Origin of the sequence: Phenylobacterium parvum, from assembly GCF_003150835.1 — a bacterium.
GTDB classification, from domain to species: Bacteria; Pseudomonadota; Alphaproteobacteria; order Caulobacterales; family Caulobacteraceae; genus Phenylobacterium; species Phenylobacterium parvum.
On record NZ_CP029479.1, the window covers coordinates 886,054 to 940,840 of the forward strand.

The window sequence follows — 54,787 nt, forward strand, 5'->3', positions numbered from 1 at the left end:
GCGAGAAGCTGAAGGGCCTGGGCTATGAGCTGGGCCAGAACGCCCTGAACGAGGCCTTCCAGCGCTTCAAGGACCTCGCCGACAAGAAGAAGGATGTCTACGACGACGACATCGTCGCCCTGGTCGACGACGCCCTGGCCTCGGGCGCCGACCGGATCCAGGTCAAGAGCCTGCGGGTGGTGGCCGGCACCGAAGGGCCGCAGACGGCGGACCTGGTCCTCACCGTCGACGGCGAGGAGCGGGTGGCCGCCGCCACCGGCGACGGCCCGGTGGACGCGGTCTTCCACGCCATCCGCCAGGCCGTGCCGCACGAGAGCGACCTGCGCCTGTTCCAGGTGCACGCCGTCACCGAAGGCACGGACGCCCAGGCCCAGGTCTCGGTCCGGCTGGAGGAAGACGGCCGCATCGCTACGGGCCAGGCGGCGGACACCGACACCCTGACCGCCTCGGCCAAGGCCTACGTCAACGCCCTCAACAACCTCATCGCCCGCCGGGAGAAGACGGCGCCAGGCTCGCGCCTGGCCAGCGGGTTCTGATCCATGCTGTGGGCCGTGCTCGCCGCGGCCGCCGCCCCGCTCCAGGTCGCCCGCAACGCCTTCCAGCGGGGCATGATCGGAGAGGCCGGGCCCTGGGGCGCGACCCTGGTCCGGTTCCTGTTCGGCCTGCCCTTCTCCCTGGCCCTTCTGGGGATCGCGGTCCTGGCGACCCCGGACGCCCGGCCAGAGCCCGGCCTGCGGTTCTTCCTGAGCGTGGGGGCGGGGGGGCTGGCCCAGGTCGCCGCCACCGCCTGCCTTCTGGTGGCCATGGAACGCGCGGGATTCGCCGTCGCCACCTTTCTGCAGCAGGCCGCCCTGCCGTTCGGCGCCGTGCTGGGCTGGATCGCCTTTGGCGACGGCATGCATCCGCTCCAGTGGCTGGGAGTGGGCGTCACGACTGTCGGCCTGTCCGTCCTGTCCTGGCCCCGTGAGGGGCTGCGGACGATGGACCCTGGCGCCCTGCTGGGCCTGGCTGCGGCGGCCTTCTTCGCCCTGTCGATGAACGGCTACCGGCAGGCGGGGCTGGCCCTTGAGCCGCGGCACCCGATCTTCGCGGGCATTGGCGCCGTTGTCGCCGCCCAGGCGATCCAGTCGGTTGTCCTGGGCGGCGCCCTGGCCCTCCTGAGGCCTGCCGCCCTTCGTGCGGTCTTCGTATCCTGGCGGGCGTCGCTTGGCGCGGGCGCCTGCGGGGCGGGCGCTTCGGTCCTCTGGTTCTCGGCCCTGGCCATGTCGCCCCCCGGACCTGTGCGCGCCATCGGCGTGATCGAGGCGCCGATCGCCGCCCTGGCGGGCCGGACCCTGTTCCGCGAGCGCCTCACCCCCCGCCAGCTGGCGGCTGGCGCCGCCACCGCCCTCGGCGTGGTGGTGACGGCGCTGGCCTGACGGGGCAGGATGGCGCTGACCGGCCGGGGAGGGCGGACATGGCGCAGGACGCGGACTTCGACCTTGAGGCGCACGCCGGACGGCTGGCGCGGGACGGCTTCACCGTCCTCCGGGACTTCCTGTCGCCCGGGGACCTCGCCGAGGCGCGGGCGCGCATCGACGCCCTGTCGGGCGCCCACCGGGGCCGCAACGCCTTCGAGGGCTACGCCACCGAGCGGATCTACACCCTGGTGGCGCGGGGCGCGGTCTTCGAGCGCATGGTGGAGGACCCCCGGGTCCTGGCCCTGCTCGACCGCTTCCTCCTGCCCGGCTACCTGCTGACCGCCAGCCAGTCGATCCGGATCCACCCGGGGGAGGCGGCCCAGGCCCTCCACACCGACGACAGCTTCTACCGCCTGCCCCGGCCGCGGCCGGCGGCCAGCCTCACGCTCATCGCGGCCATCGATCCCTTCACGGAAGAGAACGGCGCCACCGACATCCTGCCGGGCTCCCACCTCTGGGACGAGGCCCGGGCGGCGGAGGCGATCGCCGCGGGGGGCGGGCCCGGTCTAGTCCCCGCCGTCATGCCGGCGGGCGCGGCCATCATCCTGCAGGGAAACCTCATCCACCGCGGCGGCGCCAACCGCAGCGACGCCCCACGGCTGGCCCTCACCCACCAGTATTGCCAGCCCTGGGCGCGGACCCAGGAGAACTTCTTCCTCGGCATCCCCCAGGCCCGGGCGGCCGCCCTTTCGCCCCGTCTCCAGGCCCTCCTCGGCTATGAGGTCTGGCCGCCCTTCATGGGCCATGTGACCGGCTCGCATCCGCTCAAGGCGCTCGAGCCCGGCTGGTCGCCGCCGGTCGAGAGGCCCGGGACCGGGGAAACGGACTGAATCCACAGGAAGGCGGGCCTCCAAGCGGTGGATTCGCCTTGAATTCACCCCATTGGCAGGGCAGAGGACCATCTGATCCGCCCTGTCGGGACAGGGTCCGTTGGCGCGCGCCCCTGGTGGCGACCAAAACCTCGGACCCAGACCTTCGCAAGGCCCCTCCGACCCCGCCCTCCGCCTCCGGGAACCTGCATGTTTTCCTCCCTCTTCGGCTCTGTCACCAAGGACATCGCCATCGACCTCGGCACCGCCAACACCCTGATCTACATGAAGGGTCGCGGGATCGTGCTGAACGAGCCCTCGGTGGTGGCCCTGCGCACCGTCGGCGGCCGCAAGGAGACCTATGCGGTCGGCCTCGACGCCAAGCAGATGCTGGGCCGGACCCCTGGCCACATGGAGGCCATCCGCCCCCTCCGCGACGGCGTCATCGCCGACTTCGAAGTCGCCGAGGAGATGATCAAGTACTTCATCCGCAAGGTTCACAACCACAAGGGCTTCGTGAACCCCAAGGTCATCGTCTGCGTGCCTTCGGGCGCCACGGCGGTGGAGCGCCGGGCCATCAAGGACAGCTGCCTGAACGCCGGCGCGCGCCGGGTGGCCCTGATGGACGAGCCCATGGCCGCGGCCATCGGCGCCGGCCTGCCCATCCATGAGGCGACAGGCTCCATGGTCGTCGACATCGGCGGCGGCACCACCGAGGTGGCGGTCCTGTCCCTTTCGGGCGTGGTCTATTCGCGCTCGGTGCGGGTGGGTGGCGACACCATGGACGACGCGATCATCTCCTACATGCGCCGGAACTATAACCTGCTGATCGGCGAGACGACGGCCGAGCGCATCAAGAAGGAAATCGGCACCGCCCGCGCCCCCGAGGAGGGCGAGGGCCTGGCCATCGACGTCAAGGGCCGCGACCTGATGCAGGGCGTGCCCCGGGAGGTGCGGGTGGCCGAGAAGCAGGCCGCCGAGGCCCTGGCCGAGCCCGTCGCCCAGATCGTTGACGCCGTGAAGATGGCCCTGGAGTCGACGCCTCCGGAGCTGGCCTCCGACATCGCCGACAAGGGCATCATGCTGACCGGCGGCGGCGCCCTGCTGCGGGGCCTGGACGTCGAGATCCGCGACCACACCGGCCTGCCCGTGACGGTGGCCGATGATCCCCTGTCCTGCGTGGCCCTGGGCTGCGGCAAGGTGCTCGAGCATCCGGCCTGGATGAAGAGCGTCATGGACAACGGCGGCGCCTGACCGGGGACTGGCGGGAATCGCGCCACTGGGACTGACTGGCCGGAGCTGATCGGCAGCGCACAAGGAAGGGGCCTCCCGCCGGCCGGAGGTCCGGGAGAGCGTCGGGTCCGTGTCTTTCAGGGACAATCCCTTTGGCGAGGTCAGGCTGCCCCTCCTGCTGGGCGCGGCGGCCGCCGCCGTGGTCGCCCTGGTCGTGGCCTTCGCCCTCCTCATGGCCGACCGTCGCCAGACCTACCAGGAAGGCGCCTACCACGCCCTGCGCAAGGCGTCTGACGGGGTCGTCGCCCCGGTGACCGGCGCCGTGGCGGCCCCGGTCCGCTGGCTGGGCGGCGTCGCCTCCGGGGTTGGCGACTACTTCTTCGCCGTGTCCGAGAACCGCCGCCTCAAGGCCGAGCTGGCCGCCGCCCGCGGCTTGCGCGACAAGGCCGCGACCCTCGAGGACGAGAACGCCCGCTACCGGGCCCTCCTGGGCATGGCCGTCGATCCGCCGGTCCCCATGGTCACCGCCCGCGCGGTCAGCGAGAGCCGGGGCCCCTACGCCAACACCCGCCTGATCAACGCCGGGGCGGACCGGGGCGTGAAGGTTGGCCATCCCGTTCTGAGCGAGAACGGCCTGGTGGGCCGGGTGATCGGGACCTCGCCCCGGGTCAGCCGGGTGCTCATGCTGACCGACGCCGCCTCCCGGACCCCGGTGATGATCCAGCGCACCCGCGCCCGGGCCATCCTGACCGGCGACGGCGGCTGGGCGCCGGAACTGGCCTACCTGCGCGGACGAGACGCCGCCCGCGACGGCGATCTTGTCCTGACGTCCGGGGACGGCGGGGTCCTGCCCCGGGGCCTCACGGTAGGGCGTGTCGTGAAGGGGCAGGATGGAGCCTGGCGCGTGCGCCTGGCCTCGGACGCGGCGCCCATCGACTTTGTCCGGGTCCTCCTCTTCGAGGACTTCGTGAAGCTTGAGGACCTGCGCGCCCTCAACCGCCCGGCTCCGCCGCCCCCGCCCACACCTGCGCCCCGGACCGCGCCGCCCGCCCTGGCCACGCCGAAGACGGAGCCGGCGGCGAAGCCTCCGACGCCCAGGGCGGCCCCCACAACCGCCCCCAAGCCCGTGTCCAAACCCGCCGGGGCCGCCCCGTGAGCGCCGTCGCCCGTCCGCTCCGGGTCTCGCGCTGGGTGGGCCTTCCCCTCCTCGCAGCCCTCCTGGCCAGCCTGCTCCTGGCCGCACCGATCCGAATCCTGGGCTTCCCGCTGCCTGAGCCGGTGACCCTGATGGTCCCCGCCTTCGCCTGGGCGATGATCCGGCCGGCGGCCTCACCCGCCTTCGCCCTTCTGCTCGGGGGGCTGGTCCTGGACGCGCTCTGGGGCGGACCGGCGGGACTCTGGCCTCTCGCCCTGCTGGCGGCCTATCTGCCGATCCTGGCCCTGCGGAACATCCTGGCTGGCCAGTCGCCCGTGGTGCTCTGGGCCTGGTTCGGCCTTGCCTGCCTGCTGGCCCAGGCCGTGGGATGGGCGATCACCGCCCTGGCCTCCGGGACGCCGCCCTCCCTCGCCGCCGCCGGCCTGCAATGGCTGGCCACCGTCCTTCTCTTTCCCGTCGCGGGCCAGCTTATCGAGCGCTTCCGCGACGCGGACGTGCGGTTCCGGTAGACGCCATGACCCAGCCGTCGATCATCCTTTCCGACGTCAACGCCCGGCAGAGCGTCTTCCACCGCCGCACCTTCCTCCTGGGCGGCGCCATCGCCCTCGGGGTTTCGACCCTGGCCGGCCGGCTCGCCTATCTCCAGCTGGCCGAGAACGCCCGCTACGCCAAGCTGTCGACCTCCAACCAGTTCAACTTCCGCCTGGTCCCTCCGCCCCGCGGGCTGATCACCGACCGCAACGGCGCGATCCTGGCGACAAACCGGCCGAACTTCCGCCTGCTCTACGCCCGGCAGAAGGACCAGGACCCCGAGGCCATGGTCGCCACCCTGGCCAACTACGTCCCGATGGACGACCAGCGTCGCCAGCGCGTCCTCAGGGACCTTGGCAACGCCCCCCGGAACACGCCGGTCGCCATCATGGAGGACATCACCTGGGAGCAGTTCTCCGCGGTGAACATCCGCACCACAGAGTTGCCCGGCGTGACGGCCGACATGGGGGAGGTGCGGGTCTATCCGCACGGCGGCGCCTTCGCCCACGTCATCGGCTACGTGGCCAAGGTGAACAAGGAGGACATCACCGAGACCGGCCCGAACGCCGAGCCCATCATGCTGCACCCCGGCTTCCGGATCGGCCGACAGGGCCTGGAGAAGGCGCTCGACCTTGAGCTCCGTGGCCGCCCCGGCGCCCAGAAGGTGGAGGTGGACGCCCGCGGCCGGCAGGTGCGGCTGGCTCCCGGCGGCGACATTCCCGCCACCCCGGGCAAGGAGGTCCAGCTGAGCCTCGACATGGACCTGCAACTGCGGGGCCTGGAGATGTTTGGTGAGGAGAGCGGGGCGGCGGTGCTGATGGACTGCGAGTCGGGGGACCTCCTGGCGATGGTCTCTGCGCCCAGCTTTGACGCCAACCGCTTTGTCCGGGGCCTCGGTGGAGCTGAGTACCGGGCCCTGGCGGAGTATGACCACAAGCCGCTGTTCAACAAGGCGCTGACCGCCACCTATCCGCCGGGCTCGACCTTCAAGACCCTGGTGGCGGTGGCGGCGCTGGAGCACGGCATCGATCCCGACATGACGGTGAACTGCCCCGGCTACTGGACATTCGGCAACCGTCGGTGGCGATGCGACGGGGTCCACGGGCGGACGAGCATGCACAACGCCATCGCCACTTCGTGCGACACCTACTTCTACATTGTCTCCCTGCAACTCGGCCCCGACAAGATCGCGGCCGTGGCCCGGCGCTTCGGCCTTGGCCAGGCCTACGACCTCGGCATTCCCGGCCAGAAGAAGGGGCTGATTCCCGACACCGAGTACAAGCGCCGGAACTTCCGGCGCGATCCGGTCTGGCATCCCGGCGAGACCCCCAGCATGGGGATCGGCCAGGGCTACACCTTGGTCACCGCCCTGCAGCAGTGCGTGGCGGCGGCGCGCATGGCCAATGGCCGCAAGGCCCTTGTCCCGCGCCTGATCCGCTCCGTGGGCGGAGTCCCAAAGCCCGACGCCGCCGAGGCTCCGGACCTGGGCTTCGACCCAGCTCACCTGGCCTTCGTCCGCGAGGCCATGGGCGCCGTGACCACCCGGGGCACGGCTGCCCGCACGGGCCAGATTGGACTGGGCGACATCCGGATGGCCGGAAAGACCGGGACGGCCCAGGGCTACAACTACAATGGCGGCCGTGGGGTCCATGGCACCAACGGTCCCTGGCATCTGCGCGACCACGCCTGGTTCGTCGGCTTCGCGCCCCACGATACGCCCCGCTATGCGGTGGCGGTGCTGGTCGAGCATGGGGGCTTCGGGGCGCAGGCGGCGGCCCCCAGAGCCCGGGACCTGATGCGCCTTGCCCTCCTGAAGGACCCGGAGCTTCGGGGCCGGATCGAGCGCCCCCCGGCGGCGGTCTCGGTGGCCGACAGCCGAGACCCGGCGCAGGGGGGTCCCGCATGAGCTTCGCCGGCCTCACCTCCCGCACCGAACGCGGCCGGCTGATCGACAAGGTCGTCCAGATCGACGGCGTCTTCTGCCTGGCCCTGATCCTGATCGCCGTGGCCGGCGCCCTGATGATGTTCTCCATCGCCGGCTCAAGCTGGGAGCCCTGGGCGGCCAACCACATCACCCGCTTTGGCGTCGCCTTCGTTCTCATGGCGGTGCTGGCGGTGATCGACCTCAGGGTCTGGGCGGCCATCGCCTACCCCCTCTATGCCATCAGCCTGATCCTCCTGGTGGCGGTGGAGCTGGTCGGCGACGTCCGGCTCGGCGCACAGCGGTGGCTGGACCTCGGGCCCCTGGGCAGCTTCCAGCCGTCAGAGATCATGAAACTGGGGCTCGTGCTCGCCCTGGGCCGCTTCTATCACGGCCTTTCGGCAGAGCGCGCCCGGCTGTCCTGGTGGCTGCTGGTTCCGGCCGCCATGATCGGCGTCCCGACCCTGCTCGTGGCGCACCAGCCCGACCTTGGCACCGCCATGCTGCTGGCCCTTACCGGCCTGACCGTGGTCATCCTGGCGGGCCTCTCGTGGAAGGTCATCTTCGCCGGCGCGGGCCTGGCCCTGGCCTCGCTGCCGCCCTTCATCCTCTTCGTCCTGCACGACTACCAGAGGCAGAGGATCCTGACCTTCATGAACCCCGAGAGCGATCCTTCGGGGACCGGTTACCACATCCTTCAGTCCAAGATCGCCCTGGGTTCCGGCGGCCTGCTGGGCAAGGGCTATGGCCTGGGCTCGCAGAGCCAGCTGAACTTCCTGCCCGAGAAGCAGACCGACTTCATCTTCGCCACCCTGGCCGAGGAGTTCGGCTTCCTCGGCTGCATGGCCGTGCTCTTCCTCTACGCCGCGGTGATCTTCATGGCCCTGCGCACCGCCTCCCTGGCGCATTCCCACTTCGGCCGCCTGACCGCCGCCGGCGTGACCTCTACCTTCGCCCTCTACGTGCTGATCAACGGGGCCATGGTGATGGGCATGGCGCCGGTGGTGGGCGTGCCCATGCCGCTGCTGTCCTACGGCGGCTCGGTCATGCTGACGGTGATGATCGGCTTTGGCCTGGTCCAGTCCGTGCGGGTGCACCGCTACACCGAGGTCACCGCCTCCAAGAGCTCGCTGATCTAGCGCCGCAGACCCCCTCCGTCGCGCTGCGCGCGCCACCTCCCCCTTGGGGGAGGAATTAGGAGTCAATTGCTCCCCTAAGGGGGAGCTCCCGGCGAAGCCGGGTGAGGGGGGCAACGGCGGTTCAGCTCCCGCCCTCCGCCAGGCTCCAGAGCTGGGAGCGGAGCGCCACCGCCGCCACGATCACCAGCATGCCCAGGCCCGGGAGAAGGATCGCTGCATGCGGGCCAATGGCGTGGGCCAGCACGCCGTACAGCACCGCGCCGGCAGGGGCCGCGCCCATATTGCCCAGGGTGAAGATCGAAAGAATCCGCGCCACCTTGTCCGGCGGCGAGAACCTCTGCACCAGCCCCCGGCCCAGGGTCATGGCCACGCCGCCGCCGAGTCCCCAGACGAAGTTGAGAACGCACAGCAGCCAGAAGGGCATGGGCAGGCTGCAGAGGATCAGGACGCACGCCCCGGAGAAGAGGGCCGCCAGGTAGACCCGGCCCTTGCGCCGGATCTCGCCCAGCCGGACCAGGACGGTCGCCGAAAGGATCGAGCCGATCCAGAAGGTCACGCTGAACACCCCGAGGGCGGCGGCGATCCGGGTCTGGGCCGAACCCGTCAGGTCAGAGGGGAAATAGTCCTGGACGATCAGCGGCAGAAGGACGGCGAAGGCGCCCATGAAGCAGACGCCCATGCCAATGGCGCAGACGATCACCGGGGCGATCACCGGCGAGGCGAAGGCGGCTCGAAAGCCCACGCTGATCTCGCTGGCCATGAATCCCAGGACACCGCCCTCCCGGACCTTCGGGGGCGCCGCCGGGCGGGGACGGATCCGCGTCGCCGCGCCCGCCGCCACCGCCATCATGGCGGCCTGCCCGAACAGGAGGGCCGGAAGGCCGACCAGGGGCGCCGCCGCCGCCGTCGCCATGCCGAGGACCTGTCCGCCGAACTGGGCCAGGGAGGCCATGCCGACGGCCTGCTGCATCCCGCCCGGCGCCACCCGGCTGAGGAGGGCGTCCCGGGCCGGCGTCACGAAGGCGCCGATGGTCCCGATCCCCAGGGCGTAGAGGATCAGGGTGGCGTAGGTCAGGTGACCCCCGGCCACGAAGACGCCGAGGCCCAGGAAGCTCAGGGCGCACAGGCCGCATCCGGCCAGGACGGTCAGCCGGGTGTCCGTCCGGTCCGCCGCATAGCCGCCCAGCAGGATCAACAGGACGGTCGGCAGTTGCATGGACATCTGCGCCAGGCCGAAGCGGATCTCGTTCTCCTGCAGGACCACCCGGACCAGGTAGGGGAAGAGCACCATCTGCAGGCCGAAGGCGAGGAACCAGGCACCCTGGGTGAAGAGGTAGCTGGGAAAGCCGGTCTGCGCGCCGGCCCCGGACGTCTCCGCTCCGGGTCCTGTCGCTTCGTTGGCGGACATGGGGGCGGGATCCTCGGAGTGCGACCGGGGCGCGCCGGGAGCGGCGCGCCTGTTGTGCTGATCCTAGGCGATCCCGCCGAGGCCGCCAGCCCGGAATCCGCGCGGTCGCGGGGCTTGCCTTGCGGCGGGCGGAAGGGTCTCTTGTATATTCCCAGGGAGGATCCGATGACCGAATTCACGACGATCGACGCCGGCGAGGTGAAGCTTCGCGCGGTGGTTCAGGGGCAGGGGCCTCTGGTCATCATGGTCCATGGCTTCCCGGAGAGCTGGTACTCCTGGCGCCACCAGATCGGCCCGGTGGCCGAGGCCGGCTTCACCGCCTGCGCCATCGACGTGCGCGGCTACGGCGGCTCGGACAAGCCGCATCCGGTGGCCGACTACGCCATGCCGCACAAGGTGGGCGACCTGGTGGGGGTGGCCGACGCCCTGTCGCCCGGCCAGCCGGCCATCCTCCTGGGCCATGACTGGGGCGCGCCCATTGTCTGGAACTCGGCCCTGTCGCGCCCTGACCGCTTCTCGGCGGTCGGCGCCCTCTCCGTACCCTGGACCGGGGTGGGGCAGAGGTCCTTCTCGGACGTCTTCAACGAGGTCTTCACGGCCCGGAACAAGTTCTTCTACCAGGCCTACTTCCAGAAGGAGGGCGTAGCCGAGGCGGAAGCGGAGGCCAACGTCCGCGACTTCCTGCGCAAGTTCTACTACGCCATCTCGGGCGATGCGCCGGACGGGACCTGGCCGAACAACAAGACCGCCGACGCCGCCCTGCTGGAGGGCCTGGTCGACCCCGATCCCTTCCCGGCCTGGATGACCGAGGCGGACCTCGACTACTACACTGCCGAGTTCGAGGCCTCGGGCCTGCGGGGGCCGATCAACCGCTATCGGAACCACGACCGGGACTTCGCCTGGCAGCAGGCCTTCAAGGACCGGAAGATCGAGCAGCCCGCCTTCTTCGTGGCCGGCAACCGGGACCTGGCCTTCAACATGCTGGGCCGGAGCGATCCCATCGAGCTGATGCGCGCCCAGGTGCCCAACCTGCAGGTGGCCGAGGTGCTGGACGGCTGCGGGCACTGGACCCAGCAGGAGCGCCCTGCCGAGGTCAACGCCCTGCTCATACCGTGGCTGAAGGGGCTGCGGGGCTAGAGCCGAAGGGCCGCCTCGGACGCACGCACAAGCCCGTCGATGATGCCGGGCTCGGTGGAGGCGTGGCCGGCGTCCCAGACGATCTCGAAGTTCGCCTTCGGCCAGGCTTTCTTCAGGGCCCAGGCGGTCTCCATGGGCGTGACCACATCATAGCGGCCCTGGACGATCCAGCCGGGGATGTCCGCCAGGACGTGGGCGTTCTTCAGGATCCAGCCGTCCTCGGGGAAGAAGCCGCGGTTGACGAAGTAGTGGCACTCGATCCGGGCGAAGGCGATGGCGAAGTCCACCTCGCCGAACTTGGCGGGCCGGCCTTCGGGGCCCCGGATGGAGATGGTGTCCCCCTCCCACTGGCTCCAGGCGGTGGCGGCGGCGGCCTTGGCGGCCTCGTCGCTTCCGATCAGCCGGCGATGGTAGGCGTGTAGAAGGTCGCCGCGCTCCTCGGGCGGGATGGGGGCCAGGTAGCGTTCCCAGGCGTCAGGAAAGAGGGCTGAGGCGCCATCCTGGTAGAACCAGCGCACTTCGCGCTCGGTCAGGGTGAAGATGCCCCGCAGGACCAGGGCCTCGACCCGCTCGGGGTGGGTGATGGCGTAGGCCAGGGCCAGGGTCGAGCCCCAGGAGCCTCCGAACACGGTCCATTTCTCGATCCCGAGCTGGACCCGCAGGCGCTCCATGTCCTCGATGAGCCGCCAGGTGGTGTTCTCCTCCAGGCTGGCGTTGGGGGTGGAGAGGCCGCATCCACGCTGGTCGAACAGCACCATCCGCCAGCGGTCGGGGTCGAAGAAGCGCCGCATGGTGGGATTGATCGCCCCGCCCGGCCCGCCGTGCAGGATGACGCAGGGCCGCCCGTCGGGCCGGCCGCATTCCTCGAAGTAGATCTCGTGGACGCCTTCGGTGGCCATGCGGCCCCGGGCAAAGGGCTCGACCTCCCGGAACAGGCCGCGACGGCCGGCGGAACTGGAAAAGGCGGGAGACCACGGATCGCTGCTCATGCCATCTCCTACCCCGCCGCCGACGCCCCCGGAACCCCTTCGCCGTTCACAGCGGGAAAGCCGTTGACCCCCTCAGTCGGCTTCGCCGACAGCTCCCCCTAGGGGGAGCAATGGCTCTCTAATTCCTCCCCATCAGGGGGAGGTGGGCCGCGAAGCGGGCAGGAGGGGGTCAGCGGCGGTTCAGCCCCCGAACTTCCGGCCCATCCAGTCGAGGATGTAGCGGTTCACCTCCTCCGGCTTTTCCTGCTGGGTCCAGTGGCCGGAGCCCATGACCAGGGCCTTTTCCAGGTCGGCGATGCGGTCCTCCATGCCGTCGGCCAGGGAGGGCGGCAGGACCGCGTCCTTCTCGGCGCAGATCATCAGGCAGGGGACGTGGTCGATGCGCTTGGGCAGGTGGGCCGAGCGCTCCCAGTTGCGGGTGAAGTTGCGGTACCAGTTGATGCCGCCGGTGAAGCCGGTGGCCGAGAATGTCTCGACGAAGGCGGCCAGTTCGTCGGGGGTCAGGAGCTGGTTGGCGGTGTCGGACTTGTCCCACTCGGCCAGCATGTCGCGGAAGGCGAAGGTGGAGGTGGTGGCGGGACCGGCGTCCTTGTCGATGCTGAGGCCGACGCTGGGCGGGGCGGGCATGTCCTCGGGCGGGCGGCGCATGAAGAAGCGCATGGTCTTGTCGACGTCCTTGCCGAGGGCGGCGTCGGCCTCGCCCGGCTTCTGGAACCAGACGATGTACATGTCCTCGCCGAAGGCGAAGCGCATGGAGGCGATGGGGTCGTAGTCGCCGCGCGGCGTGAAGGGGGTGTTGAGGCCGATCACCCCGGCCACCCGGTCGGGATGCATCAGGGCCATCTGCCAGACCACGAAGCCGCCCCAGTCATGGCCGCAGAACACCGCCTTCTCGATGCCGAGATGGTCCAGGAGGCCCACCAGGTCGGCGGCCAGGTGCTCCATGTCGTAGTCCTCGACCTTGTCCGGCCGGGAGGTCAGGCCATAGCCGCGCTGGTCCGGGGCGATGGCCCACTGGCCCGCGGCCTCGCAGGCCTTCAGCTGGTGGCGCCAGGAGAAGGCCAGCTCGGGAAAGCCGTGGCAGAAGACGATCGGCACGCCCTTGCCGCGGGCGACCTCGTAATGGGCCATGTCGATCCCGTTGACCTGGGCCTTGGCGACGGGGGGCATCTGGCGGGCGAGTGCGGACATTCAGGGGCTCCTGGAGAAACTTCCCCTATCTTGGCCAGACCCGGCGGGGGTATGGCAAGGGCCAGCGCGGGGGAAGGCGGCATGGCGACGGCGAGCGAAGGTGGGGCGGGAGCCAAGGGAACCGGCTGGGGCCTGGTGGTCCTGCTGGGCGCCCTGACGGCCTTTGCTCCCATGGGCATCGACATGTACCTGCCAAGCCTGCCGGCCATCGGCGCGGACCTGGGGGTGGATGCGGCCTATACCCAGATCACGGTCTCGGCCTTCCTGGCGGGCATGGCCATCGGCCAATTCTTCTATGGCCCGGCCTCGGACCGGCTGGGACGCAAGGGCCCGATCCTGGCGGGCGTCGCCCTGTTCGTCCTGGCCTCCTGCGCCTGCGCCCTGGCCCCCTCGGCGGAGTTCCTGGTCGCCGCCCGGTTTGTCCAGGCCCTGGGCGGCTGCGCCGGCGGGGTGGTGGCCCGGGCCGTCGTCCGGGACCGCTTCGACCACACCGAGACGGCGCGGATGCTGTCCCTCCTGACCCTCGTCATGGGCCTGGCGCCCATCCTGGCGCCCCTGCTGGGCGGCGTGCTGCTCCAGCTGGGCGGCTGGCGCGCCAACTTCTGGGCCCTCGCCGCCTTCGGCGTGGCGGTGGGCGCAGCGACCCTGTTCCGGCTGGAGGAGTCCCGGTCCGAGGCGACCGCCGTCCAGGCCCGCTCGGAGTCGCCCCTGGCCGCCCTCGGCGCCCTTCTGAAGGACCCGCGGATGGTGGGCTATGCCCTGGCGGGCGGACTGAACGGGGCGACCCTCTTCACCTGGATCTCGGCCTCGCCGGGCCTGCTCATCGGCGTCTGGGGCATCCCGGCCTCGCTCTTCGGCTGGGTCTTCGGTCTCAACGCCGCCGGGGTGATCGGCGCCGGCCAGCTCAACCGCCAGCTCCTGCTTCGCTACACACCGGAGCAGGTGCTGAGGGCCGCCAGCGCCTTTGGCGTGGTCGCCGCCGCCCTGCTGCTGGCCGCCGCCTTCACGGGCTGGGGCGGGATGTGGAGCGTCCTGCCCCTGATCTTCCTGGTCCTGTCCAGCTACGGCTTCATGGCCGGGAACACCATGGCGAGCGCCCTGAACGTCGACCCGCGCCGGGCGGGGTCCATCTCGGCCCTGATGGGCTCGGCCTCCTTCGCCACCGGCGCCCTGGCCTCGGCCCTGACCGGCGCCCTGGGCGACGGCTCGGCCCGGCCCGTCGCCGTGACGATGTTCCTCGCCATGACGGGTTCCGCACTGGCGCTGAGGACCCTGGCCCTGAAGGGGACGGCGCGGGTGTAGGGAGGGCGGGGGCGCCGTTGACCCCCTCCGTCGCGCTGCGCGCGCCACCTCCCCCTTGGGGGAGGAAAGAAGAGGTAATTGCTCCCCCAAGGGGGAGCTCCCGGCGAAGCCGGGTGAGGGGGTCAACGGCTGTCGGTTCGGTCCAGGTCCCGGGCCGAGACCGCCAGCCAGGCCCAACCGATCAGGAACAGGACCCCGCCGATCGGGGTGATGGCGCCCAGCCAGCGGGGGGCGCCGAAGGCCATGGCGTAGAGGGTCCCGGCGAAGATCACCGAGCCGGTCAGGAAGAATGCCGGCGCGAAGCGGGCGCGGGGGGCGCCCATGCCCATCAGAGCCGCCGAGGCGAAGGTCGCCATGGTGTGGCAGAAGGCGTACTGCGACCCGGTGCGGATCCACTCCGCGGCCTTGGGGTCCTTCACAGCGTGGGCTGCGAAGGCGCCCATGGCGATGGCGGAAAGGCCGTTCAGGGCGGCCAGGGCCAGCCAGTCGCGCCTGGCGAGCCCCTTCACGCCCAGAGGCCCGGCCGCCGTCCGGCCCAGGGCGCCTCGCGCTCGAGCTGGCCGGCCAGGCGGAAGAGGGTGGCCTCGTCGGCGTAGCGGGCGGTGAACATCATGCCGACCGGCAGGCCGTCGGCGGTGGTCTCCAGGGGCAGGGACAGGGAGGGCTGGCCGGAGAAGTTGAAGGGCGGGGTGAAGGGGAAGACCTGGCCCTGGCGCCGGTTGACCTCCTTCGGCTCGAGGTTGACCGGGTCGATGAAGCCGATCTCCGGCACCGGGGTTCCCAGGACCGGCGTCAGGTGGACGTCGCGGTCCCGGAAGGCGGCCAGGGTCGCCCGGTTCAGCATCCGCAGCTCCTGCAGGGACCGCAGGGCCATCTCGCCGGTCACCTTGCGCCCGCCCTTGAGGGAGACCCAGGTCAGGGGCTCCAGCTCGTCGGGCTCGGGCTCGCGGCCGATCTCGTCGATGAGCCGGGCCATGCCGGCGGCGAAGTTGGCGCCCGAGACGGGCCCCCGGGCGGCGTAGAGGGCGCGGTAGTCGATGCCCAGGCCCTGCTCGACCACGTCGTGTCCGAGGCGGCGCAGGAGGTCGGCGGTGCGCTCCAGGGCCGCCTGGACCTGGGGGTCGATGGGCCGGCCGGAGACGGTTTCGGAGGACCAGGTGATCCGCAGGCGGCCCGGCGCCCGGCCCACCTCGGCGAGGTAGGGGCCGGCCTTGGGCGGGGCGGGATAGGGGCTGTCGGGCTCGGGCCCGTCTGTCGCGTCCAGCATGGCGGCGCTGTCGCGCACGGTGCGGGTGACCACGTGGTCAACCACGAAGCCGGCGGCGTAGTCGAAGCCGTCCGGCAGGTTCGGCACCCGGTCGCGGGTGACCTTCAGCCCCACCAGTCCGCAGCAGGCTGCGGGGATGCGGATCGAGCCCAGGCCATCGCTGGCGTGGGCCATGGGGACCATGCCGGAGGCGACGGCCGCCGCCGACCCGCCTGAGGATCCCCCGGCGATGTGGCCGGGGTTCCAGGGGTTGCGGCAGGGGCCGAGGAGGGCGCTCTCCGTCGTGCCGGTGATGCCGTATTCCGGGGTGTTGGTCTTGCCCAGGGGAATGACGCCGGCCCGGCGGTAGCGGGCGGTCAGGCCGCCGTCCTCGCGGTCGACGATATGCCGGGCGAAGCGGCTGCCCGAGGTGCGCGGCCAGCCGGCCACGGGCATGGCCAGGTCCTTGATCAGGAAGGGCACGCCCCGGAAGGGGCCGTCCGGCAGGTCGCCCAGCGCCTGTCGCCGGGCTTCCTCGAAGGCGGTGTGGACCACGGCGTTCAGGACGGGATTGCGCCGCTCGATGATGGCGATGGCCGCGTCCACGGCCTCCAGGGGCGTCGTCTCGCCCTTGCGGATGGCCTCCGCCAGGCCAAGGCCGTCGAGGTCGGCGTACGCTTCGGGGGTCATGGGTTCACCGGGTCTGGGAAAGGAAGGCCATCTTGGCCACGGGGGCGAGGCCGGGGGCGGCGGCGCGGAGTTCGGCGAAGGACGCCTCGGCGGCGTCGAGGGCCTGGTCGATGTCCGCCTCGGTCATGGCGTCGCAGAGGAACATGTTGTGCCAGGGGTGGACATAGACCCCCTTGGCCAGCATGGCGCTGGACCAGAAGAAGCCCTTCCTCAGGTCGGGGTCCTCGTCGAACAGGAACAGGGGCATCTGGCCGGGTCCGGTGATGCGGAAGCCAAAGCCCGCCGCGTCCGCCCGCTCCGACAGGCCAGAGGCGAGGCGCTCGCCCAGGGTCTCCAGCCGCTCCAGGTAGTCGGTCTCGCGGATGCGGCGCAGGACCTCAAGGGACGCGGCCATGGGGGCGGCCTGGTACCAGAAGGAGCCGGTGGCGTAGATGGCCTCGGCCCCCTTGCGGGCGCTGTCCGAGCCCAGGAGGGCCGAGAGGGCGTGGCCGTTGGCCAGGCCCTTGCCCCAGGTGGACAGGTCCGGCTCGACCCCCAGGTGCGACCAAGAGCAGTCCCGGCTGAGGCGGAAGCCGGCGCGCACCTCGTCCAGCACCAGGAGAGCGCCCGTGCGGTCGCACAGCTCGCGGGCGCGGGCGGCGTAGGCGGCCTCGGGCTCGGCCTGGTCGATGAAGGCGTCGTGCCGGAAGGGCGCGGCGAAGATGGCGGCGAGGTCGTCCCCCGCCTCGGCCACCGCCGCCTCCAGGCTGGCCACGTCGTTGTAGTCGCACAGGATCTGGTGCGCCCGGTCGCTCTCCAGCACCCCGGCGGTGCGCGGCGTGCACCAGGGGGTGGAGCCGTGATAGGCGCCCCGGGCGCGGATCACCGTCTTGCGGCGGGTCTGGGCCCGGGCGACGGTCAGGGCCATGGTCGTGGCGTCGCCGCCGTTCTTGCAGAACAGGGCCCAGTCGGCGTGGCCGACCATGTCGACCAGGGTCTCGGCCAGCTCGACCATCACCGGGGCGGGGCCGGTCAGGGTGTCGCCCTGCCGCAGCTGGGCGATGAAGGCCGCATCGATGGCCTCGTCGCCATAGCCGAACAGGTTGGGGCCGTAGGCGCACATCAGGTCCAGGACCTTGCCGCCGTCGGCGTCCCACAGGTGGGCGCCCTTGGCCTTCACGAAGTACTGGGGATAGTCGTCCGGCAGGAGGGCGGTGGACTGGTGGCCGAACATCCCGCCCGGGATCACCACCTCGGCCCTCGCCCTCAGGGCCCTGTCATTGCGTCGGTCCATGGCGGCCTCCCTTGCTGGGCCCATCCTGTCCGCGACAGGCCCCTGTGCGCAAGCGGCAAGGCCGTTGACCCCCTCCGTCCCGGGGCTTGCGCCCCGGTCCACCTCCCCCTGGGGGGAGGAATGAGAGCGCCAATTGCTCCCCCAAGGGGGAGCTCCCGCCGGAGGCGGGTGAGGGGGTCAGCTGGGCCGCCGCCCTAGGTTCAGGTGCGGCGGGTTTCCAGGAGCTCGGAGAGGTTGCGCACGGCCCGGGCGAGGTCGGCCAGTTCCTGTTCCTTCAGGGCGTCCAGCTTCTGATGGAGGAGCTCGATCTCCAGCTCGGCCTTCACGTTGACCTGGTAGTCGGTCTCGGCCTTGCGGCGGTCGATGTCCTGCTGCCGGTTCTGGCTCATCAGGATGAAGGGTCCCGCATAGGCGGCCTGGAAGGACAGGGCCAGGTTCAGCAGGATGAAGGGGTAGGGGTCCCAGTGGTGGATCCAGGCGAAGACGTTGAGGCTTACCCACAGGGCCATCAGCACCGACTGGACGATGATGAAGGGCCAGGAGCCGATGGTGGCGGCTACGGTGTCGGCCACCCGCTGGCCGAGGGCCGCGCCGTCCGGGTTTTCTCCGCTCTCGCGCAGGTTCCGCCGCTGGCGGCGCAGTTCGGCAAGCAGCCGGGTCTCGGCGTCCTGGATGCGGGTATTGAGGTCCGGCATGGGGGCTCCTGTCTAAGGACCGCCCATTCCTTTCAGGTCCGGGGCCCGGGGCCAAGCCCGGGCGGACCCGGGGGTCAGGAGCCGCCGAAGCCGAAGCGCCAGGTCAGGCCGGTGGAGACGGTGACGGCGTCACGGGAGCCCTTCCGGACCAGGGGGCTGTCTGCGATCTCGCCCAGTCGCCGGTCCCAGCTGGCCTCGACCTGGAGCATGGCCCGGTCATTGAGCGCCCGGCCCCAGCTGGCGGCGAGCCCTGCGCTGGCCAGTCCCCCGTCCGGTGCGTAGGCGGCCAGTTTCCCGCCGGAGGCGGCGGCCTCGGCGGGGGTCACGCCAAACCAGGTCCGCGCATAGTCCCCGCCGACCAGGTCTATCCGCGGGCCCGCCGCCAGGACGGTCTTCGGCGACGGAGCCCAAAGAATGTCCGCCCCGGCGCGGGCGGTCAGGCCGCTGTAGCCCTTCACGCCCGTCCTGACTTCGGCGAAGGCGCGCCAGGACTTGCGGTTCACACCGGCGCCGAGCCCGAGGCCCAGGGTCCAGTCGAGATCGCGCATGCCGGTGAGGTCCGCCTGGTCCGAGGCCTTCCGCTCGCCCTCGAACCGGACGGAGGGATAGACAATCACGCCTTCCGCCGGCCCGTTGCCGACGACGCCCACTCCCGGGAGCTTGAGCCGCTCGAGGCCGAAAAGGGGCCGGGCGCGCAGGGCCGTCTCGTCCGCCCCCGGGTAACGGGGGAGGAGGCGTGCGGCGATCCCGAGATCGACGACAAGGTCGCCGGCGGGCAGGGGCATGGCCGCCGGCGGGGGCAGGGAGGGATCGGCCAGGGCGGGCGGGGCGGCGAAGGCCAGTGACAGGGCGCCGATGAGGCCGGCTCTTGCCGGGAGGGCCGTCTGCAACCGGGACATGGGCGCGTCTCCTCTCCGAGCTCCGGCAGGAGGGCCGGGCCCGGTATCTGGCGACATTCCCCTCCCGCCGCAAGCACCCGCTCCGCACATTCGGGACCGGCCGCACGGCCGTGTTGAAGCCACAAGGGCCGCAGTGAGGGGGTCAACGGCGGCTCGGCAGACCCCCTCCGGCCCGCTGCGCGGTCCACCTCCCCCTGGGGGGAGGAATTACAGCGCCCATTGCTCCCCCAAGGGGGAGCTCCCGGCGAAGCCGGGTGAGGGGGTCAACGACGCCTCAGCTGACCCCTCTGTCTCCCGGGGTTCGGCGGGGCGACTATCGCTCGATCAGGGGCGGGAGGGTCCAGTCTCCCCGCAGGGCGGTCTCACGCGGGCCATAGAAGCGGCCCACGAAGAAGAAGGGCCCCTTGGGCGTGGGGAGCCAGTTCGACTCCTTGTCCTTCCCGGGGCTCTCGGCCTGCAGGTAGATCTCGAGGGACCCGTCGGCGCCGGTCTTCAGGCCCGGGGTCCGGTCGCCGATCGAGTAGCGGTTGATCGGGTTCGGCACCAGGTAGCGTTCCGGCAGGCCGTACATGGTGATGGACCAGAAGTCGTTGACCGGCGGGAGCTGGCCGGGCTCGAACCTCAGGAGCCAGTTGCGCGAGCCGTCGAGGACCTTGCCGGCCTTGTCGGTCTGCTGGCTGCCGTAGAGCGCTTCTTCCTTGCTGTTGCCGTAGATGCCCAGCAGGGCGCCGGCGTTGCGCCGGTAGACGTAGTCCTTGCCCAGGAACTCCCGGGTCCCGAAGAGATCCATTGAGGTCTTCTCGGCCTGGGCCCGGGCCTTCAGCTCGGCGGCGGCCTCGGCCACGCCCTCTTCCATGGCCTTGCGGATGGCGGGATCGAGGCCCGCGGCGTTAAAGGGGCGACCCGGGCCGACGCCGATCCGGGCGAACCTGGCGCGCATGTCGACCTCGGACGGGACGGTCGGCATCAGCGGCAGGAGGGCGTTGATGTAGGGGATGAAGCCCAGTCCCTCGGCCCTGGCGCGGTCATAGGGCGGCCAGTCCACGGGCGGCTTGGCGGGCGGCGCCTTCCTGCCGGTGAACTTCGAGAGCGGGGTCAGCCTGTACTGGGACTGGACGGCCTGCATGGCCGGGATGTCGTCGGGACCGCCCTCGATGGCCGTCCGGGTGAGGGTGCCGACGATCTCGGTCTCGGACCGGAAGACCGCCTTGATCCCCTTGGGAACGGTTCCCTTCCAGCGTGGCCCGGCGAACAGGTAGTCGCCGGCCTCCCGGCCAGTCGACCGCACCCCGGTGTAGGCGAAGTTGTGGGTGTAGAGGTCGAACCACTGGTTCACGTAGTAGCGCTTGGGCACCGCCGGCAGGGACAGGACGATGGGCTCGGCCCGGAGGTCCAGCCAGGCCCAGCTGTAGGGCGTGTCATTGTTCGGCGTGACGATGTCCTTGTCGTTGGGCGTCGCCAGGCGGGAGAAGTGCCGGAAGCGGTTGAAGCCGCCGACATAGCCGGGGGCGTCCTTGTTCACCGCCTGGGCGTAGAGGGTCTGGTAGCCCTCGATCGGGGCGAAGGACCACGCCCAGGCCTCCTTGGCGATGGCCTTGGCCTCGGCGGGCGTCAGGGCCGTAGCGGCCGACGCGGCGCCGGGCGCCAGGGACAGGGCGATGGCGGAGGCGGCGAGGCCAAGGACCTCGCGCCGGCGGGTGGAGGGGATAAGGCTCTTGGTCACTTTGTCACCTGCTCGAAATCGTTCAGTTGCCAGCTCTTGGCGAAGTAGGCCTCGGTGGGTCCATAAAACCGGAAGTAGGCGAACCAGCCCTTGCCAGGCGTGGTCTGGATCCAGTTGGCGGCGCCCTCGGGCCTGACGGGGCCGAAGGTCACGTCGACGGAGCCGTCGGCGTTCTTGACCAGGTCCGGCTTGCGCGAGCTGATGTCGGCGGCGCCCTGGGGCGTGACCAGCGGGCCGCGGGTCACGTTGTCATACAGGGTGATCGACCAGAACTGCTTGACCGGCGGGGCGGGGTCGACGCGGATCTTGTAGGTCTTGCCGCCATCCAGCCAGGCGCCGGCCTTGTCCTTGGAGGATTCCAGGTAGACCTGGCCGAAGCCCAGCACGCGGCCCTGCATGCCCACGGACATGCCGATGGCCTCGTAGAACCAGGAGCCGCGCTGGTCGAACTGGACCCGGTCCTTGTTCGGGGTCTCCTGGTCGAGTTCGAACATCACCGCATATTCCCAGTGCTTGTCCGGATAGACAGTGGCGCCGGCGAAGCGCTTGTCGAAGGCCACGGTGCGGGACATCAGCTCGCCGACCTTCGCCGCCTCGGTCAGGATCTTCGTCTGGCGGGCGTCGGGGCTGAAGGGCTTGCCGGGCTGGATCCCCAGGGGCTCGAGCATGCCGAACATGGTCCGGTCGCGGGGGGCGACCGGCTCGTTGGCGTAGAGTTCCGCCAGCAGGCGCCAGTACTCGAGGGTGTCCGGCTGGGCGGAGGTCCAGGGACGGCCGGCGACGGTGGCGTACCGGGTCTCGCCCGGCGCCGCGCGGTTCGCCCAGGCGTAGATCTTGTGCTTGCGGACCGTCGCCTCGGCGACGGCCTTGTCCGGGTCGAGGCCCCGGGTCCCGAACCAGACCTGGTTGGTGGGTGACCGGACGACCCGGTAGCCGGCCGGATTGAGGGCCTCACCGCCCGGCGGCAGGATGAGGTACTTGCCGCCCGCGCCCTTGTCGGGGCCAGTCTGGCCCATGTCGGTGATGGGCTGCTGCCAGATGTCCAGGACGCCGCCTGCCGTGGCTCCGGCCGGGACTTCGACCACGAGGGGGCCGTCCCTGGCCAGGTCCCAGAAGCTGAAGGCGTAGAGGGTGGTGATGTTCGGGGTCAGCATCCCCGCCTTGTCCTTGAGGTCCTGGTACAGGAGGATCTCGCCGTTCTTGACCCCGAGGGTCTTGGCCTGGGCGTCGTAGAGCGCCTTGAAGCCCACCGCTGGCAGGGCCCAGATGTAGGCCTGGGTGGCCCGCTGGAAGTCCATCTCGTCGTACAGCTTGTCGGCGGTCTCCTTGGTCGGGTAGCCGTTTTCCAGCTTCAGGGCGCCGAGGCGGGTCGCCACCTCGTTCGCGGAACCCGCGGAATCCGGCGCCTGCGAGCAGGCTACAAGGGCGAGGACGCCCGTGGCCAGGCCCGCCGCCAGGACGGACTTCATTGAAGGACCGAAAGCCATGGTGAACCTCCCTTGGTGACTATGGTTGCCGGAGGCTAACCGCGTTGTTGGCGGGGGGATGTCGCGATATAGACAATTTCGATCCGGCGAGGGAGGCGGCTCTGGACAAGTCTGAAGCCATTGCGAGGGTCTCGGAAACCGGTTGGCTGGCCCGCCAGACGCCCGAGTTCCGCAAGGTCTTTCTGGAACGGGTGTCCTTGAGGAGGTACGCCGCCGGCGCGGCCATCTTCCGGGCCGGGTCGCCGCCGGCGGGCATGTTCGGCCTGGTCGAAGGCCAGTGGAGCCTCCAGACGCCGCCTTCTGACGTGATGATCTCCGTCCAGGGCGTAGGGCGCTGGGCGGGCGAGGCCGCCGCAATGCGGCGCCAGTCGACCATGATCTCGATCCACGCCCTGACGGCCTGCCGGGTCCTGCATCTCAGCCAGTCCGACTTCGAGATCGTGATCCGTGACCCTGAGTGCTGCCGGACCATCGCGGCCCTGACCGCCGAGGGCCTGGGCGAGGCGGTGATCGTGGTCTCCAACCTGGTCCAGCCCAATGGCGAGCTGCGGGTCGCCCAGCGGCTCCTGACCTTCGTCGGTCTCTACGGGGATGACCGGCGGGTCTTCACCGACATCTCCCAGGCCGACCTCGCCACCATGTGCGGCCTGTCCCGGCAGACCCTGAACAAGGTGCTGATGGCCTTCCAGGAAGCGGGCGTCATCACCACGGCCTATCGGCGGCTGGAGATCCTGGACCTCGAAGCCTTGCAGCGCATCGCCTACCGTCCGCTCCCCTAGCGGGCACGGGCTCCGACTCGCGCTAGCCGGGGACATGCCCACCGCCCTTCGCCTCGGCCTGGTCTACGCCGCCCTCTACGTGGGCAATGGCGCGAGCACGCCCTTCATGCCGGTCTGGCTGAGCGAGCGGGGGCTGACGGGCGCCCAGGTGGGACTGGTCCTCTCCCTGCCCATGCTTCTGCAGATCGTGACCTCGCCGGCCCTGGCGGTCTGGGCCGACCGGTTCCGCCTGCGCCGGACGCCCATCGCCTGGCTGGCCGCCGGGACCTGCGCGGCCTACCTGGCCCTGTCGGGGCTGCATAACCTCGCGGGCCTGGCGGCGGCCTGGCTGCTGGCGGCCAGCCTCTACCTGGCCCTGCCGCCCCTGATCGACGTCATCACCCTGGACCGTGCGGCCCGGGAGGGCTTCACCTACGGCCTGCCGAGGGGACTGGGTTCCCTGGCCTACATCGCCGCTGCGGCCCTCGTGGGCGGGCTGGTGACCGCGGTTTCCGTGGATATCGCCCTGGGATGGATGATCCTCGCCGCCGTCCTGACGGCCCTGGGCGCCCGCTTCCTCCTGCCCCCGGACCCGGCCCCCGGACCCGGGGCGGCGGCGGACGGCCAGGGTGGGCTGGCGGGCCTGAAGACCCTGGTCCGGGACCCGGTCTTCCTGCTGGCGGTGGGGTCGGCGGGCCTGATCCAGTCGGCCCACGCCTTCTACTACGCCTTCTCCGCCCTGGCCTGGAAGGCGCAGGGCCTGCCCGAGAACCTGACCGGCCTGCTCTGGGGCGTCGGCGTGGCCGTGGAGGTGGTCTTCCTCTGGTTCGGCGCCGGCCTGCAGAGGCGGCTGGGGGCGAAGAACCTGCTGGTGATCGGCGGGGCGGCGGGGGTTTTGCGCTGGACCCTGCTGGCCTTTGCGCCGCCCCTCTGGGCCCTGGTCCCGCTGCAGGCCCTCCACGCCCTGACCTACACGGCGGTTTTCCTGGCCTCGATCCAGCTGGCGGCCCGGCTCTCGGGACCGCAGACCGCCTCGGCCGCCCAGTTGATCAACGCCGCCCTGCAGGGGGGCGTGCTCTGCGGCCTGGCCACCCTGGCCTCGGGGCCGCTGTTCGATGCGGTGGGCGCCAAGGGCTACCTCGCCATGGCCGTGATGGCGGCCGCGGGCCTGGCCGGCGCCTTCGCCCTCTACCGGCTTCCTCGCCTGAAGGGCTGAACCTTGCCTGCGCGTTGGCCGGTTCTCCAGACCGGTCGCCGTTGACCCCCTCCGGCCCGCATTCGCGGTCCACCTCCCCCTTGGGGGAGGAATTAGGAGGTAATTGCTCCCCCAAGGGGGAGCTCCCGGCGAAGCCGGGTGAGGGGGTCAATCCCCGTCGCCGCTGACCTCCCCCTTGCGTCCGGCCGGGCTTCGAGGACTATGGCCGCCCAGAGATCCAGAAGCGGGAGGAGTTCCCATGCGCGCAATTCAGGTTTCCGAGCCCTGGGGCGTCGACCGCGTCGAGGTGGTCGAGCGTCCCGAGCCCAAGCCGGGCCATGGCCAGGTCCTGGTGCGGATGAAGGCGGTCTCGCTGAATTACCGAGACCTGTTGATGGTGGGCGGGGTCTACAGCCGCGGCCCGGCCATGGCGGGGACCATCACCCCCTTCTCCGACGGCTGCGGCGTGGTCGAGGCGGTGGGCGAGGGCGTCACGCGGGTGAAGCCCGGCGACCGGGTCTCGACCCTTTTCTTCCAGAACTGGACCTCGGGCCGGGCGACCGTGGAGAAGCTGACCAGCGCCCTGGGCAGCCCCATCCCGGGCGCAGGGGCCGAGCTGCAGGTGTTCAGCCAGGAGGGGGTCTCGAAGGTCCCCGACTTCCTGACCGACGAGGAGGTCTCGACCCTGGCCTGCGCCGGCCTCACCGCCTGGCGGGGCCTGTTCGAGGACGCCCGCCTGGAGCCCGGCGACACGGTGGTGCTGCAGGGGACGGGCGGGGTGTCGATCTTCGGCCTGCAGTTCGCCCACGCGGCGGGCCTGAGGACCATCGTCACCTCGTCGTCCGACGCCAAGCTGGAGCGCGCCCGCCTGCTGGGCGCCGACCACCTGATCAACTACCGGGCGACCCCGGAATGGTCGCGTCCGGTGCGGGAGGCCACCGGCGGGGTCGGGGCGGACTTCATCATGGAGGTCGGCGGCGCCGGCACCATCCACCAGAGCCTGAGGGCGGTGCGGATCGGCGGCCACATCGCCATCATCGGCGTGGTGGCCGGGGCGGGCGAGGGGGTCAATCCCGGGGTCCTGATCGGCAACAACGCCAAGCTCCAGGGCCTGTCGGTGGGCTCGCGCGAGATGTTCGAGGCCATGTGCCGGGCCATCGCCCTGCACGGCATCCGCCCGGTCGTGGACAAGGTCTTCCCCTTCACCGAGGTGCGCGAGGCCTTCCGCGCCATGCAGGCCGGCGAGCACTTCGGAAAGATCGTCCTGACCTTCGGCGCCTGACCGTGGCCGGGCCTGAACTGATCCGCGCCGTCCTGCCCTCGCCCCTGGGGGACCTGGTCGTGATCGCCGATGCGGGCGGCGGGCTCCACGGCCTCGACTTCGCCGGCGACGACGGGCGGCTGGACCGGCTGGTCGCCCGCTACTGGCCCGGCGCCCGGGTGAAGGCGGGCGAGGCCCCGGCGGCGGTGGCCAGCGCCCTGTCGGCCTATTTCGCGGGGGACCTCCAGGCCCTCGACAGCCTTGAGGTCGCAGAGGGCGGCACCGCCTTCCAGCGCCAGGTCTGGGCGGCCCTGAGGCGCATCCCCGCCGGCGCCGCCTGGAGCTATGCCGACCTCGCCCGGGAGGTGGGCCGGCCCGCCGCCGTGCGCGCCGTGGGCCAGGCCAACGGCGCCAACCCGGTCGGCCTGGTGCAGCCCTGCCACCGGGTGGTGGCCTCGGGCGGGGGCCTGGGCGGCTACGCCGGCGGGCTGGAGCGCAAGTCCTGGCTCCTGGCGCACGAAGGTGCAGGCCTCCAGGTTCATCCGGCTTGAAAACCTTGTAAAACAGAGAGTTGGGACACCTTCCTAAGAAACCCCCCGGTGGTGCGGCCCAAAGCCTGTGAAAGCGCCGAAGAGTCGGCTTTCTCAAGGCGTAGCTTCGTGGTTAAGTCCTTTCCGTAGCGGATGAATTCGGCGCCGGCTGAAGCTTCCGCGCTGCCTTCCGGAAGCCCGCCGACATGTCCAATCCCGCTGAAGACCGCCCCACGACTGAAGTCGAGGCCGACGCCGCTGTCGAGGCGACTGCCGAGGCCGCTGTCGAGGCGGCGGCGCCCCGGCCCGCGCCGGAGGCCGCGCCCGAGCCCGAGCCCGAGCCCGAGCGCCAGTCCGAGCCCGCCCCGCCGGTCTTCGCGGCGGCCCCGTCGCCCGTGCGCCGCCGGCCGGCGAAGGCGCCTTCCGACGCCCCGGCCTGGCTGGCGGCGGCCTTTGTCTCCATCCTCTGGGCCCTTGCGCCCATCGCCTTCGCCCTCGGCTACCGGCAGGGCAAGTCACCCTTCGACCACGACCCCTTCGTCCTGTTGATCCTGGCCGCCATGGCCCTGGGCCCGGCGGGCCTGGTCTGGGTGGCCGCCAGCCTCTTCGTCGAGGGCCGGCGCCTGCGCCGCGAGAGCGGGCGGGCCGCGCGCCTAGCCGACGAGATGGTCGCCCCGGCGGTCGCCGCGGGCATCAGCGCCGGCGAGATCGCCACCGGTCTGCAGGCCGAAGTCGCCCGGGCCGGGGAGGCCGCCGAGCGCATGGCGCGCCAGCTCGAGGGCCTGCGCGCCGCCATGGAGGCCGAGGCGGGCCGTCTGGACGCCGCCGCCCGCACGGCGGGGTCCGCCGCCGGCGAGATGGCCGCGGGCCTGGGCCGCGAGCGCGAGCGGCTGGAGGGGCTGGCCTCGGGCCTCGATGCCCGGACCACCGCCGTCACCGACGCCATCGCCCGGCAGGCGCGTCTGGTGGGCGAGGTCTCGGACCTGGCCGAGACCCAGCTGCGCGAGGCCGAAGCCGCCTTCACCGCCGGTTCGACCGGATTCACCGACGCCGCCGGCCGGCTGGCCGACTCCGCCCGCGCCGCCGGGGAGACCCTGGGCCAGCAGGCCGTCCGCCTGGAGGGGGCGGGCGCCAGCCTGGCCGAGCACATGTCCGGGGTGGAGCGCACCCTGGAGGCCCGGCGCACGGGCATACTCGCCGCCGCCCAGGCCCTGCGCGCCGAGCAGGAAGGCCTGGCCGCCGAGGGTGAGGCGCATCTGGCCCGTCTTTCCGAGGTGGGCGGTCAGGCGCGCCTGTCCGCCGCCGACATGCGCGACTCCGCCCTCAAGGGGGCGAGGCCCTGTCGTCCCTGATCCAGGAGGCCGCCGCCCATTTCCGCGAGTTCGCCGACGCCGCGCGGGCCGAGCGCGACGAGTTCGGCCAGTCCACCCGCCACGCCCTGGAGGCTGTCGCCCGAGCCGCCGCCGAGGAGCGCCAGAGGCTGGAGGCCCAGACCCGCGCGGCCATCGAGGCCCTCAGCGCCGCCGCCGAGGAAACCCGCAAGGCCGCCGACCGCAACGCCGACGCCGCCCGCGCCCATGTGGACCAGCTGGCCGAGGCCGCCTTCTCGGCTGGCCAGAAGGCCAACCAGGTCTTCGAGACCCGGCTGGAGGAGGCGCGCGGCCTGATCAGCCGCTCGGCCCAGATGGTGGAGGAGGCGGGCGACGCCACGGCCCGCCGGCTGGAGCAGGGCGCCTCGGCCGCCCGCCGGACCCTGGATGAGCTGGCCGGCATCCTGTCCCGCATCGAGGACCGCGCCGCCAGCCTTCCGGAGCGGGCCCGCACCCAGGCCGAACAGGTTCGCGAGGCCGTCTCCGAGAGCATGGACGGCCTGATGGACCAGGCCCGCCGCACGGCCGCCGAGACCCAGGCCATCGACGCCGCCTTCCAGGACCGGGTCCGCCGCAATTTCGAGATGCTGAGCGAGGCCGTGAAGATGATGGGCTCGGTGGCCGCCGCCGGAGGCGCCCCGGTCCCCTCCGCCGTAGGCGCCCCGATCCCCGCGGCGGCGGCGGAGCCTCCTGCGCCCAAGCCGGCCCCGCCGCCCGTCGCCGCGCCCACGCCCGCTCCGGCGCCTGAGGCGGCCGAGGCCGGCCGCCGGCGTCTGAAGCTGACCCCCGCCGCCCCGGCGGATGACGCCGCCTTCGCCGAGATCTTCGAGGCGGCTGGCGGACCGCCCGAGGCCCTGGAGGGCCTGCGCCTCGATCCGGCTCCCGCCACGCCGCGCCCGGCCAGCGGCGCCGGGCCCGCCCGCACGCCGCCGGCGGGGGGCGGATGGACCTGGCGGGACCTGCTCTCGACGGTGGACGCCGACGGCCAGAGGACGGGGCCGGAGGTGGAGTCCATGGACTTCCTGGCTGACGAGATCCGCGCCCTCGGCATTGATCCCACGGTGCTCCTGCCCGTGACCCGGGTGGACGAGCTTTCGAGCATGATCACCGACGGACAGGGGGACCTGGCCCGGGAGACCGTGCGCCGCCTCGCCCCCGCCGCCACCCGCAAGCTGGCCCGCCGGCTGCTGGAGGAGCCGCGCATGCGCCGGTCGGTCATGGACTTCCTGGCCCGCTACCAGACCGAGATCGAGACCGCCAACCGCCGCGACCGCTCGGGCCGCGAGGTCGGGGCCCTGCTCTCCACCGAGGCGGGGCGGCTCTACCTCCTGGCCGAGGCGGCGGCCGGGGACACCGTGTGAGGCGCGCCATGCCAGGCCGGATCCTTCTCGCCGCCGTCGCCGTGCTGCTGGTCGCCGCCAGCCCTGCGCCCAAGGCGGGCGGGGTTTCGGTGAAGACCGCGGACTATGACTTCGCCTACCGCTGGCCGGCGGAGGTGGAGGCCATCCCGGCCCTTCGCGCCAGGATGGCGGCGGAACAGTCCGAGCTGCGCCGCAGCCTGGCCAGCGACGCCGGCGAGGCCCGCCGGGCGGCTGCGGCCGATCCGGACCTGCGCTTTGTTCCCTTCCAGTACGCGGCGGAGTGGAAGGTGGTGACCAACCTGCCGGGCTGGCTCAGCCTGTCCCAGGCGGTCAGCACCTACGAGGGCGGGGCGCATCCGAATTCGGGCTTCGACTCCCGGGTCTGGGACCGCACCGCCGGGGTGGCGCGCATGCCCCTGGACCTCTTCGTCTCAGCCCAGGCCCTGGACGCGGCGATCCGCGGGCCTTTCTGTGAGGCCCTCGACCGCGAGAGGGCGGTGCGCCGGGGCGAGCCCGTGGACCGGGCCAGCGGGGACGACTTCGACGCCTGTATCGCCCCATCGGAGCAGACCCTGATCCTGGGCTCCTCGAACCGGAAGACCTTCAACCGGATCGGCCTGCTGGTCGGGCCCTATGCGGCCGGGCCCTACGCCGAGGGCGCCTACGACATCACCCTCCCGGTCACCCCCGCGGTGTTGCAGGCGGTGAAGCCGGAGTTCCGGGCGGCCTTCGGGCCCTAGACGGGGTCGAGCCTGAAACCGACCCTATTGCCGCCGATCGGGTGGGCGTTCCGGGGCAGCCAGGTGAGGGGACCCGCGGAAGGGCCGTTGACCCCCTCCGCCGCGCTGCGCGCGCCACCTCCCCCTGATGGGGAGGAATTACGGAGTCATTGCTCCCCCAAGGGGGAGCTCCCGGCGAAGCCGGGTGAGGGGGTCAAACCCCGTTTCAGCAGACCCCCTCCGGCCCGCTTCGCGGTCCACCTCCCCCATGGGGAGGAATTAGAGCGCCAATTGCTCCCCATCAGGGGGAGCTGTCGGCAAAGCCGACTGAGGGGGTCAACGGCCCCTCAGCTCACCCCCTCCGGCCCGCTGCGCGGTCCACCTCCCACTGGGGGGAGGAATTCGGGCGCCGTTTGTGCGGACGGAACCTGGCCCGCCTCCGCCCTGCGCGTTCAGCCCTTTAGCTGGGCGTAGCCGAGGGCCTCGTTCAGTCGGTCCATGACCTCAATGGCCGCTTCCGGCACCACCGTGCCGGGGGTGAAGATGGCGGCGACGCCGGCTTCGCGCAGGGCGTCGAAGTCCTCGGGAGGAATGACGCCGCCCACCACCACCAGGATGTCCGGGCGGCCCAGGCGGGCCAGCTCGGCCTTGAGCTCGGGCACCAGGGTCAGGTGGCCGGCGGCCAGGGAGCTGGCGCCGACGACGTGGACGCCGTTCTGCACGGCCAGCTCCGCGGCCTCGGCCGGGGTCTGGAAGAGGTCGCCGATGTCGACGTCGAAGCCCAGGTCGGTGAAGCCCGAGGCGATCACCTTCTGGCCCCGGTCGTGGCCGTCCTGGCCCATCTTGGCGACCAGGATGCGGGGCTTGCGGCCGTCCGCCTCGGCGAAGCCGGCGGTGAGCGCGCGGGCGCGGACGGCGGCCGGGGTCTCGCCCGCGGCCTTGAGGTAGACCCCCTGGACGGCGTCGGCCTTCGCCTTGTGGCGGCCGAAGACCTTTTCCAGGGCCAGGGAGATCTCGCCCACCGTGGCCTTGGCCCGGGCCGCCTCGACGGACAGCTCCAGGAGGTTGGCGCCGCCCCTCGCGCCCTCGGTCAGGGCGTTGAGGGCGGCCTCGACGGCGGCGGGGTCGCGCTCGGCCTTCAGCCGGGCCAGCTTCTCCAGCTGGCGCTCGCGCACGGCGGTGTTGTCGACCTTGAGCACGGGGATGACGTCGGCGGTCTCGGGCCGGTAGCGGTTGACGCCGACCACGCTCTGGCGGCCGGAGTCGATCATGGCCTGGGTGCGGGCCGAGGCCTCCTCGATCCGCCGCTTGGGCAGGCCGTCCTCGATGGCCCGGGCCATGCCGCCCAGGGCCTCGACCTCGGCGATGTGCTCAAGGGCGCGGGCCGCCAGCTCGGCGGTGAGGCGCTCGACATAGTAGGCGCCGCCCCAGGGGTCGATGACCCGGTTCTGGCCGCTTTCCAGCTGCAGGAAGAGCTGGGTGTTGCGGGCGATGCGGGCCGAGAAGTCGGTGGGCAGGGCCAGGGCCTCGTCCAGCGAGTTGGTGTGCAGGCTCTGGGTCTGGCCCCCGGTCGCCGCCATGGCCTCGATCAGGGTGCGCGGCACGTTGTTGTAGACGTCGGAGGCCGCCAGGCTCCAGCCCGAGGTCTGTGTGTGGGCGCGCAGGGCCAGGGACCGGGCGTCCTTCGGATCGAACTTCTCCTTCATGAGCTTGGCCCAGAGCAGGCGGCCGGCCCGCTGCTTGGCGATCTCCATGAAGGCGTTCATGCCCGCGTTCCAGAAGAAGGACAGGCGGGGCGCGAACTGGTCCACCGTCATGCCCGCGGCCACGCCGGCGCGGACATAGTCGATGCCGTCGGCCAGGGTGTAGGCCAGCTCCAGGTCCAGCGTCGCCCCGGCCTCCTGGATGTGATAGCCCGAGATCGAGATGGAATTGAACTTCGGCATCTCGCGCGAAGTGTATGAAAAGATGTCGGAAATGATCCGCATCGAGGGTCCGGGCGGATAGATGTAGGTGTTCCGGACCAGGAACTCCTTGAGAATGTCGTTCTGGATGGTGCCCGAAAGCTGGGCGTGGGCGACGCCCTGTTCTTCGGCGGCGACGATGTAGAGGGCCAGGATCGGCAGGACCGCCCCGTTCATCGTCATGGACACGCTCATCTTGTCCAGCGGAATGCCGTCAAAGAGGGTGCGCATGTCGAGGATGGAGTCGATGGCCACGCCGGCCATGCCGACGTCGCCCTTCACCCGCGGGTGGTCGGAATCGTAGCCCCGGTGGGTGGCCAGGTCGAAGGCGATGGACAGGCCCATCTGACCGGCCGCCAGGTTGCGGCGGTAGAAGGCGTTGGAATCCTCGGCCGTGGAGAAGCCCGCATACTGGCGGATGGTCCACGGGTTGGTGAGGTACATGGTCGGGTAGGGGCCCCGGGTGAAGGGGGCGAGGCCCGGGAAGCCGGGATCGGCCAGGCCGGCGACGTCGGCGGGGCCGTAGGCTGGCGCCACGTCAATGCCCTCCGGCGTGGTCCAGGCGGCGCCGGAGGCCGGGGCGGCGTCGGCCGGTGGGGCGTAGTCCAGGGCGGCGAAGTCGGGGAAGGCGCGGCTCATCAGCGGGACTCCCAGGCCTGGGACAGGCGGACGGGGACGAGGGGCGGGCAGGTCGTGTCCGGCCCCGGCAGGCGCGGGTCGGGGGCGGCGGCGGCCGTCACGGCGGGAGCGGCCTCAACCTCGATGGGGGCCTCGGCCTCGGGCGGGAAGGCGGTGACGCCGACGATGCGCGGCTCGCCGGCGGCGGCGCGGGCCTCGGCGGCCTCTTCGGCCTGGCGCAGGACAAGGCCGGACTCCAGGGCGGCGATGACGCCCCCCGCGGCCTCGAGGGCCTGGAAGCGGGCCCAGGCAGCCCGGGCCATGGCGTCCGTCAGGGCCTCGATATAGCCCGCCCCGGCCGCCGGGTCGGCCACCCGGCCGATGTGGGCCTCTTCCATCAGGACCAGCTGCGTGTTGCGGCTCTGGCGGCGGGCGAAGGCGGTGGGCAGGCCCAGGGGGTCGGTGAAGGTCCCGAGGACGATCGCGTCGGCCCCGCCCATGGCCGCGCCGGCGCAGGCCGCGCCCAGGCGCAGCATGTTGGTCCAGGCGTCCTTCGCCGCCAGCATGCGGTGCGAGGAGCGGGCCTCGATCCGGGCGGGGACGGAGACCCCGCAGGCGCCGGTGAGCCGGGCCCAGAGGGCGCGGGCGGCGCGGACCTTGGCGAGGGTGACGAAGTAGTCGGCGTCAGCGGACAACCCCAGCCAGGTCCCGCCCCAGGCCTCCTCCATGGACAGGCCCGCCCGGACGGCGGCCCGGGCGTAGGCGAGGGCGCTGGCCGCGGCGAAGGCCAGCTCTGCCGCCTCGCCGCCGCCCGCCTCGTGGACGATGCGGCCCGAGGCCAGGAAGAGGCCCGCCTGCGGGTGCCGGGCGGCGAGGCGCGCGGCGACGGTGGCGGCGGAGACCAGGTGGGACTCGACCGGTCCGGGGCTGGAGCCCTGGGCCGCAAGGGCGCCGAGGGGGTCCATGTGGAAGTTGAGCTTCGCGGAGGGGGAACCGCGCGCGACCCCGGCGAGCCAGTCGGCCGCCTGCGGCCCGAGGAAGCCGGCGTCGAGGGCGACGGGGGCGATCTCGAGGATGACGTCCTTCAGCACCGTCTCCAGGCCGGCCGCCGAGCCGACGGCGACGCCCGAGGCGCCCGTCGGGTCAATGCGGACCAGGCCCGAGGCGGCCCCGCCCTTCAGGTCGGCCAGGAGGTCGGCGTTGGCCCGGGCCGGGTCGGGGTGTGCCACGACGGACCTCAGGTCCCAGGGCCGCTCGGCGTCCCGGGCGGGAAGGCCCAGGGCCGTGCGCGGGCCCTCGCCCGGCAGGTAGAGCGGGGCGATGGGCAGGCCCTCGGCCGTGGCCGAGACCAGGGTGTCGAGGGACTGACCCTTGAGGGTCTTCTCGACCAGGCTGCGCCATTCGGCGGCGGCGGGTGCGTCTGCAAGCGAGGCGGGTGTCATCGCCCCGTTTGATGGGCGCGGGGGGCACGGTCGTCAAGCGGCGGGACGGGGGGACGTCGGGGAAGGCCGTTGACCCCCTCACCGACCTTCGGTCGGAGCTCCCCCTCGGGGGAGCAATTGTTGAGTCATTCCTCCCCCAAGGGGGAGGTGGCGCGCGCAGCGGGCCGGAGGGGGTCTGCGGCCAGGGACGAGAAGGCTTGGATGATGATATCAATTTGCTTACAATGATAGCGTTGAAATCAATCCAGGATCAACGCCATCATGCCGGCAGTCACCATCCGCAACCTTCCCGAGGAAGTGCATCGCGCCCTGAAGGTCCGGGCGGCCCTGCATGATCGCAGCACCGAGGCCGAGATGCGCGCCATCCTTGAGGCCGCCGTGCGGCCCGACGGCCGACTGCGGCTGGGCACGGCCCTGTCGGAAGCCAGCCGGGAACTGGGCCTCACCAACGCCGACATCGAGGCCCTCGAGTCTTCCCTCGAACTGGTCCGTGACCGGCGGCCTGCCGAGCCCATGATCTTTGAATGAGGGGGTGCCGGGCATGATCCTCCTCGACACCAATGTCATCTCCGAGGCGATCAAGCCGGAGCCTCACCCGTCGGTGCGCGCCTGGCTTGACGCCCAGGTGGCGGAGACCCTGTTCCTGTCCAGCGTCACCGTCGCCGAGCTCCTGTTCGGCATCGGCGTCCTGGCGGAGGGCCGGCGGAAGACCCTGCTCGCGGCCCGGGTCGATGGCCTGCTGGACGTCTTCGCGGGCCGGGTCCTGCCCTTCGATGCGGCGGCGGCCCGGCGTTACGCCGACCTGGCGGTCCGGGTCCGCACGGCGGGGAAGGGATCCCCGACCCCCGACGGCTACATCGCCGCGATCGCCGCGGCGAACGGGTTCGCCGTGGCTTCCGGGGACACCAGCGCGTTCAACGCCGCAGGCCTGGCCGTGATCAACCCCTGGGAGGAATGAGGCGCGGCCGGAGGGCCGTTGACCTCCTCACCGACCTTCGGTCGGAGCTCCCCCTCGGGGGAGCAATTCGCTCCGTAATTCCTCCCCATCAGGGGGAGGTGGCGCGCGCAGCGGGCCGGAGGGGGTCTGCGGCGAGGGCCGTTGCCCCCCTCAGTCGGCTTTGCCGACAGCTCCCCCTTGGGGGAGCCATTGGGTCCGGCCTATGCTGTCCAGATGTCCATGATCAGGCCGAAGCCGCGCATGTCGCCGGTGGTGGTGGGGGCCATTCGGTTCATGGCGTAGCCGAAGGCGGTGCGGGCATCCATGTCGATGATGGCGAGGGACCCGCCGTAGCCGCCCCAGAAGATCGTGTTGGGGTTGGGCGTCGGCATGGAGGCGCCGGCGAGGCCGAAGCCGAGGCCGAAGCGGGCGGGGGCGTGCATGACCAGGTCCTGGCCCTCGACCTGCAACTCCAGGGCCCGGCGGCACCCGGCCTCGGACAGGTAGCGGCGGCCATCCACCTCGCCGCCATTGGCGAGGATGGCGTGGACCCGGGCGATGGCGCGGGCGTTGCCGTGGCCGCCGGCGGCGGGGATCTCGGCGCCGCGCCAGGCGCGGGTCTGGGTGACGGCCACCTCGACCCGGGGGTTGTTGGACATGTTGGCGGTGAGCTCGGGCAGGTCGTCGCCCTCGGCCATGCCCTGGCCCGGCGGAGGCGGGATGAGCTCGGCCACCCGGTGGTCCTCGCTGGCGGGCAGGCCGATGTGGAAGTCGGCGCCCAGGGGCTCGGCGATCTCGGTGCGGAAGACCGTGCCGAGGCTAGCGCCGGTGATGCGGCGGACGACCTCGCCCACCAGGAAGCCCTGGGTCATGCCGTGGTAGCCCGGGGCGGTCCCCGGCTCCCAGAAGGGCGCCTGGGCGGCGAGGAGGGCGGTGGCCTTCTCCCAGTCGTAGAGGTCCTCGACGGTGAGGGGCTCCTTCCAGCCGGACAGGCCCGAGGAATGGCTCATCAGGTGGGCGACGGTGACGGCGGACTTCCCGTTGGCGGCGAACTCCGGCCAGTAGCGGGCGACGGGGGCGTGGAAGTCGAGCTGCCCCCGGTCGGCGAGGAGGAGGGCGGTGACCGCCGTCATGGTCTTGGTCGTGGAATAGACGTTGACCAGGGTGTCCTTCTTCCAAGGGCGGGTCTGGCCCGGATCGGCCCAGCCGCCCCACAGGTCGACGACCATCTCGCCGTTCATGGTGACGGCGAAGGAGGCGCCGACGTCGGCGCCGCTCTCCAGGTTGCCGGCGAAGGTCCGGCGGACGCCTTCGAAACGGGGATCGCAGGTCCCGTGGACTTCAACGCTCATGTCGTGATCCCGTTCTCTCAGCCCGCCAGGGCGCCCCACATGCCCATGACGAGGCCGACGGCGCGGACGTCGCCCGTGGTGGTCGATTCCATCCGGTTCATGGCGTAGCCGAAGGCCGCCCGGTTCTCCATGTCGATGACCGCCAGGGAGCCGCCGTAGCCGCCCCAGTAGAGGACGCTGGCGTTGGGCGTCGGCAGCACCCCGCCGGCGAGGCCGAAGCCAAGGCCGAAGCGGGCGGGGGTGTTGAGCACCCTGTCGTGCCCCTCGACCTGCAGCTCGAGGGCCCGGCGGCAGCCGGCCTCGGAGAGGTAGCGCCGGCCATCCACTTCCCCGCCGTTGGCGAGGATGGAATGGACCCGGGCGATGGAGCGGGCGTTGCCCTGGCCGCCGGCGGCGGGGATCTCCGCCGCGCGCCAGGCGCGGGTGCGGGTCTCACGGACGTCGATGCCGGGATTGGTGGCCATGTTGGCGGTGAGCTCGGACATGGCCCCGTCCTCGATGGCCCCGCCGCGCGGGGGCGGGATCAGCTCGGCGACGCGGTCGTCCTCGCTGGCGGGCAGGCCGATGTGGAAGTCGGCGCCGAGGGGCTCGGCGATCTCCTCGCGGAAGACCGTGCCGAGGCTGCGTCCGGTGATGCGGCGGACGACCTCGCCCACCAGGTAGCCCTGGGTGAGGGCGTGGTAGCCGGGGGCCGTGCCGGGCTCCCAGAAAGGCGCCTGGGCGGCGAGCAGGGTGGTGACCTTGTCCCAGTCGTAGAGGTCGGCCTTTGAAATCGGTTCCTTCCAGCCGGACAGGCCGGAGGAATGGGCCATGAGCTGGGCGACGGTGACGGCGGCCTTCCCGTTCGCCGCGAACTCCGGCCAGTACTTCGCCACGGGGGCGTGGAAGTCGAGCTCGCCCCGGTCCGCCAGGAGGAGGGCGGTGAGGGCGGTCATGGTCTTGGTGGTCGAGTAGACGTTGACCAGGGTGTCCTTCTCCCAGGGCCGGGTCTTGGCCGGGTCGGCGAAGCCGCCCCAGATGTCGACCACGAACTCTCCGTTCACCGTGGCGGCGAAGGACGCGCCGACGTCGAGGCCGTTTTCCAGGTTACCGGCGAAGGCCTGCCGGACGCCTTCGAAACGGGGATCACAGGTCCCCTGCACTTCCATTCCCATGATGTTTCCCCCTGTACGGCCTCGCAGGCCGCGTTTCCGGCGCAGGTTTGACAGCCCGACGCGGCGGCGTCCAGCATCCGGCTGGGCTGGGGGTGGGCGCGGCCTTGCCGTTGACCCCCTCCGTCCCGGGACTGGCGTCCCGGTCCACCTCCCCCTGGGGGGAGGAATTAGAGAGCGCTCAATTGCTCCCCATCAGGGGGAGCTGTCGGCGAAGCCGACTGAGGGGGTCAATCCCCGTCGCCGTTGACCCCCTCCGTCCCGGGACTGGCGTCCCGGTCCACCTCCCCCTGGGGGCAGGGGAATCGCATTTGGCGGGGCCTCGGAAAAGGAACCGGAACGGGTGAGCGTCTGTTATCCAGGAAGCGGCTACCGTTTTTGTTTTGTTCACAGCTTTTCGATCGAGCAGATCTTGCATACGCAAGTCGTTCGATAGGCGGAGTCCATATGCAATAGCCCTGCCCCTGGGGGGAGGAATTAGAGAGCGCTCAATTGCTCCCCATCAGGGGGAGCTGTCGGCGAAGCCGACTGAGGGGGTCAATCCCCGTCGCCGTTGACCTCCTCCGTCCCGGGACTGGCGTCCCGGTCCACCTCCCTCTGGGGGGAGGAATTAGAGAGCGCTCAATTGCTCCCCCAAGGGGGAGCTCCCGGCGGAGCCGACTGAGGGGGTCAATCCCCGTCGCCGCGGCTCCCCCTTTCCCCCGGCGGCGGGAGGGTTAGAATGGTCGCCGGCCGTTCGCCGGCGACCCGGGGCTTTCTTGCTCCGGGGCTCTATTGTACGACGTAAACATTCAGGTTTCAGAACAGGAATTCGCCCGTGGCCCTGCCTCCCATTCTTTCCCAGCGCCTGCGCCTGCCCGTCATCGCCTCGCCGCTGTTCATCATTTCCGGACCCGACCTGGTCATCGCCCAGTGCAAGGCGGGGATCGTCGGCTCGTTCCCGTCACTGAACGCCCGGCCGATCAGCCAGCTGGACGAGTGGCTGGCCCGGATCACCGAGGAGCTGGCCGACTGGGACCGCAAGAACCCCGACCGGCCCTCCGCCCCGTTCGCCGTGAACCAGATCGTCCACAAGACGAACAACCGGCTCGATGAGGATGTGGCCCTCTGCAAGAAGTACAACGTGCCGGTGGTCATCACCTCGCTGGGCGCCAATGTGGACGTGAACGCCGAGATCCATTCCTGGGGCGGCGTGATCCTGCATGACGTGATCAACGACAAGTTCGCCCGCAAGGCGATCGAGAAGGGCGCCGACGGCCTGATTCCCGTGGCGGCCGGCGCCGGCGGCCACGCGGGCGGCCTGTCGCCCTTCGCCCTGATGCAGGAGCTGCGCCAGTGGTTCGACGGGCCGATCGCCCTGTCGGGCTCCATCGCCTGCGGCCGCTCCATCCTGGCCGCCCAGGCCATGGGCGCGGACCTGGCCTATATGGGCTCGGCCTTCATCGCGACGAAGGAAGCCAACGCCGTCCAGGGCTACAAGGACATGATCGTCGAGAGCTCGGGCGAGGACATCGTCTACTCGAACCTCTTCACCGGCGTGCACGGCAACTATCTGCGCCCCTCCATCGAGCGGGCGGGCCTGGACCCGGACAACCTGCCCCAGGCGGACCCCTCGAAGATGAACTTCGGCTCGGGCGGCAACACCGAGGCCAAGGCCTGGAAGGACATCTGGGGCTGCGGCCAGGGCATCGGCGTGCTCAACGACATCCCCTCGACGGCGGACTTTGTCGACCGGCTGGCGGCGGAGTACGAGACGGCCAAGGCCGAGCTGGCGGCCAAGACGGCCCTGACCTCTGGGCGGCATCTGGCGGCGGTCTGAGCCGACGGACTGGACTGAGAACGGGGGGGCGGGGCGCAGGCTCCGCCCCCTTTTTCGTGTTCGCCCCGGGTCAGGCCCGCCCGTTCATCTCGTCGCCTGCATCCTTCGGGAGGCGCAGGTAGAAGGCGAGGGAGACGAAGGTCACGGCGCCGATGACCAGGAAGATGGGGGCGACGACCTCGACGGTGAGGGTCGTGAGGCCCCTCGCCTGCATGGAGACGTGCAGGAGGGTGGCGGCGAGGCCGATGCCGATGGACTGGACGAGCTGCTGGGCCATGGAAGACAGGGTGGAGGCGCGGCTCATCCGCTCGGGGTCGATGTCCGCGTAGGCCATGCCGTTCAGGCTGGTGAACTGGAGGGAGCGGAAGAAGCCGCCGACCAGGAGGACCCCGACGATCACGAGGTGGGGCGTGGCGGCGCCGAAGGCGGCGCAGGCCATGAAGCTGAGGCCGACGATGAAGGTGTTGACCACCAGGACCCGGCGGAAGCCGAACCGGCGCAGGATGGGCGGCGCCGCGGTCTTCATCACCAGGGCGCCGGCGGCGCTGACGAAGGTGAGGAGGCCGGCCTGGAGGGCGTTCATCCCCATGGCGACCTGGAAGAGCAGGGCCAGCAGGAAGGGGTTGGCCCCCATGGCCATGCGCATGAAACCTCCGCCCACCACGGAGGCCCGGAAGGTGCCGACCCGGAAGAGGCTGGTGTCCAGGATGGCGTGGGGATTGCCGCGGGCGTAGCGGGCATAGGCCCAGAGGAGCCCCAGGCCCAGGGCGAAGAGGCCGGCGACAAGGAGGGGCGGCAGGACGTCGCGTCCCAGGTTCTCGAATCCGAAGATCAGGGCGGCGAGGCCGAGGCCAGTGAGGGCCACGCCCGGCCAGTCGATGGGCGCCACGTCCTGCCCGGCCACCCGGGGCACGTGGCGCAGGACGAGGACGAGGCCGACGGCGGCGATGGGGAGGTTGATGAAGAAGATCCAGCGCCAGTCGGCGAATGTGACGATGGCGCCGCCGAGGACCGGGCCGATCACCGGGCCTAGGAGGGCGGGCATGGTCAGGATGGAGAGGGCGCCGACAAGCTGTGACTTGGGGGTGGTGCGCAACAGGACCAGCCGGCCGACCGGGCCCATGAGGGCGCCCGCCGCGCCCTGGGCGATCCGGGCGGCCACGAGCGCCGGAAGGGATCCGGCCAGGCCGCAGGCGGCGGAGGCCAGGGCGTAGAGAAGGATGGCGGCGACAAAGACCCGACGGGCGCCGAACCTGTCGGCGGCCCAGCCGCTGACCGGCAGGAAGACGGCGGCGGCGAGCATGTAGAGAGTGATGGCGAGGTTCAGCCGTAGCGGCTCGACGCCCAGGGAGACGGCCATGGTGGGCAGGGCGTTGGTCAGGACCGTGGCGTTGAGGGTCTGCATGAGCAGGGCCCCGCCGATGATGGCCGGGACCCGCCAGTCCGCCTTCCCGGCGGCCCCCTGGGGCGTTTCTGGAAGGGACATGTTGTCCGGATGACCTGAAAGAATGACCTGGAGTGCAATGCGGTCAGGTTCCGCCTTTCGGCGGCCCCTGCCAAGTCATTCCGGCGGGGGATCGAGACCCTCGAGGGCGCGACGGGCGGCGGCGGCGATCCGGGACAGGCGGCGGGCGGCCTGGGCGAGCTCGGCCGCGGCCTCGCGGGCGCGCGGCCCCTGGAGGCGTCGACTGGCCGCCGGCAGGGGGACGGCGAGGGCTGCGGCCTCTTCTGAAAGGCGCTGGAGCCGGCCGGCGGGGCTGCGCCGCCAGGCCCTGCGGTTGGCGAGGCGACGGCGGGCGTCCGCCCTCAGGCGAGCCTCGCTGCGGCGGGCCGGGGGGCGGGGGTCGAAGCCGGACAGGCAGACACCCTGGCGGCGGTCCATGCGCTCGTCCCAGGCCTGGGTGAAGGCGGCGTCGATCCGGCGCTCGATGCGCAGGCATTCGCCCAGCTCGCCGGGCGGGTCCTCGGGAAGAGTCATGGCGACAATGTAGTAAAAATACAGTCACTCGCCAAATTTCAGAGGGGAATTTCGGGCGGCGCATCGGGGCGGCGCATCGGCGCGCGCGCTTCGGGGGTCAGTCGCCCTGGATCAGGATCCGTCGGGCCTGCCAGGGCGGGACGATGGCGGTGATGTGGGCGGCCCAGCGCAGGCGGGCGTCCCGGCGGGTGGGACCGGCGACGCTTTCCAGGTCGAAGCGCCCGGGGGCGCCGCCGCGAAGAAGCCGTTTGACCAGGACCTCGCCCGTATCGAGCTCGACCACCACGACCTGGCCCAGCATGTCGGGGCTGGGCGGGGTGCGCTGGTCTTCGAAGTAGATGAGGGCGCCATCGTCGGCGAGACCGCGCATGGAGTGTCCAGTCACGCGCAGGGCCACGGCGCGCTCCGTTCCGCCCGGGGGAAGGGGGGCGAACTCCGGCGGGGCCTGGCCGCCGGCGAGCAGGACCTCGCCGCCGGGATCGGCGCCGACCCGGCCGATGACCGGGGCTGGCCGGGGCTGGCCTGTGTCTGAAGCCGCTCCCGCTCCCACGGCCGCGCCCTGGGCGTCGTAGAGCCAGTCGGGGCGGACGCCGAAGGCCGAGGCGTAGTCCCGGGCCCGGCGCCAGGAATAGGGTGCGTTGCCGTTCTCGTTGGAGGCGTAGGTGTTGCGGTTCCAGCCATGCGCCTCGGCCGCCGCGGCGGCGGTCTCGAAGCCCGCGGCGAGGCGGGCCTGGCGCAGGCGGGCGGCGCGATCGTCCATGGCCGGACCCTAGCGATCCCGAGATGTATGTAAACTACAAAATTTGTTTGCGCGTTCACTGTATGTTCCATACGGTCCGTGGCATGACCTACAGACCTGATGTTTCGACCCGATCCCCCCGGCCCGGCGATATCCACGATTACGCCGCCCTACGTCAGAGCGGGACGCACCCCGAGCGGGTGCGCACCGAGCTGGAGCTTCGTCCCGGCCAGGCCCGGCGGCTGGAGCGCGTCTTCCGGGCCCGCGCCGCCCGGGGCGAGGGTGACCGCCAGCTGCCCAAGTTCGCGCACCACGACCGGCATGTCCGGGCGGTGATGGCCCAGGGGGGATTCTGGTCCCTCTCGGAGCGACGCATCGGCCGGGACGGGGTGGCCGTGTGCCTGCCCCTCCTGCCGCCAGCGACGACGGGGCGACGCCCATGAGCGCGGAGATTTCTGCGCCGCCGTCGGCCGCGGAGGTGGTGGCCGAGGCCCTGAGGCTGCGGGCGCCTGCGGGGCGAGGCCTGTTCCTGCGCCAGCTGATGGCCCACGCCCTGGCCGGCCTGACCCTGATGGAAGGCGCCGACGCCGCCAGCGAGGCCGCCTACCGCCTGGCCGACGCGGCCGCCAGCCCGCGGAGGCCGGCATGACGGCGTCGCAGGCGAAGGGCCGCGCGGCGGAGCGCCCGCCGGTGCGCAGGCTGTCCGGCCTGGAGTCCCTGCAGAGGCGGGGCCGGATCAGCCGCAGCCAGAGGGCGGCGGGGGAGGCCTACGGCGCGGTCTGGCGCAGGTCGCGGGCCGAGGGGAGCCTGCCGTCGTCCCTGTCGGCCGAAGCGGCTCTGGGTCTGGGGCGGGGAATCTCCGCGCCGGACCCCGGCCGGGGCCTGACCGCGGCGGAGGCCCGTTTGAGGGCGCGCCATCACCTGGCGGGACTGCGGCGGCGGCTGAAGCATCACCCCGCCCTGGTGGCCGCCTGCGACCGGATCTGCGGCCAGGAACTGACCCCCCGGGAGGCGGCGGGGGGCGACCGGGAGGCGGGGCGGCTGGAGGCGGTGCTGGCCATCGCCCTGGACCTGCTGCTGCGGGACTAGGCGGCGAGGGGGTTTGACCCCCTCAGTCAGCTTCGCTGACAGCTCCCCCTTGGGGGAGCAATGGCTCCCTAATTTCCCCCTTGGGGGAGCAATGGCTCCCTAATTCCTCCCCATCAGGGGGAGGTGGACCGCGCAGCGGGCCGGAGGGGGTCAGCGGCGACGGGGAATGACCCCGTCAGTCGGCTCCGCCCGGAGCTCCCCTTGGGGGAGCAATTGGGTGACCTAGAAGGTGAGGCCCGACCAGGCGGTGCGGCAGTGGTGCTGGTCGCGGAAGGCGTCGGCGGTCATGCCCGCCACGCCGCCGCCGCTGGCCACGTCGAGGGCCTGGACGTTGCCACGGGCGAAGTCGGCCCACGCGGGGGCGCCGGCGCCGTTCGGGTTCCCGGTCCGGGCGAAGTTGGTCCAGTAGGTCGACATGGTCGCCTGCAGGGCCTTCTGCTCGGCGTTCTGGCCTGCGGAGGCCATGCCGAATAGATAGGGCAGTTCGAAGGCGTGGGCCGCCCCCTGGGGCAGGCTGAGGACATAGCGGCCCCCGAAGGCGCCGACGATGGGCACGGCGGTCTGGTCGCGGAATTCGTACATCCAGGTCGGCGACTTCCGGGCGGCGATCCGCGAGGAGACGTTGATCCCGTTGCAGGAGAAGGTGCTGTCGGTGGAGGCGGCGGCCGAGGCGAAGCTGGGCGCCAGGGCCGGGTCATCGCCGAAGCGGCTGAGGGGATAGTAGCGCTCGGACAGGGCTCCCGCCGGAACACCCTGGGCGGCCTCCACCTGGCGGGCGGACTTGGCGAAGCCCTCTGCGGTCAGGAGGAAGGACCGGTCAGCCGGGTTGAAGTTCGGCGGCTGGCTGCGCATTCGGGCCTCCAACTCAGTGATGGCGAAGAAGAGGCGCATCTCGTCTTCATTGGACCCATTCATCACCGGGACGCGGTTGTTCCGGCCGGCGGCGAAGGTCGCCTTCACGGTGGCGGGAAGGACCCGGCCGTCGACCGACGGCACCAGGTTGCCGACCCCCTTGCCGTAGGCGTTCATGAGTTTTCCGCGCACCAGGGCTTCGGGCAGGCTGCGCATGCAGGCGGCCGAGGCCGGATCCGCCGCGCAAGCCGGGCCGGCGTCCTGGCCGGACACGGCCGCCTTGAGGGCGGCGGCGCTGACGGCCTCCATTTCGGCCTGGGTCTTCTGGCTGTCCACTCCGTAAGCCCCGCTCTGGATGATGGCCTTGTCGAAGAGGCCCCTGGACAGGGGTGAAGCGAGGTGGGTGAGGACGCTGAAGCCGCCCGCCGATTCCCCGAAGATCGTCACGTTGCGGGCGTCGCCGCCGAACCGGGAGATGTTGGCCCGCACCCACTTGAGGGCGGCCTGCTGGTCCATGATTCCGTAGTTCCCCGCCGAGCCGCCGGAGGCGCGCAGGGCCGGATGTGCGAGGAAGCCCATGGCTCCGAGCCGGTACTGGACGGTGACCACGATCACCCCGCGCGAGACCAGGGGGCTCGGGTCGGCGTAGGTGGAGGCGTCGCCGGTGGTGAAGGCGCCGCCGTGGATCCAGACCATGACCGGGTAGCGGCCCTTGGCGGCCGGGGCGTGGACGTCGAGGTAGAGGCAGTCCTCGCTTTCGGTCCGGGACCGGAAGGGGCTCTCGGGGCCGGTCTGGAGGCAGGGGGCGGCGGACTTGCCGCGGGCGATGGGTTCCTTCCACTTCGCCGCCGGCTGGGGCGCGCGCCAGCGAAGGTCGCCGACGGGCGGCGCGGCGAAGGGAATGGCGAAGTAGGAGACCATCTCGCCCCGGGCGGTGGCCTGGACCGGACCGCCGGCGGTCTTCACCACCGCAGGCGCCGCGGCGGCGGCGGCCGAGGCGGACATGAGGCCGGCGAGGATGAGGCCCGAAGCCGCCGCCCGGATCCGGGCCGTGATCGTCGTTTGCATGTGCGTTCCCCCCGGACCCGACGGTCTTCCGACGGGGTCCGCCCTCTCTATGGCCCCGGGCTCGTGGCGGCGCAATCCGGGGGGGATGTAATTTCCCGGTGGTATTCTTTGGTCCCTCGCGGGGCCGGGACTAGGATGCAGGCCTGATCCGGAGCCGCGCCTGTGGCCCTGGACCCTGATCCCGGACCCCGAGAGACCATGACCCCGACGACGGCGAAGGCCGCCGACGCGCAGGGCGGCTATTCCCGCGCGCTCGGCCTGGAAATCTGTGACCGCACGGCGGCGGGCGGCGCGCCCCGGACCCTGAGGCGCTCGCCCCTGAACGTGCTCCAGCGCGACCTGCGGGCCTGGCTGGACGGCGACCCCGAGTTCGCGGCCCTGTTCGGCCTGGCCTGCGCGGCGGGGGCGACGCCCCTGCGCTACAGCCTGACGCGGGCGGCGGACTTCTGCGGGCGGATCGCCGCGGGGGCGCCGATGAGCGAGGCCTGCGGGGCGGAGGGCATGCCCTCGCTGGCCACCGTGCAGTGGTGGACCCAGAGGCGGCCGGAGTTCGCCGCCATGCTGGCCGCCGCCCTGGACGCCCAGTCCCGGCGGCTGGCGGACGAGGTGACGGCGATCTCCGACGCCGCCAGCCCGGAGACCCTGCAGATCTCGCGCATGCGCATCGCCGCCCGCCAGTGGCTGGCCGTGCGCCTGGCCCGGCAGACGCCGGAGGTCCCGGGGCGTGTGGTCGCCGACGCGGAGGGCTGGCCGCCCGGCCTGGTGGTGGAGGCGGCGGAGTTCTGATGCGGATCCCCCGGACCTGGACCCCGCGTCCCTACCAGCTGGGCCTCTGGCGCTACCTGCAGGGCGGGGGCCTGCGGGCCGACGTGGCCGCCCATCGCCGCTGGGGCAAGGACGAGGTGGCCCTGCACTGGACGGCGAGCCGGATGGTCACCCGCCCCGGCGTCTACTGGCACATGCTGCCCGAGGCGGCCCACGCCCGGAAGGCGATCTGGGAGGCGGTGAACCCGCACACCGGCCGGCGGCGGATCGACGAGGCCTTCCCCAGGGCCCTGCGCGCCTCCACCCGGGGCGGGGACATGCGGATCGAGCTGAAGAACGGCGCGGTCTGGCAGGTGACGGGCTCGGACAACTACGACCGGCTGGTGGGCGCCTCGCCCCTGGGGGTGGTGTTCTCGGAGTGGGCCCTGGCCAAGCCGGAGGCCTGGACCTACCTGCGCCCGATCCTGGCGGAGAACGGCGGCTGGGCCCTGTTCCTCTGGACGCCGAGGGGCCGCAACCACGCGGTGCGGGCCTTCGAGAGCCGCAGCCGGGACCCGGACTGGTTCACCCTGAAGTCCCCCGCCACCCACACCGACGTCTTCACCGCCGAGCAGCTGGCCAAGGAGGAGGCCGACCTGGTGGCGGAGACCGGATCGGCGGAGGAGGGACGGGCCCGGTTCGCGACCGAATACCTGGTGGCCTTCGACGCGCCCTCGCCGGGCGCCTATTACGGAGCATCCCTGGCGGAGGCCGAGGCGGCCGGGCGGATCACGGCGGCGCCCCACGATCCCTCGCTGAAGGTGGACACCGCCTGGGACCTGGGCATCGACGACGCCACGGCCATCTGGTTCCTGCAGGAGGCCGGCCGCGAGGTGCGGGTGATCGACTATTTCGAGGCCTCGGGGGAGGGGCTGCAGGCCATTGTCCGCAAGGCCCTGGCGGATCGGCCCTTTGTCTATGGCCGCCACTACCTGCCGCACGACGTGAAGGTGCGTGAGCTGGGGGCGAACGGACGCTCGCGGCTGGAGACCCTGGCGGGACTGGGGGTGAGCCCGGTGGAGGTCTGCCCGGCGGCCAATCCCGAGGACCGGATCCACGCGGTGCGGCAGATGATCCCCATGGCCGTCTTCGACGCCCGGCGCTGCGCCGTCGGCCTGGACCGGCTGAGGGCCTATCGCAAGCGCTGGAGCGCCGCCCTGCACGCCTGGTCGGGGCCCGTGCACGACGGGGCGAGCCACGCCGCGGACGCCCTGGGGCTCTACGCCCTCAACCGGCGGGGCGGGAGCGCCGTGAAGCGCCCTGTCCGCCGCCGCGAACACCCCCTGGACTGGATGGCCTGAGGACCTGCGCATGGATGACGAGACGAGAGACGACGAGGCGAAGACCGCGGACGAGCGGACCCTGGCCCGGGCGCGGGCCGAGTTCGCCCGGGCGCGGGAGGCGGGCCGGGAGGACCGGGAGGCCGCCGCCGAGGACCTGCGCTTCGCCCGGCTGGGCGAGCAGTGGCCTGAGGCGATCCGCCGGGCGCGGGAGCTGGAGGGCCGGCCCTGCCTGACCCTGAACCGGCTGCCGGCCTTCATCCGGCAGGTGGTGAACGAGGCGCGGCAGAACCGGCCGGCCATCACCTGCCATCCGGTGGACTCCGCCGCCGATCCCGGCACGGCGGAGGTGCTGAACGGGCTGATCCGCAACATCGAGCAGTCCTCTGACGCCGACGTGGCCTACGACACCGCCCTGGACTTCGCCGTGACCTGCGGCTTCGGCGTGCTGCGCATCGTGGCCCGGCCGGCGGAGGCGGGTGGCGAGGACCTGGACCTTGCGATCGAGCGGGTGGCCGACCCCTTGAGCGTCTGGGGCGACCCGGACTCCCAGGCCGCGGACTCCTCCGACTGGGACACCGCCTTCGTGACCCGGCAGATGCGGCGCGAGGCCTTCCGCGCGCGCTGGCCGGACGCCGAGCCGGTGGACTGGAGCGATGCGGCAACGGCGGGGGCGGGGCCTGCGAACGCGACCGGGGACCCGGTGACCGTGGTGGAATACTGGCGGCGGGAGGCCGTGACCCGGCGGATCGTGACCCTGGCCGACGGGCGCGAGCTGGAGGCGGAGGCCTTTGAGGCGCGCCGGCCCTTCCTGGAGGCGGCGGGGCTGGCGCCCGTCGGCGCCCCCCGGGAGGTGGCGGGCGTGCGCGTGGTGCAGAGGATCCTGTCCGGCGCGGCGGTTCTGGAGACGGTGGACTGGCCGGGCAGGTTCATCCCCCTGGTCCCGGTCTATGGCGAGGAGGTCCGGGTGGATGGCCGGCGGCGCCTCCGCGGCCTGGTGCGCGACGGCCGGGACGCCCAGCGCATGTTCAACTACTGGCGCACGACGAGCACGGAGCTGGCGGCCCTGGCGCCCCGCGCCCCCTTCATCGGCCGCAAGGGCGCCTTCGACACCGATCAGGCCAAGTGGGCGACCGCCCACAGCCAGACCCACGCCTACATCGAGTACGACGGCCCGGAGCCGCCCATCCGCCAGCCGTTTGCGGGGGTTCCCGCCGGGGCCCTGCAGGAGGCGCTGAACGCCGCCGACGACCTGAAGTCGATCCTCGGCCTGCATGACGCCAGCCTGGGGGCGCGGTCCAATGAGACGAGCGGGCGGGCCATCCTCGCCCGGCAGAGGGAGGGGGACGTCTCGACCTTCCACTACATCGACAACCTGTCGCGGGCGATCCGCCACGCCGGGCGCATCCTCATCGACCTGATCCCCAAGGTGTACTCGACCCAGAGGATGGTGCGCATCCTGGGGCCGGACGGGGCGCCGGCCCTGGTGCAGGTGAACGGAGAGGGCGGCGGCGGCGGCCGGGTCTTTGACCTCGGCGCCGGCCGCTATGACCTGACGGTGCGGGCCGGACCTTCCTTCGCCTCGCGCCGGGAGGAGGCGGCCAGCCAGATGATCGAGCTGATCCGCGCCTATCCCCCGGCGGCGCCCCTGATCGGCGACCTGCTGGCCCGGAACCTGGACTGGCCGGGGGCGGACGAGGTGGCGCGGAGGCTGGCGCGGGCGAACGGCGGGGGGTGAGGGCGTCAGCCCAGCAGTTCAGTGACCAGGGCGGGGCGGCGGTCGATCAGGGCCAGGAGGACACGGGCGGGCCCGGTCGGGCGGCGGCGGCCATGCTCCCAGTTCAGGAGGGTGGCCCGGGGCACGCCGATGCTGCGGGCGAAGGCGCCCTGGGACAGGCCGGTGCGGGCGCGGATCGCCGCAACGTCGACCTCTGCGGGAACCTCGACCTGGCGGACGGCCGCAGGGGTGGTTTCACCGCGCCGGAAGGCGAGGGCTTCCTCGAGGCCGCGGATCAGGCTGTCAGCTTGGGTCATTGGGGAGTTCCGTAGGATGAGATCAGCGTGCGGCTCAGCCGGATCGCCGCCGCCAGTTCCAAAGGCGTCAGGTTGTCCTGCTCGTTCTTGGCGAACAGGGTGATCAGGAAGATCGGCATGTGCACGCCTCCAAAGACATAGAAGACCCTGAAGCCGCCGCGCCTGCCGGCGCCCGAGCGGGCCGCCCGGAGTTTCCAGAGACCACCTCCGAGGGAAAGGCCGGTTTCCGGTTCGGCTGCGATCCGGTCGACGAGGGCGAAGCGCTCGGCTTCCGAGAGGTGGGCCTTGGCGCGGCGGAGGAACTCCGGAGTCTCGACGACCGTCTGAAGCCGACCGGATTTATGTGTCAATGGCGTATATGTCAATGGCGCATAGCTTTTTCATCTCGCCCGCCTCTCCCGATCTCGACACTTTAAGATGTTCTTTTTTTGTTCTCGTCGCGCGGTTGTGGCAGGATGTTTCCATGATGGAGGATTGCGGATGACGGACGAGATCCTGGACGAGGGCCCGGTTGAGGGCGTGGACGTGGCGGAGACGGAGGTCTCGGAGGAGGCTCCGGAGGATGCGTCCGAGGACGCCCCCGAGGACGCGCCCGCCGCGGAGGACGACCGGTCCGGGTGGGGGGAGATCGAGGTTGATGGGGAGGTTTACCTGACGCCGCCGGCGCTGAAGTCGGCCTTCCTGCGGCAGGCGGACTATACCCGGAAGACCCAGGAGCTGGCCGAGCAGAGGCGGCGGATGGAGGCCGAGCGGGAGGCCGCGGGGGCCCATGTGGCGGCGCGGGCGCGGCTGCACCTGCTGGACGAGCAGGCCCTGGCGCTGGAGGGGCTGGACTGGCCGGCCCTGGAGGCGGCGGACCCGGAGCGGGCGCGGGCCCTGGCCGAGCGCCGGCAGGCCCTGTCGGAAACCCGCGAGCGTGCGGCCTTTGATCTGGCCCGGCGCGAGCACGAGACCCGGATGGCCAATGAGGCGGCCGAGGCAGAGGCGGTGATGGCCACCGGCCGGGCGCTGTCGGAGCAGATCGAGGGCTGGTCGCCGGCCCTGGCGGCGGACCTGGCCGACTATGCCCGCAGCTTCGGTGTCGAGGCCGACGAGCTGCGCCAGATCAACGATGCGCGCCTGTGGCGGATCCTGCACCGGGCCCACCTGGGCGAGACCCTGGCCCGGCGCCTGGCCGAGGCGGACCGGCGGGCCGCGCGCCCTGCGGTGAGGCCCGCCGCCGATCCCGGACGACCGGGGGGCGGCGCCCCGGGCCTGGACGACCGGATGGAGACGGCGGAGTGGATGCGCCGGCGCAACGCCGGCGGCCTGCGCGAGCGTCGCCGTCCAAGGCCCTGAACGACCTGAGTTTTCCGCGTCGCGAGCAGGCCCCTGACCCAGGGACTTCGCGCCGCGCCCCGGCGAGGCCGGGCGGACCTGGAGACCTCCAGCACAGCCGCCCGGCCTGCGCCCGAACGCCCTGAACCCTGAACCCTGAACCCTCAAGCCGGGCCCGGCCCGGAAAGGACCCCTGATGCCCAATTCCCTGCTGACGGCCGCCACGGTCACCCGTGAGGCCCTGCGCGTCGACTGAAGGCGCCTTCGCGGGGCGACCCGCGTCGAAGAACGATGTGAATTCGGTGAACTCCTAAACCGCGCCCCAGAGCCCGGACGCCCCCCTCCTGCGGGCCCCGGAGCGGCATGGACACACCGAGCCAAGCCCGATCCCGGAGACGGGGGCGGGAAGGTGTAACGACTATCCCGCAAGGGAGTAGGGCCAAGCGGCCCGAAGCGCATCGCACCCCCCAGGTCCACTGGACCTGGCGGGTGATGAGATAGTCTGCTCTGCGGCGGAAACCCGCAGTGGCCCGAAAGGGCGGCCCCGGCCCAGCGACCCGGGGTGAACACAAAGGCCTGCACCAGAAACTGAACTTCGTCGGCACCATCTCGCGGGAGTACGACGACCGCTTCGCCCGCCAGGGCGCCAAGATCGGCGATACGCTGAAGGTGCGCCTGCCCAACCAGTACGCCGTGCGCAACGGGCCGGCCCTGGCGACCCAGGACACCAGCGAGTCCAGCGTGGACCTGAAGGTCCAGACCCAGAAGGGGGTGGACCTGAACTTCACCAGCGTCGACCTGACGATGAGCCTGGACGACTTTTCCGACCGGGTCCTGGAGCCGGCCATGAGCGTGCTGGCGGCCTCCATCGAGGCCGACGCCATGACCATGTACCAGGACGTGGCCAACCAGGTGAACAGCCAGGGCTCGGCGGCCACCTTCCAGAAGGTGCTGCAGGGCCGGAAGATCCTGGTGGACAACCTGGCGCCCCTGGGCGGCCGTACGGCCAACCTGAACACCCAGGACAACATGGACCTGGTGGACGCCCTGAAGGGACTGTTCAACGACTCCGACGCCGTCGCCAAGCAGTACCGCGAGGGCTACATGGGCCGCACGGCCGGGTTCGACTTCATGGAGAACACCCTCTGGCCCTCGCACCTGCGGGGCGGCGGCGCCGGCTACACCACCAACACCCTGCCGGCCGCCCTGCCGCCCGGTCCCAACCCGGTGAACGCCATCACGGTGGCGACGGGGACGGGGACCCTGGCCAAGGGCGATGTCCTGACCATCGCCGGCGTCATGCGGGTGCACCCGGAGACCAAGGCCAGCACCGGCGTGCAGCAGCAGTTCGTGGTGACCCAGGCCTTTGCGGGCGGGGCGGGCGTGGTGCAGATCTCGCCGCCGATCATCACCACGGGGCCGCAGCAGACGGTGACCCTGGCGACCACCAACGCGGCCTCGCCGATCACGGTGGCGGGGACGGCCAACACGGCCCACGGCCTGTCGATGCTCTACCACAAGAGCGCCTTCGCCTTTGCGACGGCGGACCTGGTGATGCCCCGGGGCGTCGACTTCTCGGCCCGGCAGACCTTTGACGGGATCTCCATGCGGATCGTGCGCCAGTACGACATCAACAGCGACAGGTTCCCCTGCCGGCTGGACGTCCTCTACGGCTACCGGACCCTGCGCCCGCAGCTGGCCTGCCGCCTGGCCTGCAACTGAGGCTGAAGGGACCTCCCGTCCCCGGATGACCTCCGGGGGCGGCGAGGCCCGCCGGCCCCTTGCTTCCCGGCCTTTCCCCCACCTGACCAAGGAGACCCCCGCATGGGGCTTTCGACCTTTGACGAACTGAAGGCCGCCGTGGCCGACTGGCTGGACCGCGAGGACCTGTCCGGCCGGACCGGCGACTTCATCGCCCTGGCCGAGGCGCGGCTGAACCGGCTGATGGGCTTTTCGGCCCTGACCGCGCGGGTGGAGCTGGAGGCCGGGGCCGGGCAGGCCGAACTGGCCGCGCCCGCCGACCTGCGCGACGCCCTGTCGCTGGTCCGGGCCGGGGACGGGGCGGCCCAGGGCTTTCGCGCCGAGGCCGGGCGGCTGGTGCTGTCGCCGCCGCCGGAGGCGCCGGTGCGGCTGGTCCTGACCTACCGGGCCCGGCCGCGGCTGAGCGAGGCGACGCCGGCCAACCCGGTGCTGGCCGAGCATCCCGACCTCTACCTGTTCGGCGCCCTGGCCGAGGCGGCCCCCTTCCTGCGGGACGGCGAGATGCTGCCGGTCTTCGCCGCCCGCTTCGACGCGGCCCTGACCGAGGCGCGGATGCGCGAGGCCCGGATCGCCGCGCCGGCGCCGCCGAGGGTCGACCCGGCCCTCATGGCGCTGCTGGACCGACGGCCATGATCCCCGCCGATCCGGGGCCTGGCGCCCCGCCGGCCCTGCGCCCCCTGCTGGCGGCCATGCTGGACGCCCTGAGGGCCCTGGAGGCGCCGGCCGCCCCGATGCCGGCGGCGACCTGCCTGCGCGCCGACCTTCCCCCCGCCGCGGCCTGGCCCTGGCGGATGATCCTGGTCCGGGACCTGGGGGTCCTGGCCCATTCCGACGGGGTCCGCTGGATCCGTCACGACACCGGACAGGAGATCTGAATGCCCTCTTCCGCCACGCCGAGCCTGCGCCTGGAAATGCAGGCCGCCGGCGAGAACCTGAACACCTGGGGCGCACCCAAGCTGAACACGGTGATCGCCCTGATCGACTTCGCCATCGCCGGCTGGACGGCGGTGAACCTGACGGGCAACGCGGTGCTGACCAGCGCCAACTTCGCCCCCGACCAGGCCCGCGCGGCCATGCTGAAGTTCACCGGCCAGGGGGGCTGCACGGTGACCCTGCCCTCGGTGAGCAAGCGCTACGACGTGGTCAACGCCACCGCCGGGACCCTGACCCTGACCACCGGGGCGGGACAGGCGGCGGTGCTGGGTCCCGGCGACGCCGGGCCGGTGACCTGCGACGGGGTGAACGTGCTGGGCGCCCAGATCGGCGGCCGCAGCCTCAAGGCCTATGTGGACGCCCAGGCCTGGGCCGGCCAGTCGGGCAACCTTCCCGGCCAGGAGGGGGCGGCGGGCCTGCCCCTGGTGAGCGACGGCCAGGCCCCCCGCTGGGCGCCCCTGAGCGCCGCCGCGATTTCCGACTTCGACCGCCGGGCGGCCGCCCTGGCCCTGTCCCTGGCCGCCGCCCTCTGAGCCCTTTTCCTGACGGAGACCTTCCATGCCCGTGACGCCCAACTCGATCATCACCCCCCAGGTCCCGCGCTCGGCCTCGGGGGTGGCCACCGCAGCCAACACCGCCTACGGCGACGCCCCGGCCGGGGCGGCCCTGATCTTCGCCGCCGGTCCCAACGGGGCGCGGGTGACGCGGGTCACCGCCGTGACCCGGGCCAGCCTGACCGCCACCGAGTGCCAGCTGTTCCGCGACCACGACGGGACGGGGACGGTGAAGCGCTTCTTCGCCAGCCGCCTCATGCCCGCCGTGACCGTCTCGCCCTCCACGGCCCAGGCGGCGGTGGACTTCGGCTATTCCGACTCGGCGCCCCTGCTGCTGGGGGCCGGGGAGAAGCTGTACGGCGCCATCGGCCAGGCCCAGGCGGGCGTGGTCTTCTGCGTGGAAGGGGCCGACTACTGATGCGCGGGCCGCCGGGACTGATCGCGCCCCGCGGGCTCATCGCCCCTCCGGGCCTGCGCGGGCTTGCCGGCCCGGGGCGTCGGCGCCGCGGCGGCGTGCGCGTGGACTACCTCGTCGTGGGGGGCGGGGGTGGGGGAGGGGGAGCAAGCTACGGTGGAGGTGGTGGTGGCGGCGGTGGCGGTGTCCTCGTCGGGGTAGAGGTTTTGCTTCCCGTAGGCCGAGTCCCGATTGTCGTGGGCGCAGGGGGTGCTGGAGGGCTCCCAGCCGCCGCTAACAGCGGGGGCGAAAGTGGCGGTGATAGCTCTATCGGCAATACTCTTGTCGCGCGCGGGGGCGGTCGGGGCGGTGGAAACGGTCCTGACCTCGCTGGGGATGGTGGCTCTGGCGGCGGAGGATGGGGAGTAAGCCAGCCTGGCGGCGAAGCTACGCCCGGGCAGGGGTTTCGTGGTGGAGACGGGGGAGGCAGGACAGCCGCCGGTGGAGGCGGGGGCGCTAGTGAGCAAGGTCAGTCGGGGGTCTCTGGCGTAGCCGGCCGAGGAGGCCAGGGCTTGAGCCTTCAATTCCGAGGATATCTGGGGATCTTTGGTTCTGGCGGCGGCGGTGGGGCGAACATCAATCTCGGTGGAAGTCAGGGTGGGATTGGTGGATCGAATGCGGGTAACGGCTCCGCTCAGACCGACGGAACCTCTGCGCCATCCAACTTTGGCGGCGGTGGGGGAGGAGGCGGTTACGACGGAGCTTCTCCGGTCGGTCGTGGAGGACGCGGGGGATCAGGTGTCGTCGTCATTTGGAGCCGCGACCCTAGATTGACCGCCGAGGGTTGCGACGAGCGGGCAGTAGATGGTGGCAAGCTGTTGGTGTTTAGCGCCGATGGATTTATCTCGATTGTGGGTTGAGGGCGCATTGTCCCTCAACCGTTCGAAGGCGATGAGGGTGCGGGATGCTCGACTGGAGGGAATGGTTCTCGGCGGGAAGCGGTATCGACCGCGTCCAAGGCTTCATTACCCCTCGATCCGTACGGGCGATACGAAGCATCCTGGAGCATCAGGACCGAGTGTCGGTTGGTGGATCGATCGCTGAGATCGGCACCTTCCGCGGGAAAACATTTATCGGCCTTGCTGCAGCCACTAGGGATGGAGAGAGGGTCGTCGGGATCGATATCTTTCCCGATGACGTCCAACAGTCTCTGATTAA

Annotated in this window: 55 protein-coding genes (2 of these 55 running past the window's edge); 34 read left to right on the forward strand and 21 right to left on the reverse strand. The window is 71.7% G+C overall.

Annotation, left to right across the window (positions count from 1 at the left end):
* The 8 genes from HYN04_RS04230 to rodA form a co-directional block, all read left to right on the forward strand.
* On the forward strand, positions 1–536 hold the end of the coding sequence (locus tag HYN04_RS04230; RefSeq protein WP_110449600.1) for a 2-isopropylmalate synthase. It extends 1,042 nt beyond the left edge of the window; only the last 536 of its 1,578 coding nucleotides appear in the window; its start codon lies off the left edge, out of view; its stop codon occupies positions 534–536.
* A 3-nt stretch (positions 537–539) separates the two neighbouring features.
* Positions 540–1,418, forward strand: coding sequence for an EamA family transporter (locus HYN04_RS04235; RefSeq protein WP_110449601.1), 879 nt, complete (start codon positions 540–542; stop codon positions 1,416–1,418).
* 38 nt (positions 1,419–1,456) lie between these two features.
* A complete protein-coding gene (locus HYN04_RS04240; protein WP_110449602.1) occupies positions 1,457–2,290 on the forward strand; it encodes a phytanoyl-CoA dioxygenase family protein in 834 nt (277 codons plus the stop codon).
* A gap of 189 nt (positions 2,291–2,479) precedes the next feature.
* Positions 2,480–3,523 (forward strand): rod shape-determining protein, encoded by a 1,044-nt coding sequence (locus HYN04_RS04245; protein WP_110449603.1) that lies wholly within the window; start codon positions 2,480–2,482, stop codon positions 3,521–3,523.
* A gap of 109 nt (positions 3,524–3,632) precedes the next feature.
* Positions 3,633–4,658: a rod shape-determining protein MreC gene (gene mreC / locus HYN04_RS04250; RefSeq protein WP_110449604.1), complete on the forward strand. Its 1,026-nt coding sequence runs from the start codon at positions 3,633–3,635 to the stop codon at positions 4,656–4,658.
* Positions 4,655–5,167, forward strand: a complete 513-nt coding sequence (locus HYN04_RS04255) for a hypothetical protein (RefSeq protein ID WP_110449605.1) — start codon at positions 4,655–4,657, stop codon at positions 5,165–5,167. The genes mreC and HYN04_RS04255 overlap by 4 nt, the downstream gene beginning before the upstream one ends.
* Positions 5,168–5,172: 5 nt before the next feature.
* Positions 5,173–7,095 carry a penicillin-binding protein 2 gene (mrdA, locus tag HYN04_RS04260; RefSeq protein WP_110449606.1) on the forward strand — a complete coding sequence of 641 codons (1,923 nt, stop codon included), beginning with the start codon at positions 5,173–5,175 and terminating at the stop codon, positions 7,093–7,095.
* Positions 7,092–8,249, forward strand: coding sequence for a rod shape-determining protein RodA (gene rodA / locus HYN04_RS04265; RefSeq protein ID WP_110449607.1), 1,158 nt, complete (start codon positions 7,092–7,094; stop codon positions 8,247–8,249). Before mrdA ends, rodA begins: the two co-directional genes overlap by 4 nt.
* A 121-nt stretch (positions 8,250–8,370) precedes the next feature.
* Here the strand turns inward: rodA and HYN04_RS04270 are convergent, their stop codons facing one another.
* Positions 8,371–9,657 carry an MFS transporter gene (locus tag HYN04_RS04270; RefSeq protein ID WP_110449608.1) on the reverse strand — a complete coding sequence of 429 codons (1,287 nt, stop codon included), beginning with the start codon at positions 9,655–9,657 and terminating at the stop codon, positions 8,371–8,373.
* A gap of 165 nt (positions 9,658–9,822) precedes the next feature.
* Here HYN04_RS04270 and HYN04_RS04275 point away from each other — a divergent pair, with 165 nt between their 5' ends.
* Positions 9,823–10,794 (forward strand): alpha/beta fold hydrolase, encoded by a 972-nt coding sequence (locus HYN04_RS04275; protein ID WP_110449609.1) that lies wholly within the window; start codon positions 9,823–9,825, stop codon positions 10,792–10,794.
* Here HYN04_RS04275 and pip read toward each other — a convergent pair.
* Together pip and HYN04_RS04285 are read right to left on the reverse strand one after the other, a co-directional pair.
* Positions 10,791–11,783: a prolyl aminopeptidase gene (pip, locus tag HYN04_RS04280; RefSeq protein ID WP_110449610.1), complete on the reverse strand. Its 993-nt coding sequence runs from the start codon at positions 11,781–11,783 to the stop codon at positions 10,791–10,793. The two genes, HYN04_RS04275 and pip, sit on opposite strands and share 4 nt — an antisense overlap.
* Before the next feature lie 180 nt (positions 11,784–11,963).
* A complete protein-coding gene (locus tag HYN04_RS04285) occupies positions 11,964–12,974 on the reverse strand; it encodes an alpha/beta fold hydrolase (protein ID WP_110449611.1) in 1,011 nt (336 codons plus the stop codon).
* An 81-nt stretch (positions 12,975–13,055) separates the two neighbouring features.
* Here HYN04_RS04285 and HYN04_RS04290 point away from each other — a divergent pair, with 81 nt between their 5' ends.
* Positions 13,056–14,276, forward strand: a complete 1,221-nt coding sequence (locus HYN04_RS04290) for a multidrug effflux MFS transporter (protein WP_110449612.1) — start codon at positions 13,056–13,058, stop codon at positions 14,274–14,276.
* Positions 14,277–14,398: 122 nt separating this feature from the next.
* Here the strand turns inward: HYN04_RS04290 and HYN04_RS04295 are convergent, their stop codons facing one another.
* From HYN04_RS04295 to HYN04_RS04325, 7 genes are all read right to left on the reverse strand, one after another.
* On the reverse strand, positions 14,399–14,785 hold the full coding sequence (locus HYN04_RS04295) for a DUF423 domain-containing protein (protein ID WP_241962693.1): 387 nt from the start codon (positions 14,783–14,785) through the stop codon (positions 14,399–14,401).
* Positions 14,782–16,212, reverse strand: coding sequence for an amidase (locus HYN04_RS04300; protein ID WP_110449613.1), 1,431 nt, complete (start codon positions 16,210–16,212; stop codon positions 14,782–14,784). Before HYN04_RS04300 ends, HYN04_RS04295 begins: the two co-directional genes overlap by 4 nt.
* Positions 16,213–16,216: 4 nt before the next feature.
* Positions 16,217–17,485 carry an aminotransferase class III-fold pyridoxal phosphate-dependent enzyme gene (locus HYN04_RS04305; protein WP_110449614.1) on the reverse strand — a complete coding sequence of 423 codons (1,269 nt, stop codon included), beginning with the start codon at positions 17,483–17,485 and terminating at the stop codon, positions 16,217–16,219.
* 200 nt (positions 17,486–17,685) lie between these two features.
* Positions 17,686–18,180 (reverse strand): DUF1003 domain-containing protein, encoded by a 495-nt coding sequence (locus tag HYN04_RS04310; protein ID WP_110449615.1) that lies wholly within the window; start codon positions 18,178–18,180, stop codon positions 17,686–17,688.
* 74 nt (positions 18,181–18,254) lie between these two features.
* Positions 18,255–19,079, reverse strand: a complete 825-nt coding sequence (locus HYN04_RS04315) for a MipA/OmpV family protein (protein WP_162599533.1) — start codon at positions 19,077–19,079, stop codon at positions 18,255–18,257.
* Between the two features lie 313 nt (positions 19,080–19,392).
* Positions 19,393–20,802, reverse strand: a complete 1,410-nt coding sequence (locus HYN04_RS04320) for a DUF1254 domain-containing protein (protein ID WP_199285993.1) — start codon at positions 20,800–20,802, stop codon at positions 19,393–19,395.
* Complete coding sequence (locus HYN04_RS04325) at positions 20,799–22,289, reverse strand: DUF1254 domain-containing protein (protein WP_110449617.1); 1,491 nt, start codon at positions 22,287–22,289, stop codon at positions 20,799–20,801. The genes HYN04_RS04320 and HYN04_RS04325 overlap by 4 nt, the downstream gene beginning before the upstream one ends.
* 197 nt (positions 22,290–22,486) lie before the next feature.
* On the opposite strand from HYN04_RS04325, the gene HYN04_RS04330 reads away from it, so the two are divergent.
* The 5 genes from HYN04_RS04330 to HYN04_RS04350 all read left to right on the forward strand — a co-directional run bounded on the left by HYN04_RS04330 (position 22,487) and on the right by HYN04_RS04350 (position 27,385).
* Positions 22,487–23,068 carry a Crp/Fnr family transcriptional regulator gene (locus HYN04_RS04330; RefSeq protein ID WP_162599534.1) on the forward strand — a complete coding sequence of 194 codons (582 nt, stop codon included), beginning with the start codon at positions 22,487–22,489 and terminating at the stop codon, positions 23,066–23,068.
* Between the two features lie 34 nt (positions 23,069–23,102).
* Entirely contained in the window at positions 23,103–24,263 is a 1,161-nt protein-coding gene (locus tag HYN04_RS04335; RefSeq protein ID WP_110449619.1) for an MFS transporter, read from the forward strand.
* Positions 24,264–24,501: 238 nt separating this feature from the next.
* Positions 24,502–25,524 (forward strand): zinc-dependent alcohol dehydrogenase family protein, encoded by a 1,023-nt coding sequence (locus HYN04_RS04340; RefSeq protein ID WP_110449620.1) that lies wholly within the window; start codon positions 24,502–24,504, stop codon positions 25,522–25,524.
* 2 nt (positions 25,525–25,526) lie between these two features.
* A complete protein-coding gene (locus tag HYN04_RS04345) occupies positions 25,527–26,054 on the forward strand; it encodes a methylated-DNA--[protein]-cysteine S-methyltransferase (protein WP_110449621.1) in 528 nt (175 codons plus the stop codon).
* A gap of 185 nt (positions 26,055–26,239) precedes the next feature.
* The gene (locus HYN04_RS04350) at positions 26,240–27,385 is read left to right on the forward strand and encodes a hypothetical protein (RefSeq protein WP_110449622.1); all 1,146 of its coding nucleotides are present in this window, start codon (positions 26,240–26,242) and stop codon (positions 27,383–27,385) included.
* Here HYN04_RS04350 and HYN04_RS13405 read toward each other — a convergent pair.
* Positions 27,316–27,612 (reverse strand): hypothetical protein, encoded by a 297-nt coding sequence (locus HYN04_RS13405; RefSeq protein ID WP_162599535.1) that lies wholly within the window; start codon positions 27,610–27,612, stop codon positions 27,316–27,318. The two genes, HYN04_RS04350 and HYN04_RS13405, sit on opposite strands and share 70 nt — an antisense overlap.
* On the opposite strand from HYN04_RS13405, the gene HYN04_RS04355 reads away from it, so the two are divergent.
* Entirely contained in the window at positions 27,613–28,764 is a 1,152-nt protein-coding gene (locus tag HYN04_RS04355) for a hypothetical protein (protein ID WP_110449623.1), read from the forward strand.
* An 8-nt stretch (positions 28,765–28,772) separates the two neighbouring features.
* Complete coding sequence (locus HYN04_RS04360; RefSeq protein WP_110449624.1) at positions 28,773–29,504, forward strand: PdaC/SigV domain-containing protein; 732 nt, start codon at positions 28,773–28,775, stop codon at positions 29,502–29,504.
* Positions 29,505–29,935: 431 nt separating this feature from the next.
* Here HYN04_RS04360 and scpA read toward each other — a convergent pair whose 3' ends face one another.
* Together scpA and HYN04_RS04370 are read right to left on the reverse strand one after the other, a co-directional pair.
* On the reverse strand, positions 29,936–32,086 hold the full coding sequence (gene scpA / locus HYN04_RS04365; protein WP_110449625.1) for a methylmalonyl-CoA mutase: 2,151 nt from the start codon (positions 32,084–32,086) through the stop codon (positions 29,936–29,938).
* Positions 32,086–33,507 (reverse strand): methylmalonyl-CoA mutase family protein, encoded by a 1,422-nt coding sequence (locus HYN04_RS04370; RefSeq protein WP_110449626.1) that lies wholly within the window; start codon positions 33,505–33,507, stop codon positions 32,086–32,088. The genes scpA and HYN04_RS04370 overlap by 1 nt, the downstream gene beginning before the upstream one ends.
* Before the next feature lie 261 nt (positions 33,508–33,768).
* On the opposite strand from HYN04_RS04370, the gene HYN04_RS04375 reads away from it, so the two are divergent.
* Together HYN04_RS04375 and HYN04_RS04380 are read left to right on the forward strand one after the other, a co-directional pair.
* Complete coding sequence (locus HYN04_RS04375; RefSeq protein ID WP_110449627.1) at positions 33,769–34,035, forward strand: FitA-like ribbon-helix-helix domain-containing protein; 267 nt, start codon at positions 33,769–33,771, stop codon at positions 34,033–34,035.
* Between the two features lie 13 nt (positions 34,036–34,048).
* Positions 34,049–34,465, forward strand: coding sequence for a PIN domain-containing protein (locus tag HYN04_RS04380; RefSeq protein WP_110449628.1), 417 nt, complete (start codon positions 34,049–34,051; stop codon positions 34,463–34,465).
* 200 nt (positions 34,466–34,665) lie between these two features.
* On the opposite strand, the gene HYN04_RS04385 is transcribed toward HYN04_RS04380, so the two are convergent.
* Positions 34,666–35,796 (reverse strand): serine hydrolase domain-containing protein, encoded by a 1,131-nt coding sequence (locus HYN04_RS04385; protein ID WP_110449629.1) that lies wholly within the window; start codon positions 35,794–35,796, stop codon positions 34,666–34,668.
* 17 nt (positions 35,797–35,813) lie between these two features.
* Positions 35,814–36,950 carry a serine hydrolase domain-containing protein gene (locus HYN04_RS04390; protein ID WP_110449630.1) on the reverse strand — a complete coding sequence of 379 codons (1,137 nt, stop codon included), beginning with the start codon at positions 36,948–36,950 and terminating at the stop codon, positions 35,814–35,816.
* A gap of 814 nt (positions 36,951–37,764) precedes the next feature.
* Here HYN04_RS04390 and HYN04_RS04395 point away from each other — a divergent pair.
* Entirely contained in the window at positions 37,765–38,766 is a 1,002-nt protein-coding gene (locus HYN04_RS04395; protein ID WP_110449631.1) for an NAD(P)H-dependent flavin oxidoreductase, read from the forward strand.
* Between the two features lie 70 nt (positions 38,767–38,836).
* On the opposite strand, the gene HYN04_RS04400 is transcribed toward HYN04_RS04395, so the two are convergent.
* The 3 genes from HYN04_RS04400 to HYN04_RS04410 all read right to left on the reverse strand — a co-directional run bounded on the left by HYN04_RS04400 (position 38,837) and on the right by HYN04_RS04410 (position 41,504).
* Entirely contained in the window at positions 38,837–40,252 is a 1,416-nt protein-coding gene (locus HYN04_RS04400; protein WP_110449632.1) for an MFS transporter, read from the reverse strand.
* 75 nt (positions 40,253–40,327) lie between these two features.
* Positions 40,328–40,744, reverse strand: a complete 417-nt coding sequence (locus HYN04_RS04405) for a hypothetical protein (protein WP_110449633.1) — start codon at positions 40,742–40,744, stop codon at positions 40,328–40,330.
* Positions 40,745–40,841: 97 nt separating this feature from the next.
* A complete protein-coding gene (locus HYN04_RS04410; RefSeq protein ID WP_110449634.1) occupies positions 40,842–41,504 on the reverse strand; it encodes a S24 family peptidase in 663 nt (220 codons plus the stop codon).
* 83 nt (positions 41,505–41,587) lie between these two features.
* On the opposite strand from HYN04_RS04410, the gene HYN04_RS04415 reads away from it, so the two are divergent.
* The 3 genes from HYN04_RS04415 to HYN04_RS04425 are packed head-to-tail and all read left to right on the forward strand — an operon-like array spanning position 41,588 to position 42,572.
* Complete coding sequence (locus tag HYN04_RS04415) at positions 41,588–41,926, forward strand: hypothetical protein (protein WP_162599536.1); 339 nt, start codon at positions 41,588–41,590, stop codon at positions 41,924–41,926.
* On the forward strand, positions 41,923–42,132 hold the full coding sequence (locus tag HYN04_RS04420) for a hypothetical protein (RefSeq protein WP_110449636.1): 210 nt from the start codon (positions 41,923–41,925) through the stop codon (positions 42,130–42,132). Before HYN04_RS04415 ends, HYN04_RS04420 begins: the two co-directional genes overlap by 4 nt.
* Positions 42,129–42,572 (forward strand): hypothetical protein, encoded by a 444-nt coding sequence (locus tag HYN04_RS04425; protein ID WP_110449637.1) that lies wholly within the window; start codon positions 42,129–42,131, stop codon positions 42,570–42,572. Before HYN04_RS04420 ends, HYN04_RS04425 begins: the two co-directional genes overlap by 4 nt.
* 222 nt (positions 42,573–42,794) lie before the next feature.
* On the opposite strand, the gene HYN04_RS04430 is transcribed toward HYN04_RS04425, so the two are convergent.
* Positions 42,795–44,492, reverse strand: coding sequence for a carboxylesterase/lipase family protein (locus tag HYN04_RS04430; RefSeq protein WP_110449638.1), 1,698 nt, complete (start codon positions 44,490–44,492; stop codon positions 42,795–42,797).
* 198 nt (positions 44,493–44,690) lie between these two features.
* Between HYN04_RS04430 and HYN04_RS04435 the strand changes: the two genes are divergently transcribed.
* The 3 genes from HYN04_RS04435 to HYN04_RS04445 are packed head-to-tail and all read left to right on the forward strand — an operon-like array spanning position 44,691 to position 48,314.
* Entirely contained in the window at positions 44,691–45,278 is a 588-nt protein-coding gene (locus HYN04_RS04435; RefSeq protein WP_162599537.1) for a terminase small subunit-like protein, read from the forward strand.
* Complete coding sequence (locus HYN04_RS04440; protein ID WP_110449640.1) at positions 45,278–46,597, forward strand: hypothetical protein; 1,320 nt, start codon at positions 45,278–45,280, stop codon at positions 46,595–46,597. Before HYN04_RS04435 ends, HYN04_RS04440 begins: the two co-directional genes overlap by 1 nt.
* A gap of 10 nt (positions 46,598–46,607) precedes the next feature.
* Positions 46,608–48,314 (forward strand): portal protein, encoded by a 1,707-nt coding sequence (locus tag HYN04_RS04445; RefSeq protein WP_110449641.1) that lies wholly within the window; start codon positions 46,608–46,610, stop codon positions 48,312–48,314.
* Between the two features lie 5 nt (positions 48,315–48,319).
* Here HYN04_RS04445 and HYN04_RS04450 read toward each other — a convergent pair whose 3' ends face one another.
* Both HYN04_RS04450 and HYN04_RS04455 read right to left on the reverse strand, forming a co-directional pair.
* On the reverse strand, positions 48,320–48,610 hold the full coding sequence (locus HYN04_RS04450) for a helix-turn-helix domain-containing protein (RefSeq protein ID WP_110449642.1): 291 nt from the start codon (positions 48,608–48,610) through the stop codon (positions 48,320–48,322).
* Complete coding sequence (locus HYN04_RS04455) at positions 48,607–48,960, reverse strand: type II toxin-antitoxin system RelE/ParE family toxin (RefSeq protein ID WP_110449643.1); 354 nt, start codon at positions 48,958–48,960, stop codon at positions 48,607–48,609. The genes HYN04_RS04450 and HYN04_RS04455 overlap by 4 nt, the downstream gene beginning before the upstream one ends.
* Positions 48,961–49,090: 130 nt before the next feature.
* Between HYN04_RS04455 and HYN04_RS04460 the strand changes: the two genes are divergently transcribed.
* From HYN04_RS04460 to HYN04_RS04490, 8 genes are all read left to right on the forward strand, one after another.
* Positions 49,091–49,948: a hypothetical protein gene (locus HYN04_RS04460; RefSeq protein WP_110449644.1), complete on the forward strand. Its 858-nt coding sequence runs from the start codon at positions 49,091–49,093 to the stop codon at positions 49,946–49,948.
* Positions 49,949–50,452: 504 nt separating this feature from the next.
* Positions 50,453–51,649, forward strand: coding sequence for a P22 phage major capsid protein family protein (locus HYN04_RS04465; RefSeq protein WP_162599538.1), 1,197 nt, complete (start codon positions 50,453–50,455; stop codon positions 51,647–51,649).
* 102 nt (positions 51,650–51,751) lie between these two features.
* Positions 51,752–52,321 (forward strand): phage adaptor protein, encoded by a 570-nt coding sequence (locus HYN04_RS04470; RefSeq protein WP_110449646.1) that lies wholly within the window; start codon positions 51,752–51,754, stop codon positions 52,319–52,321.
* The gene (locus HYN04_RS04475; protein WP_110449647.1) at positions 52,318–52,563 is read left to right on the forward strand and encodes a hypothetical protein; all 246 of its coding nucleotides are present in this window, start codon (positions 52,318–52,320) and stop codon (positions 52,561–52,563) included. Before HYN04_RS04470 ends, HYN04_RS04475 begins: the two co-directional genes overlap by 4 nt.
* Positions 52,564–53,154, forward strand: coding sequence for a hypothetical protein (locus HYN04_RS04480; protein WP_110449648.1), 591 nt, complete (start codon positions 52,564–52,566; stop codon positions 53,152–53,154). It begins immediately after the preceding gene.
* Between the two features lie 25 nt (positions 53,155–53,179).
* On the forward strand, positions 53,180–53,593 hold the full coding sequence (locus HYN04_RS04485) for a hypothetical protein (RefSeq protein WP_110449649.1): 414 nt from the start codon (positions 53,180–53,182) through the stop codon (positions 53,591–53,593).
* Positions 53,593–54,489, forward strand: coding sequence for a glycine-rich domain-containing protein (locus HYN04_RS13800; protein ID WP_338418733.1), 897 nt, complete (start codon positions 53,593–53,595; stop codon positions 54,487–54,489). The genes HYN04_RS04485 and HYN04_RS13800 overlap by 1 nt, the downstream gene beginning before the upstream one ends.
* A 44-nt stretch (positions 54,490–54,533) precedes the next feature.
* Positions 54,534–54,787, forward strand: partial view of a class I SAM-dependent methyltransferase gene (locus HYN04_RS04490; RefSeq protein WP_110449650.1) — the beginning only. It continues 469 nt past the right edge of the window; only the first 254 of its 723 coding nucleotides appear in the window; the start codon lies at positions 54,534–54,536; the stop codon falls past the right edge of the window.

What these genes read in the sequence shown, in the direction of transcription:
- HYN04_RS04235 (WP_110449601.1), top strand. Translation starts at nt 540, where the DNA reads ATGCTGTGGGCCGTGCTCGCCGCGGCCGCCGCCCCGCTCCAGGTCGCC.
- HYN04_RS04240 (WP_110449602.1), top strand. Translation starts at nt 1,457, where the DNA reads ATGGCGCAGGACGCGGACTTCGACCTTGAGGCGCACGCCGGACGGCTG.
- HYN04_RS04245 (WP_110449603.1), top strand. Translation starts at nt 2,480, where the DNA reads ATGTTTTCCTCCCTCTTCGGCTCTGTCACCAAGGACATCGCCATCGAC.
- mrdA (WP_110449606.1), top strand. Translation starts at nt 5,173, where the DNA reads ATGACCCAGCCGTCGATCATCCTTTCCGACGTCAACGCCCGGCAGAGC.
- rodA (WP_110449607.1), top strand. Translation starts at nt 7,092, where the DNA reads ATGAGCTTCGCCGGCCTCACCTCCCGCACCGAACGCGGCCGGCTGATC.
- HYN04_RS04270 (WP_110449608.1), bottom strand. Translation starts at nt 9,657, where the DNA reads ATGTCCGCCAACGAAGCGACAGGACCCGGAGCGGAGACGTCCGGGGCC.
- HYN04_RS04275 (WP_110449609.1), top strand. Translation starts at nt 9,823, where the DNA reads ATGACCGAATTCACGACGATCGACGCCGGCGAGGTGAAGCTTCGCGCG.
- pip (WP_110449610.1), bottom strand. Translation starts at nt 11,783, where the DNA reads ATGAGCAGCGATCCGTGGTCTCCCGCCTTTTCCAGTTCCGCCGGCCGT.
- HYN04_RS04285 (WP_110449611.1), bottom strand. Translation starts at nt 12,974, where the DNA reads ATGTCCGCACTCGCCCGCCAGATGCCCCCCGTCGCCAAGGCCCAGGTC.
- HYN04_RS04290 (WP_110449612.1), top strand. Translation starts at nt 13,056, where the DNA reads ATGGCGACGGCGAGCGAAGGTGGGGCGGGAGCCAAGGGAACCGGCTGG.
- HYN04_RS04300 (WP_110449613.1), bottom strand. Translation starts at nt 16,212, where the DNA reads ATGACCCCCGAAGCGTACGCCGACCTCGACGGCCTTGGCCTGGCGGAG.
- HYN04_RS04305 (WP_110449614.1), bottom strand. Translation starts at nt 17,485, where the DNA reads ATGGACCGACGCAATGACAGGGCCCTGAGGGCGAGGGCCGAGGTGGTG.
- HYN04_RS04310 (WP_110449615.1), bottom strand. Translation starts at nt 18,180, where the DNA reads ATGCCGGACCTCAATACCCGCATCCAGGACGCCGAGACCCGGCTGCTT.
- HYN04_RS04315 (WP_162599533.1), bottom strand. Translation starts at nt 19,079, where the DNA reads ATGTCCCGGTTGCAGACGGCCCTCCCGGCAAGAGCCGGCCTCATCGGC.
- HYN04_RS04325 (WP_110449617.1), bottom strand. Translation starts at nt 22,289, where the DNA reads ATGGCTTTCGGTCCTTCAATGAAGTCCGTCCTGGCGGCGGGCCTGGCC.
- HYN04_RS04335 (WP_110449619.1), top strand. Translation starts at nt 23,103, where the DNA reads ATGCCCACCGCCCTTCGCCTCGGCCTGGTCTACGCCGCCCTCTACGTG.
- HYN04_RS04340 (WP_110449620.1), top strand. Translation starts at nt 24,502, where the DNA reads ATGCGCGCAATTCAGGTTTCCGAGCCCTGGGGCGTCGACCGCGTCGAG.
- HYN04_RS04350 (WP_110449622.1), top strand. Translation starts at nt 26,240, where the DNA reads ATGTCCAATCCCGCTGAAGACCGCCCCACGACTGAAGTCGAGGCCGAC.
- HYN04_RS13405 (WP_162599535.1), bottom strand. Translation starts at nt 27,612, where the DNA reads ATGGGCGCGGGCGGCGTCGGCGTTGCGGTCGGCGGCCTTGCGGGTTTC.
- HYN04_RS04360 (WP_110449624.1), top strand. Translation starts at nt 28,773, where the DNA reads ATGCCAGGCCGGATCCTTCTCGCCGCCGTCGCCGTGCTGCTGGTCGCC.
- scpA (WP_110449625.1), bottom strand. Translation starts at nt 32,086, where the DNA reads ATGAGCCGCGCCTTCCCCGACTTCGCCGCCCTGGACTACGCCCCACCG.
- HYN04_RS04370 (WP_110449626.1), bottom strand. Translation starts at nt 33,507, where the DNA reads ATGACACCCGCCTCGCTTGCAGACGCACCCGCCGCCGCCGAATGGCGC.
- HYN04_RS04375 (WP_110449627.1), top strand. Translation starts at nt 33,769, where the DNA reads ATGCCGGCAGTCACCATCCGCAACCTTCCCGAGGAAGTGCATCGCGCC.
- HYN04_RS04380 (WP_110449628.1), top strand. Translation starts at nt 34,049, where the DNA reads ATGATCCTCCTCGACACCAATGTCATCTCCGAGGCGATCAAGCCGGAG.
- HYN04_RS04385 (WP_110449629.1), bottom strand. Translation starts at nt 35,796, where the DNA reads ATGAGCGTTGAAGTCCACGGGACCTGCGATCCCCGTTTCGAAGGCGTC.
- HYN04_RS04390 (WP_110449630.1), bottom strand. Translation starts at nt 36,950, where the DNA reads ATGGGAATGGAAGTGCAGGGGACCTGTGATCCCCGTTTCGAAGGCGTC.
- HYN04_RS04400 (WP_110449632.1), bottom strand. Translation starts at nt 40,252, where the DNA reads ATGTCCCTTCCAGAAACGCCCCAGGGGGCCGCCGGGAAGGCGGACTGG.
- HYN04_RS04405 (WP_110449633.1), bottom strand. Translation starts at nt 40,744, where the DNA reads ATGACTCTTCCCGAGGACCCGCCCGGCGAGCTGGGCGAATGCCTGCGC.
- HYN04_RS04410 (WP_110449634.1), bottom strand. Translation starts at nt 41,504, where the DNA reads ATGGACGATCGCGCCGCCCGCCTGCGCCAGGCCCGCCTCGCCGCGGGC.
- HYN04_RS04415 (WP_162599536.1), top strand. Translation starts at nt 41,588, where the DNA reads ATGACCTACAGACCTGATGTTTCGACCCGATCCCCCCGGCCCGGCGAT.
- HYN04_RS04420 (WP_110449636.1), top strand. Translation starts at nt 41,923, where the DNA reads ATGAGCGCGGAGATTTCTGCGCCGCCGTCGGCCGCGGAGGTGGTGGCC.
- HYN04_RS04425 (WP_110449637.1), top strand. Translation starts at nt 42,129, where the DNA reads ATGACGGCGTCGCAGGCGAAGGGCCGCGCGGCGGAGCGCCCGCCGGTG.
- HYN04_RS04430 (WP_110449638.1), bottom strand. Translation starts at nt 44,492, where the DNA reads ATGCAAACGACGATCACGGCCCGGATCCGGGCGGCGGCTTCGGGCCTC.
- HYN04_RS04435 (WP_162599537.1), top strand. Translation starts at nt 44,691, where the DNA reads ATGACCCCGACGACGGCGAAGGCCGCCGACGCGCAGGGCGGCTATTCC.
- HYN04_RS04440 (WP_110449640.1), top strand. Translation starts at nt 45,278, where the DNA reads ATGCGGATCCCCCGGACCTGGACCCCGCGTCCCTACCAGCTGGGCCTC.
- HYN04_RS04445 (WP_110449641.1), top strand. Translation starts at nt 46,608, where the DNA reads ATGGATGACGAGACGAGAGACGACGAGGCGAAGACCGCGGACGAGCGG.
- HYN04_RS04450 (WP_110449642.1), bottom strand. Translation starts at nt 48,610, where the DNA reads ATGACCCAAGCTGACAGCCTGATCCGCGGCCTCGAGGAAGCCCTCGCC.
- HYN04_RS04460 (WP_110449644.1), top strand. Translation starts at nt 49,091, where the DNA reads ATGACGGACGAGATCCTGGACGAGGGCCCGGTTGAGGGCGTGGACGTG.
- HYN04_RS04470 (WP_110449646.1), top strand. Translation starts at nt 51,752, where the DNA reads ATGGGGCTTTCGACCTTTGACGAACTGAAGGCCGCCGTGGCCGACTGG.
- HYN04_RS04475 (WP_110449647.1), top strand. Translation starts at nt 52,318, where the DNA reads ATGATCCCCGCCGATCCGGGGCCTGGCGCCCCGCCGGCCCTGCGCCCC.
- HYN04_RS04480 (WP_110449648.1), top strand. Translation starts at nt 52,564, where the DNA reads ATGCCCTCTTCCGCCACGCCGAGCCTGCGCCTGGAAATGCAGGCCGCC.
- HYN04_RS04485 (WP_110449649.1), top strand. Translation starts at nt 53,180, where the DNA reads ATGCCCGTGACGCCCAACTCGATCATCACCCCCCAGGTCCCGCGCTCG.
- HYN04_RS13800 (WP_338418733.1), top strand. Translation starts at nt 53,593, where the DNA reads ATGCGCGGGCCGCCGGGACTGATCGCGCCCCGCGGGCTCATCGCCCCT.